Here is a 57671-nt window from a genome sequence, read left to right as displayed (position 1 = left end):
CAATTAATTATCACCGATAATGGCACTACCAATGTTCTGATCGATAGCGGTTTTGCTGATCAGCTTTCACCAATCAGTTTCCGCATACAGGCATCGGCCAGCAACTATTTTGCTGGAGGAAGCAGTGTGGTGGTAGAACCTGCCTTGGAAGATGGCCAACAAATTGTCACTCTCAAGTTGGTCAGTAAAATCATTTCACCGACGGGAGTTACGGTGGTGAGTAATACCAGCCACGTAGCCACAGACGGTGTATTGGATTCAGAACTGGTGGTTGAAACCGAAAGTGGTATTGGCATTAGCTTGCCTGCCAATACCACACTGACAGATATCGATGGCAATCTTCTGTCTGGTAATTTACACGTTGAAATTGCGTACTTTGACCCTACCGAAGACAGCGCACTTGATAGTTTCCCTGGTGGTTTTTCCGTTGGTAGCGATACGGATATGACAGATAGCTCCGACGGTGAAGGTTTCTTTATGACCGCCGGTTTTCTTGCCGTAGATATCATTGATGAAAACAACCAAAAAGCCCATCAGCTGGGCACCACGGCAGATTTGGTTTTTCGCATCCCTGACGATATTATCAACCCTGAAACAGGTGAACCCGTTAAAATTGGTGATGTTATTCCAGTATGGAGTCACAATGAAACGACTGGCCAATGGGGTATGCACGACCAAGAGGGCATCGTTACAGAAGATGACCAGGGCCTGTACTTAAGTGTTCAGACTGATCATTTATCCTATTGGAATCTGGATTGGCACTACAGCGCCAAATGCATGCGCCAGGTTAATTTTACAGACTTGAGTGGTAATTTACTTACTGCCGATCAGATCCCTGCTTCCGGCATCATAATTAAAACAGAAATCGAGAAAAACGGTGCCAGACAGAGGACTAGCACCGGTACATTGCTGGACCCAGAAAATCTGATTAATAACACACCCAATGCAGAAGGGTTCAGCTTTTCGATTACTCCTTCGTATGGTGATATCGATGGTGATACCGTCATTGTATCCGGTTCTCAAGAGACTGAACTCGTAGGTTATTATACTCAATGTAAAGAGCCAATGCTGGTTGCCATAGATGTACTGGCAATTCCAGAGCCTGTGTCAATCAAGGCAAGTGCTTATATTACTGCTCCAACAGACCTGACCTATTGGGACGTCAATGAACTTATATTAAAAGCCTACGACAAACCCAGAGCCTCTGCACTCAATGAAGCCCAAGCAGAAAAACGGATTCAAATATTAAATATTACCCACCCAAATTCAAACCCTGAAAACTCCAGTACCTGGGGCGGAAGTTATCAAGTTTACACTGCTCGCTCACAGCCTTTGGTATTGAGTACAACGTATCAGAAGTTTTTAGATGAAGATCTGTTTGATCGTACTGAAATTGCAACAATCCAACAGATTCTAAAAACCCAGTATGTGCTGGATGGAGAAACCTTCTACTACACTTATAGAACAAATACCGGCCATTACTCATATGGCACTGCCACAATGATAAATGGCGAAGTAGAGTTTTCTTTACCTGTTAATTCAGCCGGAACATTGTACGCCAATATCTACGGGTATATTAATGATCCTGAGGATGGCCCATTCAACATCAGCAGTTATCTTCAACAATCAATAACAGCTGAAGACATAACCAATGGTAGAATCGAGCTGGCATTTGAAAATGCAGTAGCAATCGCTCGTATTTATCAAGCTATATTCAATAATAACAGTGTTGAGCAATAACCATTGCTTTTTATCTTCCGACGTTGCTTGAGCAGCGCTAATGCGGGCGGGCCGCCCGCGCTCCCGAAATAAACCACTGCCGCGCTCCCGAAATAAACCGCCGCCGCGCTCCTGAGTTACATAAAATCATGGGAGCGCGGACGGCCCGTCCGCAAAACAGCATATTCAAACGCGTTTGTTTATGGTGTGCTGCTTGATCTGAATTTTGGGAGTCAGTAGTTACTATCGCCAGAACGGCTTGGAAAATGGTCCGCCCGAGAGGATTCGAACCTCTGACCTTCGCCTCCGGAGGGCAACGCTCTATCCAGCTGAGCTACGGGCGGTCGATGAGTTCAGGTGATGATTACCTGAATCAAGGCCGCGTATTGTATCTGCTTTTTTGACAATGCTCTACTGCTACCTGCTTGTCTGGTTAAATTTACGTTTTTATGGCGTTATGCGGCCACGGATAGTGCCGGGCCAGACGGGTGTATTTCTCGTCGTTTGGGGTACGCACTCAGCGCTGGCTACTACTGCTGCGCCAGTAACCGATAGCTTTCCATACGGTCGTAATGACTGTGGGTGACGGTGACGAGGGCAAATTCCTGGCAGTTGAACCGGCGGCTGAGTTGTTCGATATCCGTCAGGCACTGGTCAGCGGTGCCAACGGTGTACCCACTGAGAATATGGTCGTAACCGGCTTGTGCCGATGGCGACATCTGCCGGTAGCGGTCTTGTACCTGTTCGGGGGTCAGGAAGTCTTCCGGCATGCCTTGCTGGGCTGTCAGTTTGCGATATACCGCGGTGCCTGCGCGCAGTTTTGCTTCGTCTTCGGTGGCGGCGCAGATACAGGCGATGCCAAGTAATTTGTTGGGCTGGCGCTGGTGCCCGGCTTGTTGCCATGCCTGCTGCCAGTGGTCGAATATCGATGGCTGACACTGGTCTGGTGCGATAAAGCGTGCCAGTGCAAGGTCGTAACCCAGTTTGCCTGCCAGGCCGGCACTGCCACCACTGGAGCCCAGCATCCAACGTTCCGGAGTCGGTGTATTATCAGGCATGACACTGAGGTGTTTAAACGGGCTGTTGGCGGGTACGCTACCTTCCAGTAACTGCCCCAGCAGTTGTGCTTGCTGTTCATAAATGTCGCCCTGCAGTGGCCGGTGTGGGAAAGCCAACGCTGCTGAGCTCAGACTGGAGCCTCCCGGTGCTCGCCCGATCCCGAGGTCTATGCGGTCGGGGTGCAGTGTGGCGAGCATCCGAAAACACTCGGCCACTTTTAGCGGGCTGTAATGACTTAGCATGACCCCGCCACTGCCCACCCGGATACGCTGGGTCTGGGCGGCGATGGTGGCTACCAGTATCTCCGGGCAGGGATTGGCAAAGTGCATGCTGTCGTGATGTTCGGCTACCCAATAGCGGTGGTAGCCCAGTTCATCACACAGACGGGCCAGTTCCAGAGTCAGGCCGGGCGCGGCTCTGAGGGAGTGGGAGCCATGAACCGGCGACTGGTCGACCACCGAGAGTTTGATATTCATTCAAGATCCTGTGTAAACGTAGTATGCGGATGCCGGGATATGCCAGAGGCTCCTTGGTTAAAGGGCCGATCAGAAGAGACCTGCGGATAATTATCCGCTGTGGTCATGCTCATGCTGGCGTTTGTACCTGTTTTTGTGTGTCGATAAAGACCAGGTGTGATCGCGGCTATCGCCTGTTCAGATATGTGTGAATAATACCTATCCCATCCCACAAGAGGGACTGTTCCGGCCCATACAATCGGTATTTTGTAATCCTGTTTTCAGGATATTGCTGGATTTCTGAAGGTGATTTTGGCCTTTGCCACCTCCCAGAACATCAGGATCACGCCTGAAGTGGCGGCAGAGGAGCCAGTTATTATCACGCTTGTTATGTGAATACAGAGCCGTATTTATAGTAATCCTCTGACAAGACGACGGTCAGCCATGGATGCTTTTGAGGGGTTGAGGATGTGTCATATGTATCTAATCCACAAAGAATCTGTGGTCAAATACCAGCCTTGCCTGACAGTTGAGAACAAATCCAGCTATATCAATATCCAATACAAGAACATCAACAATCAATACAAAACAGCAATAGCCAATAAATCTACCGGTTGTTAGTTTTGATTCATACTTGTGTAAATACAGGCCAAACTTCGATTTTTTATCACCAGCTTTATGGCTATCACGTCCATTGTATGAAGTGTTTTTTGGTAAAAACCGGTTCTGGACAGGTCTTATTTTATAATTCCATTTATGGGTCAATCAAATCCCATTTTACCGATTAATATACAGGCTGTTTTTTGTACTACTGGTTCGACTACCTTTATAAATGAGGGTAAGGTGATCCAAAATAACAATAAAAGAGACATCGTATGTTAGTCAGCGTGCTCAATAACTCAGCCGTATGTACCAATACCACCCCGGATGAGGTGTCCAATCATGTCAACCGTCATATTGGCCGCCATCGTCTGGAACTGATGGAAACCGAAACCTCCCGCGCCCAGTTGTCATTGTGTCAGTTTTCCGATCTCTCCCTGTCCCGGATTTGTTATGGCAACAGGGTACGCGTGGCCTGCCCCGACCTGGAAGATATTTATCATTTTCAGATTGTTATGCGTGGTGAATGCCAGTGGCGCTTTTCAGACACCGATATGCTGCTGACCAGCGGTCAGGCACTGATGATGAATCCAGGAGAAAAAATTGATCTTGTTTACAGCGACGATTGTGAAAAGCTGATTGTTAAGATCCCTCGGGAGGTCATGAACAATACCTGTATCGAGCTGGCAGGCCGAGTACCCAACAATGGGATTTTGTTTGAACGCAAGGTACGGGATATTCGTCAGTCGCAGTCTTTTTTGTCCTGTATTGAGGCGGTTTTTTATGAAGCCAGTGAAGAATCTGAGCTCAGTCTGAATGGCATTTCTGCCAGCTATCGGGATTTACTGGTGCAAAAGCTGATGAGTACCTTCAACAGCAATTTGATGGATGTTATGCCTCCAACAACGCCGGAAGACAAAAAAATACAACGGGTGTTAGTTTATATTGATGCCAATATCAAAGAGAACCTGACGGTCGAGGAATTATCGGCCATTGCGGGTATCAGTGTCCGCAAGCTGTATTCGCTGTTTGCCAATAGCCTGTCGACAACGCCAAAGCGTTATATCAAGCAGGCCAAACTGTTAGCGATACATCGGGAGTTACAAAAGAATCCGGCGATTCGTAATGTCACGGAAGCGGCAATGGATTATGCCGTAACGCACCTGGGTCGTTTCTCCTCCGAGTACAGGGAAACTTTTGGTGAGTTGCCGTCAGCCACCTTGAAAGCCCGCAACCTGTAATGGTTAATGGTGCTTATCAATACAATAATAAGCCCCATACAGTCCATACCGATGGTTATACGATCGTGATACCCGCCTCGGCGAGCCAACAATGGCCCACCGTTATAAACAGTGAGGCCGGTATCACCCATGGGGCGCGGTTTGCCGCCGTACAGGATTAAACAGGTGTCTCCTACACACTGAGGTGCGTCTCAACGGTGTCGATATTGTCCAGCAAGTCGGTGGTATTACCATCGAACACCACCTCTCCCTTCACCAGCACCACGTGTCGGTCACACAGGTTTTTCAGTACCTGAATGTTCTTGTCGACAATCAGGGTCGACATACCGCTATCCTTGATATGGGCAATCACATCCCAGATTTCCTTGCGGATCAAGGGTGCCAGCCCTTCTGTCGCCTCATCCAGAATCAGTAGTTCCGGGTTGGTCAGTAACGCCCGCCCGATCGCCAGCATTTGTTGCTCACCGCCCGATAACTGGGTGCCCAGATTGGTCAGTCGTTCGGCCAGCCGGGGAAAGGTTTCCAGCACGCGATCGTAATGCCATGATTGCTGGCCATTCACGCCTTCACGAGCCGCCAGCTGCAGATGCTCTTTCACGCTCAGGTTGTGGAACATGCCACGCCCTTCCGGCACATAGGCGATACCCTGGCGCATGCGTTTCCAGGTCGGTAATCCGCTCAGGTCAGTGCCATTAAAACGCACATCGCCACCGCGCGGGGCTACCAGCCCAAGTACCGATTTCAGAGTGGTGGTTTTCCCCATGCCATTACGGCCCATCAGGCTCATCGCCTGACCCGCCTCCAGGGTAAAATCCACGCCGTGCAAAATATGGCTTTCACCGTAATAGGTGTGCAAGCCACGAACAGTCAATAGTGGTGTCATCAGATTACCTCGTCGCCCTGGCCCAGATACGCTTCTTTTACCCGTCGATCGTTCCGTACATCATCCACTGTGCCTGTTACCAGATGCTGGCCGTTCACCATCACGGTCAGCTGGTCCGACAGCTCGAAAACGGCTTCCATGTCGTGTTCTACCAGTACAATGCAGTAGTCTGTTTTCAGGGTTTGTAACAGATCGATAATCAGCCGGGATTCTTCATGGCCCATTCCGGCCATGGGTTCATCCAGCAGCAACACCGACGGTGCCGTTGCCAGTACCATGGCGATTTCCAGCTGGCGCTGTTCGCCATAACTGATTTGTGCCGCAATGGCATCCCGTCGATGCTGCAAGCCGACTTTCTCCAGAGCAGCTTCGGCCATTTCGATCAACAGCTTGTCGCGATTACGGCGGGCAAAAATATTGAAGCTGCCCCCGGTTCGGCGTTGTGCCGCCACACAGCAGTTTTCCAGGCAGGTGGTCTGTGGATAGATATTGGTTTTCTGGAAACCACGACCAATGCCCCGACGGACAAATTCGTAAGCCCGGATATCCTCAATGGCATCGCCATGATGCAGAATCCGGCCACGGGTGGGTTTGTATGTCCCGCAGAGCATATTCAGCAAGGTGCTTTTGCCAGCCCCGTTCGGGCCGACGATGCCGTGCAGTGACTTGTCGTGGAAAGCCAGATTCATATTGTCGAGGGCTTTCAGGCCACCCCAGTATTTGCACAACCCTTCGGTTTGCAGAACGATATCCTGGCTCATTTGCGACGCTCCACCCAGTTCTCGATAAAACCGGCAATGCCGGATTTGAACACCATCACCATGGCGATAATCATCAGCCCCATCGGCAACAGCCAGTGTTCGGTCATATGTTCAAAGATATAGTGCAGACCGGAGTACACTGCGGTGCCCAGAATCGCCCCATAAATGCTGCCCATCCCCCCCAGAATCGACATCACTAACGCCGACCCGGAAGTCTGCCAGGACATCATCGACGGATTGACGTAGCCGTATTGCAGGGCAAACAGATAACCGGCATAGGATGCCAGCGCCGACGCCATCACATAGCTGATCAGTCGAAACAGAAAGACGTTGTAGCCCAGCGCTGTGGTACGGTCCGGATTGTTTTTGACGGCATCCATAATGCGACCGAACCGCGATGCCAGCACCAGTTTCCAGAATGCCAGACAGTTGAATAACGACAGCAGGCAGAAGTAATAAAAGTGAATCGGGTTATCGAGGTCAAAAAACGCCAGTCCAAACAGACTGGTATCCGGTTTCATCAGAATAAACAGGCCATCGTTGCCGCCAAAATGAATCGAATCGGAGAAAAAATAGAAACACATCTGGGCAATCGCCAGCGTAATCATAATCATATAGATGCCACTGGTGCGCAGCACGATCACGCCCACCAGCAAGGCAATCACCGCAGCAATCACACAGATATAAAAAGTATATACCCAGAAATTCACTGCCTCGTACTCCGGTGCGATCATAAAAAACAGATAGCCTCCCAAGCCGTAGAACATCGAGTGTCCCAGGGTGATCAAGCCACAACGCCCCACCAGATAATCCAGCGACATCACAAAGATGGCGAAAATCAGTACCGTGGTCAGCTTGTTGATATAAAAAACGTTCTGCTCCAGAAATAACGGCAGCAGCAACGCCAGCGGAAAAAATATCCAGACGAACAATTGTTCGGTCTTATTGGTAAATATCATCGCGACATACCGCCCTTAGTTGGAAAACAGGCCCTGTGGCTTGATCAGTAAAATCACTGCCATCAGGATATACACCACCATCGACGACACCGCAGGAAACAGCACAGAGGCAAAGGTATCGACAATGCCGACCATCAAGGCCGCCACAAAAGCGCCCTTGATCGAGCCCATGCCGCCAATCACCACCACCACAAAACAGGTGATCAGCACATGCTCACCCATACCGGGCACAATCGATGCGATCGGTGCCGAAATCACTCCCGCCAACGCTGCCAGCATTACCCCGGCACCAAATACAATGGTGTACAGACGGTTAATATCGATCCCCAGACACTCAACCATCTCGCGGTTGGACTCTCCGGCCCGGATCAACATACCCAGCCGGGTACGGTTGATCAGCAAGTACAAACCAGCGGCCAATACCAGACACAGCACCGCCACAAACAGTCGATAGACGGGGTAAGCCACCAGTTCGGTCAGCTGGATCGAGCCGCTCAGCAGCTCCGGCACATCGACCCCGAGGGAGTCGTTCCCCCACAGCAGACTTTGCAGGGCGTTAAACACAAAGATCATGCCGATGGTCAGCAGCACCTGATCGAGATGATTACGTTTGTACAGGCGGCAGATCAGCGTTTTTTCAATCACTATCCCCAGTGCCAACGCAATCACTGCCGACAACAGCGCTCCCAACAGAAAACTGTCGGTGTGCAGGGTGAAATACCAGGCCAGGTAAGCCCCGACCATATACATGGAGCCGTGGGCAAGGTTGAGAATGCCCATGACCCCAAACACCAGCGTCAGCCCCGATGCAATCAGAAACAGCAGCAAGCCATACTGCAAACCGTTCAGCAGCTGGACCAGAAATATTGCGAAGTCCATCAATACGATCCCCTTGAAGAATCATCCGGAAACCCTTGTCTGCTGCCCGGCATCACCGGCCCGGGCAGCAGGCAAGGCATGATCAGTTACTTCGACAGCCGCGAGCCGGGTCTTCCAGGGCTTCTGCGGCAATGCCGGTCACCTTGTTGACGCCATTCTCGACGGTGCGGAGGTAAATGGTCTGGATCGGGTTGTGGGCTTTGGAGAAGTGGAACTCACCCCGTGGACTAGGGATAACGGCGTCTTCCATCACCTGGATCAGGGCGTCGCGGTCACTGATATTGCCGTTTAACTTGTCCACCGCCTGGGCGATCAACAAACCGGTATCAAACCCCTGTACACCGTACAGATCGGCGTCTTTGCCAAACTCGGCGGCGTAGGCAGCACGGAAGCGATGGTTAGCTGGAATATCCAGTTCATCCGCATAGTGCAGACCGGTAACAATGCCTTCGGCCGCGTTACCCTGCGCTGCCAGTGTCCCTTCGGTGAGGAAGCCGGAACCCAGCAGCGGAATCTTGCCGCTCAAGCCCATGGCGTTGTAATCCTTCACAAATTTCACCGCGCCACCACCGGCAAAGAACACAAACACGGCATCCGGTTTCAGTGCGGCAATTTCTGTGATGTAGGACTGGAATTCGGTTTTGGGGAACGGCACCAGAATCTTCTTCAGTACCTTGCCGCCACCCTTGCTGAACGACTCTTCAAAGGCGTCCAGGCTCTCTTTGCCAAAGCTGTAGTTCCAGCTCATGGTCACCACTTTTTTGTAGCCTTTATCGAGAGCAACCTGACCCATCGGGTACGACGGCTGCCAGGCAGAAAAAGACGTGCGGAATACATTGGGTGCGCACCAGGGGCCGGTTGCCACGTTGGCACCGGCATTGGGAATGATCATGATCGGCTTTTTGTTACGCAGCACTTTCAACATGCCCATGGCGACCCCGGAATGCACCGGCCCAACAATAAAGTCTGCGTCTTTCTGACTCATCAACGCGGTCGCAATTTCAGGTGCCCGATCCGGGCGGGCTTCGGTATCCATTTCAATATATTCAATGGTACGGCCATGCAGTTTGTCGGCGTTTTGTTCCAGCGCCAGTTTCAAACCGTTGCGACCGGCATCTCCCAGCGCAGCGTACACACCACTGAACGGCAACATGATACCGACCCGAATCGGGTCTTCCTTGGCGACAGCGGCAGCGCTGGACAACACGGAAGCAAGCAACACCGCAGCAGCGGTAACGAGAGGTTTATAATGATTCATAGTTTTGCCCGGATTCTTATTATTGAGTTGTACGACCATTTAAAGCCGCCACTCTTCAGGCAAATAGCCAATTTGTGCAGCCCTCTATCCCCTCCTTGCACAGAGAGGATAAACAGGCAGATGAAGGGTCAAAACGTCATATCAAACCGCTGTGCCAGACAGCCATCGGCTTCTTGCTTGCTACCAGGCAAGCGTTTGAAAAATCGAAAAAAAACAGCATCAGCAAAGCATCAGGTCTCAGCCCTCTCGCGCCAGGCTGGCCATCAGTAAACGGTGAATACGTTCGGTCGTCTGTGCCGGTTGTCCTGCCTGGCGGCAAGGTTCGATCACGGGTAAACAGATCTCGTCCACTTCCAGCGGATGGCCTTTTTCCCGGTCAACCAGCATGGAGGTTTTAATGTCGTCAAAGTCTGAAATCAACTGGAACATATCGGCGGCATCCTGGGCTGTCAGGCCCACACCCAGCTGCTGCGCCGCCCGTACTGTTTCATCCATCATGTCCTGGATAATGCGCCCTAACACTGGATCAGAAGTCATCGAACGGGTGGTCAGCCAGGTCAGTGCCGACAGTGGATTTACACCGTTGTTGATCACCAGCTTGCGCCACAACGCCTGCTGGATATCGTCACTCAGGGTGCAAGGAATACCTGCTGTCACCAGCGCCGCCTGCCATTGCAATAACATCGACTGCCAACCGGGATTGCGCACCGCATCGGGCCAGGCGCCCATTTCTATTTGCGCCACACCGGTGGCAGCCACCTGACCCGGGGCAATGATATGTCCGCCAATCCGTACTGCCAGCCCGCCCAGGGTTCTGTTCATACCGATCACTTCGGCAATCAGCGGCTCATTCCCCACGCCGTTCTGCAACGACAACACCGGGGTATCGGCCACCCCCAGCCAGTCGGCCAATTCTGCCATCAGGCTGGCGGTAGCGGTGGCCTTGGTGGCCAACATGATCAGGTCAAATTCAGCACAGCGATAATCAGCCTGCAGTGCTGCCATATCGCAGGCAGCTACCGGGGCGGTCAGTTCAAAGTCCGGGTGTGTGACGGCCAGCCCTTGCTGTTGCAGCGCCTGCAAATGGGCACCACGGGCGACCAATACCACATCGTGACCGGCATCCACTAACCGGGCGGCGTAATAACAACCGATGCCACCGGCTCCCAGCATTAACAGTTTCATTGTTGACTTCTCCTGATAGTGTCACGCCACGGACGCTGCCTGGCTGGCCGTACGCAGTCTGTCGCGATCCAAAACACAAAACAAAAACGGCCGCATCATAGCGGCCGTTGTCACACCAGAACCCTTATCCCGATCAGACAAAACGACCGGTAACGGTACCCAGCCCCTGGTAACGGACACTGAAATTATCCCCTTTTTGGCACTGTACCGCTGCCGTGATTCCCCCAGTCATAATAAACGTACCGGCAGGAATTTCTTCACCACGCTCGCCAAACATATTCGCCAGCATGGCAACCGATGCCGCCGGGTGGCCCAGTACCGCGGCACCTGCACCGGTGGCGATCACTTCGCCATTGATTTCCATCACCACGCCAAAGTTTTTCAGGTCGACATTTTCAACCCGTTGCATCTGGCCACCGGTAATAAACCGGGTCGATGAGGAGTTATCGGCAATCACGCTCTTCAGGTCAAATTTGAAATCCTTGTAGCGGGAGTCAATCACTTCCACGGCAGGCAAAACAAAGTCGGTCGCGGCCAGCGCATCGGCAATGGTCACACCAGGGCCTTTCAGCGCTTTTTTGGTGACAAAGGCGATTTCGGCTTCAATTTTGGGGTGAATCAGTTCATCGGTTTTGATTTCGCCACCGTCGGACACGGCAAAATAATCCGCCAGGAAGCCGTAACACGGATGCTCAACGCCCATCTGGGCCATTTTTGCCCAGCTGGTCAGGCCCATTTTCAGGCCAACGATCTTGTTGCCACGCGCTTCTTTACGACGGCGAATTTCCCACTGGATATCAAACGCATCCTTGTAAGTCATTTCCGGGTAGTCGTCTGTCAGCTTGGTGACTTCGTAAGCTTCCAGTTCGGCCTGTTCCAGATGGGCTGCTGCCGCAGCAATCTGTTCCTGATTCAGGTTGTTGTCACTCATATTCGGTGCCTCTGTCTGTGTCACATCGGCTATCCCATAGCCGATGTGGCGGTAACCTCATCAATGGGTCACTCGGAGAATTGGGGTACTCGGTGCCTGCGGCTTCCCACACATCCGGCATGGGAAGCGGCACCCGCTACGGTAGAACGAAGTCCTAGCCTTTGGCTTTGGCCATGGTCAGTGCCAGATCTTCGATCATGTCTTCCTGGCCACCCACGGTGCCACGCTTACCCAGTTCCACCAGGATGTCGCGGGCGCTGACGCCGTATTTCTTTTCGGCACGTTGGGCAAACAGCAGGAAGGAGCTGTAAACACCGGCGTAACCCAGCGTCAGGGAATCCCGGTCGATACGGATGATCTGGTCCATCAAGGGGGTAATCAGGTCCTCGGCGACGTCCATGATCTTGAACAGGTCGATGCCGGTGTGGCAGCCCATGCGGTCGAGTACCGCGCACAGTACTTCCAGCGGCGTGTTACCCGCTCCGGCACCCAGCCCGGCGACCGAACCATCGATCCGCGCCGCGCCGGCTTCAATGGCCGCAATGGAGTTGGCGACACCCATGGCCATGTTGTGATGGCCGTGGAAACCCAGCTCGATGGCGCTGTCCAGTTCGTTACGCAAGGCACCCAGTTTTTCGGTAACGTCGTCTGGCAGCATGTAACCGGCAGAGTCGGTGCAGTAAATGCAGTTAGCGCCGTAGCTGACCATCAGTTTGGCCTGTTCGATCAGTTTTTCCGGCGAGGCCATATGCGCCATCATCAGGAAGCCGACGGTGTCCATATCCATTTCGCGGGCAATGCTGATGTGTTGCTGGGAAACGTCGGCTTCGGTGCAGTGGGTGGCGACCCGAATGGTGGAGACACCCAGCTCTTTGGCCATTTTGAGGTGATCTACGGTGCCGATACCGGGCAGCAGCAGCGCGGAGATTTTTGCCTGTTTCATGTTTGGAATCACAGCGCCCAGGTATTCCTCGTCGCTGTGAGCCGGAAAGCCGTAGTTCACCGATGAGCCACCAAGGCCATCGCCGTGGGTGACTTCGATCAGTGGCATACCGGCGTCGTCCATCGCACAGGCGATAGAGACCATGTCGTCCACACTGATCTGATGACGTTTGGCGTGCATGCCGTCACGCAGGGACATGTCGTGCAATTTCACATTTTTTCCGTTCAGGTTCATTGCTTCTTCCTCCGTCTCTTATTCGCCACGGGCTGGCAGTGTGATGGTGCCGCTGGCGGCTTCTTCGGCAAACATTTCGGCGGTACGCAAACCGGCGGCGGTCATGATGTCGAGATTGCCGGCGTATTTGGGCAAGAAATCCCCGAGGCCTTCAACTTCCATAAACATGGACACCCGGTTGCCATCGAACACCGGGCCGTTCACCAGGCGGTAACCCGGTACGTATTGTTGTACTTCGGCGACCATGGCGTGGACAGATGCGGTAATGGCATCACGATCCGGCTCACTGGCTGTCAGGCAGTGGACGGTGTCGCGCATCATCAGTGGCGGTTCAGCCGGGTTGATAATGATGATGGCCTTGCCTTGTTTGGCGCCCCCGACCCTGGCGACAGCGCCAGCGGTGGTGCGGGTGAATTCGTCGATGTTCTGACGGGTGCCGGGGCCAACGGATTTGGACGACACGGTGGCGATGATTTCACCATAATCGACGGCTTGTACCTGAGAGACGGCGGCCACCATGGGAATGGTGGCCTGACCACCACACGTCACCATATTGACGTTCATCTCGAGGTTTTTGGCGTGCTCGGCCAGATTCACCGGCGGCACGCAAAAAGGGCCAATCGCGGCGGGGGTAAGGTCGATCATGATCACCCCCAGTTCATTGAGCTTGCGCGAGTTTTCCGCATGCACATAGGCAGAGGTGGCATCAAAGGCGACGCGGATATCGTCGGCGATCACCTGTTCAAGAATGCCATCAACACCCGTGGCGCAGGTTTTGATTCCCATCGCGGCGGCACGCTTGAGGCCTTCGGATTCCGGGTCAATACCCACCATCCAGACCGGTTCGATCCATTCGGAACGTTGCATTTTCATCAGCAGATCGGTGCCGATATTGCCTGGGCCGATAATGACGGCTTTGAGTTTTTTAGACATAAAAATTTCCTCGCTGAATCTAGCGCTTATACGAAACGAACGGAGGCAGAACCGATACCGCCAATACTGACCGACATAAAATCACCCGCTTTCACTGGCTCCAGTGGTACCAGTGAGCCAGACAGAATGACTTCACCGGCTTTCAGTGGGATACCAAATTCACCCAGTGTATTGGCCAGCCAGGTAACGCAGTTCACCGGGGAACCCAGAGCTGCGGCACCGGCACCGGTGCTGATAATCGCCCCGTTCTTTTCGACCACCATACCGCAGCTGGTCAGGTCGACATCCAGCGGGCTGACCGCGGTATCACCAAGCACAAACAGGCCACAGGAGGCGTTGTCAGCCACGGTGTCTTCAATCTTGATTTGCCAGTTTTCAATGCGGGAGTCGACGATTTCAAAGCAGGGAATCACGAAGTCGGTCGCGGCCAGCACGTCGGCATTGGTGATGCCGGGGCCTAGCAGGTCATTTTTCAGCACAAAGGCGATTTCGCCTTCGGCTTTCGGTTGAATCATCAGCTCACTGATGGGCATTTCCTGACCCTGGCTGTAGGCCATTTTGTCGGTCAGAAAACCGAAATCCGGCTGATGCACATTGAGCATGTTCTGCACGGCCTTGGAGGTAACACCAATCTTTTTGCCGATAATGCGTTCTCCGGCTTCGATACGGCGCTCATTCATACGTAATGAAACGTGATAAGCATCCTTGATGGTGATGTCGGGATAGCGCTCCGTCAGTGGGCGCAGCGTCGTACGGTTAACCAGCGCGTTATACAGCTCGTCTCCCGCTTGCTTGATATCAGCTTCATTCATAAAAAAATACCATCCATCTCGGTGAATAAATCAGCAGTATTGCGACCGATAAATACTGCTTGAATCAGGGTGCGGCGACGGGAATGTGATTTGGCAAATATCTGTTTGGAATTATTAAATTGCTATTTGCCAAACCGAAGCGTCATGACGCCGTTGGTGTTAACCAATGTACTCCTCAGCCAATTCTGCTCAACCGACTAAATTTGAAATACAAGATCCCAACTATGAGTGTTAGCCTGGCCCTACCGTGATTATGTGGTTATCCATATGGCAGCGATGGGAGATTTGCCGACCGGGAGATGGGGATATAGCCGGGATTGGCTGTTGACCAAGTAGCGGCCAAGCAACCGTTAAAGCCCGCAGAACCACGGCTCTGGTCCGATACAGGGCGGACAACCGCCATGGTGCCAACAGCAGACAGCAGCACTTATGACGGCCAGTCATCTACAGGGGACATCCATTTAATCCGGTGCTCACTCTGGGTTACCGGATGGTTTCGAATCACGAAGCCGACTTGCAGGCCTGACGGGTCAAGTCAAACGTCGGCGACACCGAGTCGAGATCATCCGGCAGCCCCCGAAGGGCGCGGGTTGCCGCCGTCCAGTGCGGTGTTGACGAATTTGAAAAGGACTCGTCATTTCGCTGCATTCGTCGCCTTGCCCTGAACAACGGCAACACTTGCGCAGAGCCGTGCAGGATTAAATGGATGTCCCCTACAGGTTTAGCGGAAGCGTTCATCCGAACGGCGGTTTTTAACGTCGGCTTCGCTGGCTTGCAACCAGCCGGATGTGCTGCTGGTGATCGCATCAAATTGGTCAATATAGGGTTTGATATCCAGCAATGGCGTGCCGTCCAGTACATCCACCCCTTCCACTTGCAAGATATTGTCTGTAATACCGGTCAGCTTCACAATCGACATACCAATATGATTGGGCCGTAATGGCGAACGGGTGGAAAACACACCACGCTCCTGGGTATCCATAAAAGGAGTTACACGTAATGCAGTCCGGGTAGCCTGATGAAAACAGTAAAAGATATAAATATGGCTGAACCCATCGAGGTCTTGCAGACCTTCCTGATATTGTTTATCCAGAACAATATGCCCGGCTACTCCGTCAGCGCCCTTGGGCTGAACGGGCATACCAGCAATATGAGTATAAGGAGAGTGTATTATTCCGATCGGGCTTATATCATGTATATCCATTATGTCCTGCCTGAGTTTAATCAATTATACGCTGACGGCTGGCTTCAGATCACAACACCAACAGCAACACCCCACGATAAAAACCTCCGCTATAGACCTCTACGATCAACGGCTTGCAACGACCTGCAACGACCGGCAATGGCGTGGCAACTGGATTGCAGCCAGGCTACGCACCCCTCGCCCAACCCTTGCCGCCAGTAATCCGTCCAGCCCAGGCCGCTCACACCGTCAGCGACCAGCCTGGGAAAACGCTCATACCGACGAGCAGTAACCAGACACCCGTACCAGCGGAGATCATGCGCTTCTTGTGGTAACCACTTGCCTGCAATTTTCATCCCGCTTAGCCAGCGGCTGATGGCATGGCGACAACAACCGCACGGCGTAACAAAATAGCCATTAAAATCAATCGATTACATTTAAAAACCGATAACTCCTGCACCACCGGCAGGCTGTTATTATGAGGCTTAATGGCCGGCCGGAGACGCTTTCAGACAAAATCATGTCGTATACCGTCGCAAGACAACACAGCACACCGACGGCCCTGCTTGTTTTATATACAGGCGAGCATGGGCGTGTTGTTTGTTTTTAATTGATATTTCAGTCATCAATATATGGCTAATCGCTTGAATTGACGGACTGTTAATTTCACTCTCAGAGCATTAGACGGATCTGTAATTTTTTGCTATACCTAATAAAAAAATAAGCATAGCTGGCTAAAAAACTGCTCAGCGAATAATCCATCATCGATATGACAATCATTTTCCAATTACTATAATCGGACGCTCTCATGCCCTGTTTATCTGCCTTCCAGCCGTTTTTGTATGTTACGACCCGAGTCGCCCAATGCCGGCTCTACACATTGTTCCTGGCTGGTATAACAGCCCTGATAATGCCTCTGAGCAGTTTCGCTGCCCAGATTGCTGTTATTGAAAGCTACCATCCAGAGTACGAATGGGATGCCCAATACCTCAAAGCCATTGATGACAGCCTGGGTAAAATCCACCAGATCCAGACCTATTCCCTCGATACCAAACGTCTGACCAAGGATAACTGGCCAATCCGGGCGCAACAGATACTTGAGCGAGTCAAGGCACAAAAGCCGGCAGTCGCGCTTATTGGTGACGACAATGCGCTGGAGTTGATGGGTGAATCCCTGCAAGCGCTGGGTATCCCGATTGTCTTTCTCGGTATCAACGGTGGGCCAGAACAGCACCCGGTATTGCTTAAAAAAGGGGTGACCGGTGTGCAGGAGCGACCATTTTTTGACCAAAGCATTCGCCATATACGCAAGATGGTCTCCAACCCGGATCGCTTCCTGATTCTGGCGGATGATTCTCCCACCATGCGCAGTACGATCCAGGAACGTTTTGGCGACCAGCGCAAGGAAACCATCCACGGCTCAGAAGTGGATATCCTGCTGACCAACGATCGTGACACCTGGCTGAATGCCATCACCAATGGCAAATCCAATGGCTACGCCGCTGTTATTGTCGGCACGTATCACACCATTCGGGACGGCCAGGGCGTACGAGCAGACCCAACCGACCTGATGCAAATGGCTCACAGCAGCTCGAGCCTTCCGATTTTTGCCTTGTGGGATGTGTTTATTGGTAAAGGTAAAGCAGCAGGCGGCTTTACCGTCTCAGCGTATAACGAAGGCCGTCATGCGGCACGACTGGCCAAATTGCTGCTGAACGGTACAGCAATAGATAAATTGCCTCATACCCAATCCCAGAAAGGCGAGCATGTTTATAGCGAGAGTGGTTTGCAACACTGGAATCTGCACCTGTCTACCCTGGATGCCAGCCAGACACGCTTCAAGGACTGATACCCTCATTCACCCATTATTCACCGGGTAGCCCTCAATCGCGACGGCTACCCATAACGGCTGGCTTCAGCAGCCGTCTCCCCCAGGTTCGCTCTGTTAATCCAGCCCTGCAACAGGGCAAGCAACCACCGCTGTCCATTTTCTCCAATTATTCCGTGTTCTGCGCGACGCCATTTGCCGCGCTCACTGCCAACAATGCGCCAGATCTGGATTAAATTGGAAAAGACTATGGAACAGCCCTTCACTTTTATCTATCACGTCAGCTGCTCACAGTGTACCTGGCAGTCCCAGTTCAAAGCACTGAGCGATCTCCCCGATGAGTGCCCCCACTGCCATGCACTCGCCTTGCACGTGGATCAGGAAAACACCCCAGCGACGACTCCCCAACCTGCTTTACTTAGGCAACTTATGTGACACAATTCACATTATTTCGCGTTATACTACCGCCTGGTGGAATAACAAACCCAATGCTCATAAGGATATGAAATATGTCTAACGATTATTCGACATTTGCACGCCGCATGGAGATGCTGCGCATGATTCCGGAAGAGCCCCTGACGCCGATCACTACTCGGGCGATCTGGGAAAAACTCAATCTTTCCTTCCCTTGTCACAAACGCACGGTTGAACGGGATCTGGTCGAGCTGTCCCAGCATTACGCTTATTATTGCACCGAACAGGGCCGCAGCCAGGCCTGGTCTTTTATGAAAGGCCGCAAAGAGCTGGCACCCACCAGTAATGCCGTGATTGCCCTGAGCTATATCCAGGCAAAGCCCTATTTGGAACAGGTGTTACCTGCCGAAGTGTACCAGGGTATCGAACCCCAGTTTATGGAAGCGGAAGCCACGCTGCAGCGCCACGGCAGCCACCTGAGCACCTGGCCCGACCGGGTACGGGTATTACCCGGAATGAAACAGCTGCACAAACCCACCGTCGATACCCAGGTATGGGCCACCCTGACCCAGGCATTACTGCTGGGCAAAAAATTTACTGCCCAGTACGCCAAACGCAGCGCTGATCACCCGAAAACCTTGCTGTTTTCCCCTCTGGGAATGGTCAGTAAAGGCAATATCCACTATCTGATTGCCACCGCTAACCAGCACACCAACCCGGTTATTTTTGCACTGCACCGCATGGCGAATGCGGCGTTATCTGACGACAATATCGACGAAAACCTGCAATTCAATATCGATGATTACATCTCGCGATTTGGCTGGACTCCCGCTGGAGAGATCATCCTTGAAGCCGATATTTCCCCCGAAGTGGCTTATCTGCTGGGTGAAACACCACTCAGTCAAACACAGGAAATCACGCCGCTTGACGATGGCAGTGACTGGTACCGACTGGTGGCTACCATCACCGACGATCAGGAAAGCAAATGGTGGGTATACGGTTTGAATCGTAATATCCGCGTCACCTCGCCGTCACACTGGGTTGATGAATTCAAGGATACAACCCGTCAAATGCTGGCCTTGTATGAATAACCTCCGAACCAGCGCCTGACTCACCGTCTAACCCATCCCTAACTCACCGCCTCAGGCCAGCGCCACGTCAGCGCATACCATACGGCCAGTCATTCTGTTTCTGTTTGCCATAAAATCGTATCGGCACGGCCACCCTCGCGATAGCCATAACAGGTGTTCGTCATATGTTTGCGGTTAACCGGACTGCTGGCGTAACCAGGCTCATGTTGCAGGCGATAACCTTGAATGGTCTGGAAAGCAGCCGTTGCCAACACCGGCAATAATTCGGTCAGATGAGTACAGGCATACGAACGGCCGAGTGCTTCCTTGACGTCATTGATCCAGCCAGAACGGATTTTGATACCGACCAGCAAGTCGTAGCGAGGCCCAGCGCCAGAGCAATCCCGATACGGTGTGGAACGCATATCAGCACGCACTTCCCGAATCACCAGGCGATCATCGACCGCCAGGGTCATGGTCATGTCATGCAAGGGGGAACCAACCGGCAGCTCACCCTTGTCACGCAGATGAAATGCGTAGTGCTTGGTATCCATCATGGTGGCTTCCACTTCCCACAAGCCATCACTGCGCAGGTAGCCCTGCACGTCAATCTGGCGACGATGTAATGGTGTACGGGTAACAGGACGAATGTCTTCGGGCATGCGGATACTCACAGTGAATCGATAAATCAGCCGGGTATGATAACCGGCTTGCCGCAAGAGACCCAAACCTCAGGCTTCACACATCAAAAAACCATAAGCCCACCACCACGGCAGTGATCATGCCAACGCCATCACAGAGCAACCCGGCCCAGAGGGCATAACGGATTCGGGTAATACCCACCACACCAAAATAGACCGCCAGCACATAAAAGGTGGTTTCGGTGCTGCCTTGCATCACCGCCGCAATATGCCCGGCCACTGAGTCGACGCCCTGGCTATTCATCACATCCAGCATCATGGCGCGGGCACCGCTGCCGCTGAACGGCTTCATCAGTGCTACCGGCAAGGCATCAACAAACAGCGTGCTGACCCCCAATACCGTCAGCAACCAGCGCACGCCATCCAGCAACAGGTCAAGGGCACCACTGGCACGAAAAACACCAATCGCCACCAGCATCGCCAGCAGATAAGGAATCAACTGCACCGCGGTTTCAAAACCGCTTTTGGCGCCGCAAACAAACTGCTCATACACTGGCTGTCGCCGCCATAACCCGGCAGCAATCAGACTGACGATCAACAACATAATGATACCGTTGGCCAGCTGCTGTGAGGTATCCGCCAGTTGCTCCACCGGTAATGATCCAAGCCAGAAAACCATGGTCGCGACCAGCGCCAGCAGCCCTCCCAGATACGCCAGCAGTACGGCATCCAAACGGATTTTTTGCCACCACATCACCGCCAGCAAACCCGTCAATGTGGACGCGGTGGTGGCCAATAAAATGGGTACAAATACATCAGCAGGGTTCGCCGCGCCCAACTGGGTACGGTACATAAAAATGGTGACGGGCAATAAAGTGACAGAGGAGGTATTCAGCACCAGAAACAGGATCTGGGCATTACTGGCGGTATCTTTGAGAGGATTCAGTGTTTGCAGAGCCTGCATCGCCTTGATGCCCAGCGGCGTGGCGGCGTTATCCAACCCCAGCATATTGGCAGCCAGGTTCATGGTGATAGCCCCTTGTGCTTCATGTCCCGCAGGCACTTCCGGCATCAGCCGCCGAAACAGCGGTGCCAAGCCTCGGCCGAACCAGTGAATAACACCGGTTTTTTCGGCAATGGCAAACAGCCCCGACCACAACGCCAGCAGACCGATCAGCCCGATAGCAATATCAACCGAAAGGGTCGCCATATCGAAACTGGCATTCACCAGTTGCTGAAACACCTCGCTGTCACCGCCGGCCCAACGCACCAGAGCCGTGGCAAAACCGACCAGAAAAAACAACGCCCAAACAAGATTCAAGCACGGCTCCCGACTATCTGCATTGAGCTTCGATTTATACGCACTCAGTGGTGAATGTCCAGCAACCAGGCTCGACACCCTGCCCTGCAGAACACCTCAACGCCATCGACCAGCGCCAGAAAAAATCCAAAAAAAAAACGGCCACAAGGGCCGTCAAAACTAGATCTAACAGAGGGAGAGCAGATAAACAATGAAACTGCTTGTGTTAAGAGGTACTTACCGGCATTTGGTTCCCTGGCGCTGTAAAAAATAATGATTCTTTGCTATCCGGCACCGTTGTCGCGGCGAACATTACCAAGTTAGTGCTTGCGACTGGCACAGGAACCCATAAGCTGGGCGTTTATCTAACCTGGAGCTTCCATGAACCTGCCAGCCCGAGCCACGCCTGTTCTCATGCTGCTGATTTGCGTGATTTGCTGGGGCAGTGTGTTTCCTATTTCCAAAGTCCTGTTGCAATCGGTTTCCGGGCTGTCATTGCTGATGTGGCGGTTTCTGATCGCGCTGGTCTGTGTCTGTCTTTATCTGCTGGTGCAGCGCAAGCCCTGGCCGACACTGAGCGGATCGCAATATCTGGTTCTGGCGGCACTTGGCGTGCTCGGGGTGGGCAGTTTCAACCTCGCTCTTTACGAAGGTTTGCCCTACACCGAGGCCACCAACGGTGCCCTGATCATGGCGCTCAGTCCATTGGTGACGTCGATTGCAGCGGGAGCACTGGCCCGCCGCTGGCTCTCGGTTCAACAGTGGATCAGTCTGACCATTGGCCTGATCGGCGTAACCCTGGTGATTACCAACGGCGATGTTATGTCGCTGCTGCAACACGGCCTTAATCGTGGTGACCTGCTGATCAGCATCGGCATGTTGTGCTGGGCGGCCTTTACCATTGCCTCACAACGCGTCAGCCACTGGCTGCCTCCCATGTCGTTTACCCTGGTTACCATGACGGCGGGCTGGCTGGCGGTCAGTGTGTATGGCCTGCTGTTCAAGGAGATTCACCCCTGGCAAGAAATTCAGCTGCTCAACCCGATCGAGTGGCTGCAGTTGTTGCACATCAGCCTCTTTGGTTCTGTGCTGGCGTATCTGTTCTGGATTCAGGGCGTCAAGGCCATTGGTGCTGCCAATGCTTCGCTGTATTTTAATTTGGTGCCGGTGTCGGCTGCCTTGATTGCGCTGGCCATGGGGGTGCAGCTGAGTCTGATCCAGATCCTCGGCATTACCATTACCATTGTCGGGCTGAGTCTACCCTGGCTGGCCCGCTCGTTGTGGGCACGGCGGCATCAGGATGGGTTGCCACAATAAAAAGCCGGTACTCCGCCACTCATGGCGACCACACGCCTGGTCACTGGTCACTGACCGACAACAAACAACAAACAACAAACAACAAACAACCGGCATAAAAAAAGACAGTGGTGAAAAACACACACTGTCTTCTAACCAGCGGAATAACCAACAAGCAGTATCCGGTATCAGCCCAGCAAATGCACCGCCCACAAGGTGATGCCCGGGAAGATGATCATCAGAATCACCCGCAAGATATCCGAGAGCAGGAACGGAATCACGCCCTTGAATGCATCCGTCATCAGCAAATCCTTGTCGAAGGACTTGATGATAAATACGTTCATGCCTACCGGCGGCGTAATCAAACCGACTTCAACCACCACCAGCGCAATAATACCAAACCAGATGCCCAGATCTTCCGCCGGCATACCAAAATCCATCACCGCAATAATCGGATAGTAGATCGGAATGGTCAGCAAGATCATCGCCAGGCTGTCCATAAAACAGCCCAGAATCAGATAGGTCAGCAACATGATTGTCAGCACCAGATACGGCGACAGGTCGGCAGCCAGAATCATATCGGCACCCAATGAGGGTAACTGCGTCAGCGCAATAAAAACGCTGAACAGGTCGGCACCCAACAGGATGAAAAAAATCATCGCCGTCGATACCGCCGTTTTAAGAATGCTGTCGCGAAAATCCGCCAACCGCATCTTGCCATGGGTAAAAGCCAGAATGGCCGTCAGGATCACCCCGACAGAGGCGGCTTCGGTAGGGGTAAAGATACCGGCATAAATACCGCCCAGAACAATCAGAAAAATCACCGAAATATGCCAGACATCACCGGTGGAACGAAATTTCTGCGCCCACGTGGTTTTTGGCCCGGCCGGGCCGGAGTCCGGTTTCAGTCGTACATAAATCGCAATCGCCAGCATATAGCCGAACGCCGCCATAAAACCCGGAACAAAGGCCGCCAGAAACATTTTGGCGATATTTTGTTCGGTCAGTACCGAGAAGATAATCAGCACCATTGATGGCGGAATAAGAATCCCCAGGGTTCCCCCTGCCGCCAGCGCTCCGGCAGCCAGACCCGGCTGATAATTATTGGCTTTCATTTCTGGCAAGGCGACTTTGCCCATGGTGGAGGCAGTGGCCAGTGAGGAACCACAAATCGCTCCGAACGCGGCACAGCCGGAAATCGACGCCATTGCCAAACCGCCTCTTAACTGTCCGACCCAGACGTTGCAGGTACGAAACAGTTCACGGGTAATACCGGCACGGGTGGCCAGTTCGCCCATCAGCAAGAATAACGGTACCACCGACAGGTCGAAGGTGGAAAACTTGGACACCGGTACCGTGCCCATATAGTTCAGCACCGACTCCGGCCCGGCCAGCAGGCCATAACCCAGAGCGCCACAGGCCATCATCGACAGCGCGATCGGAATACGCAGCGCCATCAACACCATCAGCAATGCCATCATGGCAAAGGCCAGTTCTACATTGCTCATTTCCCGGCTCCACGTACAAAAGTGACGATACGATCAAGGCTCGTCAGGGCAATCAGGGCGGAAGACAATACGCCCGGTACAAACACAATCCAGAGCGGCAGTTCCAGAAGCATACTCTGCTCCATATAGTCGTAGGCATCGATACCGCCCAGCGTCAGCTGCCAGATCAGTACCAGTGATACGATCAGGAAAAACACTTCCCCCACCGTTTCCAGCAAGGCGACGGATCGCGGGGCCAGGTTATTGGTGAAAATATCCACCACCACATGGCCGTTACAACGGTGGCCTTCCGGTAAAAACAGAAAGACGGTTATACCCAGGCCAGCTTCCACCAGCTCGTAATCACCTTCGATAGCAGCACCAAACAGCGTACGACCGGTGATGCTGATCACCGTCATGGTGGCCAACATCAGCATTAAAAAACCGCCCAACAGTGCGAACTGACGGGACAGCCATGCCATACCGAGACGTACCTGTTCCAGCCAGACTGGCTGGGTCAGGGATATATCAGTCATGAGCCACTAACGACCTGCTGGTATTTTTTGATCAGGCTAACGGCTTTTTTGTACAGTGCTGTACCATTTTCGCCGTCGTCATTCATATCTTCTATCCAGTCGTCAGTCACCGGTTGCATGGTTTGCTTCCAGCGAGCCGTTTCTTCCTCTGTCAGGGTATAGAAGGGGTTGTTTTCTGCTTCAGAAGCGGCATATCCCGGCAGCTCGGCCAGGTCCATGGCATGACCCAAACGGCGGGCTTCGTTGATACCGGAGTTGTTATCGATCACCTGTTTTAAATCCGCGGGTAATTTCGCGTAGGCTTTCTTGTTCATGGTAAAGAGGAAGAATTGGGTATACAGACCGTGTTCACCCTTGATCTCGGTATGGTTGGGTGCCAACTGCTGTATTTTTAGCGGGTTAACCACCTCAAACGGCATCACCGCTACATCCACAACCCCTTTGGACAAGGCACTCGGCAGGGCTGGCACCGGCATAAATACCGGGGAACCGCCAACCAGACTGAAGGCTTCAGCCATCGCTTTGTTGGGTGCCCGCATTTTCAGGCCTTCCATATCCGCAGTGGTCTTGATCAGCACGTCACGGGAATGCAGTGCACCCGGAGCATGGGTATGAATGGCCAGCAAATGCACATCGCTCAGCTCATCCTGCATTTCTGTTTCGGCATACTCCTGCATCGCCATACTGGTTGCTTCGGCACTGGCGGGCATAAAGGGCAATTCAAACACGCCAGCTTTCGAGAAACGGCCCGGAGTATAACCACCGACTGTCCAGACAATATCGGCTACGCCTTTACGGGCCTGGTCAAACAGCTGCGGCGGTTTGCCACCCAACTGCATTGCCGGATAAATATCGATTTTGATACGGCCATCGGACTCTGCCATCACCTTGTTGGCCCAGGGCACCATCATTTTTTGGTGAGCCGCGGACAACGGCGTCAGGAAGTGATGTAACTTGAAGGTAAATTCAGGTTCAGCAGCCTGGGTGTTCAAGGTTGCCATACCAGCAACGGTAAGGCTCAACGTCAGGAGCAGCTTTTTCAATTTCATTGTTTGTCACCTTGTTATTTTTATCGGGCATATCTTGCCACCAGCAAAATCATGCACCCCAGGAACTGTCTGAGGGTTTGACCGACATTTTTGTCTGGATGTAATTCATCCTTATTGGCACCAGTACACTCACTGGATCATGGCAACTGGCAGTTACTAAACAGCAACTTGATCAACGGTATCAAGCTAGCATCCCGAGCCGCCATGCAGATAATTAAATAAGCATAAGAGCCATTCATTTTTTGCATAGAGGTTATCTATCGATGGCAATCTCTTCTGTTTTTAACGTTATTAGACAACGCTTTTGATGGTACAAACCAGCCTGTCAACATCTCATAAATAGCCTTTTAATATCCCATCAACAGCCAGCAAAAAACCCGACAAACCCCCATAAACAGCCTCTTTTTAGCTTATTATGGATAAAATCCGGCTGACTCTGAGCAGCCAGCCGTGGCTCGGTCATGTTGGCCGAACAGCGTGATCAGAAGCTGTTGGCAGCACTCGCAACAGCTTCAGGCTATAGCAAAAACAAATAGCACTCGGAGAAAATTGGAATACCGGATGAGTAGCACAAGCCAAGATGTTGCAGGCATACTGGCCGACAGAAAAACAGGCGCGACTCGCGCTGCTGTGCCGATCGATGGATGCACCGGACAATCAGTATGTCATTTAAGTACCAGCAGCATGCTGACGGTATTCAGGGATTCAACCACATAGTACGAGGGGATTTATGCCTGATACATCGATGTCCCTGCCCGCTACCCTGACACTGGTTCCCTACCCGTCAGAACCGGACAATCCATCGCTGCCACGGTGGCGACTGGACAACCGTTCAGGGGCAGCTCTCTTGTTACGCCCGGGCGCGGATACTCACACCGCTGCCGTACCGGCGCTGCAGCAACACGAGTGCAAATTGTTTGGCAAACTGATGATTTCCGAGCTGCTCTTTGTTGAGCAGACCGAACTGCTCTGCCGCACCAGTGCCGACAGTTATCTGTTGTTGCTGGTGATCGAAAGTCACCCTGAAAATCCGCACAACACCAGGCAACCAGAGTCGCCAACCCATACTGGATGCTTGCTGAATCCGGGCACGGCGCTAGTGCTGGGTTATCCACCAGGCTGCCGGGTGATGACGTTATCCATTCCGGCCCCGGAGTTGCTGCAAGCCCTGGCCGCGATGGGGTATTCCCAGGATCACAATAGCGATACGGCTGACCTCACCTTGCAGCTTTCTGATACCGATGACGCCCTGCCAGAAGCGCTTTATCATATTCTGCAGGCGATGCGAGCTTCGGCCTCACGCCCGATCACAGCGGCCACCCGGCGCTGCTATGAACAGCTGTTATACGATACCCTGCTGGACAGTGTCACGATCCAGCAACAACCCGGACAGCCAACCATCAGCAAACACCCGCAAATTGAACAGGTACGGCAGCTGGTGATGACCCATATCACCGAAGATTTTGATCTCCGTGATATTGCTTCTGCCTGCAAGGTCAGCGTCAAAACTCTCTACAACCTGTTTAATCGGGAGTTGGGGATCACACCCTCGGTATTTATCCGCCACCGCAAACTTGAAGCCGCCTACGCCGATATCCAGCACTGCCCAGAGCACAACATCACTCATATCGCGACCCGCTACGGCTTTACCAACCTCAGTCGTTTTGCCGCTTACTTCCGCGAACAGTATGGCGAATCACCCTCTGAGACGCTGCGCAAACGCCGCCAGCAAGATGCCACTGCCCCAGCGGGGGCATCTATTTAATCCGGTATTTAATCCGGAGCTCACTCTGGGCTACTGGATGGAGCTACTGACTGAATGGAGCTCTGAATGGAGCACCTGGTTCGTCAAAACCACATGCCTTTTATCCTCACCCTGCCCACAGACAGACACAAAAAAACCGGGCAAGCCCGGTTTCCTGTTGTAACAAGAGCGTGGCCACTCTTGCTTGCAGAACAACGATAACAAACACATTGACGGAGCTGTTTTTCAAACAGCGCGTCAGGCCCGACCGGACAGCACACCACAACCGCTGCTGCCCGGCTCCGGGATCAGAACTTGTAAATGGCCATCACTTCCAGCTGCTTACCCTTCGGACGGATGTTAGGGAAAGTGCTGGTGTTGTTTAATGTACCCACGTCCTGCTTACGGAATTCAACCCCCAGATCCAGACCCTTGGTGTAGTTGTAGATCACGTTGGCATTCATGGCATTCAGCTCGCTGTCAGCGTCATCATCGACACCAATGTGAGCCATACGAATGGTGGCTTTGGTTTTTTCGTTAACCTGGTAAGCCACTGCGGCGGTATAACCGGTTTGTTGTACCAGCTTGCCATCTTCCGCATCGGAGTTTTTCCCACCATAAGCTCCTGCAACACCAAAACCGGTGTAAACGCCCAGGCCTTTACCAGTGTAAGCACTGCCGTACAGAGTGACATCACCCATACCCAGTTTACCGGCGAAAGAGAAACCACCACCAAAGACGGAGTTTTCATCGTCATTGTTGGAACCATCGCCCTGAGCGACATCACGGCCAACCGCCGCGACAGTGTAGCCGGAGCCACCTTCAAAACGTTGGGTATAAGCCGCCACCATGTCCGGGAAAGCCGCACCGGTATTCACAGGGTCTTGCAAGCTGATACGAACCGGGCCAGAGGTGTAGTGCATCACCAGGTTCGGGCGAATGGTACCGCCGTTACCACCAATCGTACCAAGACCAGGACCCCAGAAGTTAACCTGGGCAGCATCCATTGGAGCAGTTGCAAAGAAAGCACCACTCCAGGTTTGTCCCAGAGTAACCTTATCGATTTGCATATAAGCGTGACGCAAACGCCAGTCATAAGTTGAAGAGTTGAAATAACCGCCGTAAAAGTCACCCTCAATAAAGGTCGTGATTTTATGGCCATCCACAACACGCTCGGTTTTGAAATTCAGACGAGACTGACGAGCAGTCGCATCAAAAGAATTACTGACATCGTTAGCGGCATCGGCATCCGGACGGTTAAACACGCCTTCTGCCTTGATGTAACCGCCAACGCTGTAGGTGACGCCATTCATTTCAGCGACTTGTCCTGCACTGGCAGCGGATGCCAGTACGGATGATGCAATAGCCAAAGCTAATGTATGCTTCTTCATGTTTACGCCTTTATTATTTATTGTTTTCGTTCTCCAACGGTTGCTCTGCTGTCAAACAAGCGTCAGTCAATCAACCCCTCCAGTGTCGTACAGCCTTATCAGAAAGGCTGTACATATATTGAAAACACCATACGCTGCGTGTAAAAAGCCATCGAATTACCGCTTACTGCCATAACTTTTTGAGATACCAGAGATTTTTTTCATCGATTATGGGTCACAACGGGTTACTTTTTGTTATGGCCGACAACCAGCCCGCAACAGAACCAGCCACAACCAGCCCAATAGCCATCAACCCCAGGCCACCCACACCAGCCCCTGAAAACCCCAGTAATCTCAACCCTATTCCCCAGTAATCGGAATGGGTGACGATCGAACCCAACGCAGTCAAAACCATCCTGACACACCGGACTCCTCCCCAAATGATGTCAAAAAAGTACCAGTGATAATCACTATCCTCCATTCAGGATCTGATCAGTCTTGTCCATTATGCAGCCGATACCAGACACTATTCAGTTGAGGCAAACATGAAAACTATAACGACTCAGGTAGCCATCATTGGCTCCGGCCCATCCGGTTTGCTGCTGGGCCAGCTGTTACACAAACACGGCATTGATAACGTGATTATTGACCGCGTTGATGGCGACTACATCCTTGGCCGCATTCGGGCGGGTATTCTGGAACAAGGGTTTGTTGACTTGGTACGGGAAGCCGGGGTCGCGGAACGTATGGATGCCGAAGGTCATATCCACGAAGGTTTTGAACTGTCGATGAACGGCGAGCGCACCCGCATTGACCTGAAAGGGCTGACCGGAGGCGACACGGTGATGTGTTACGGCCAGGTCGAAATTACCCGGGACTTGATTGAAGCACGTCAGGCCCTGGACTTACCGACCTACTACAACGCCAGCGACGCCACACCTCACGATGTAAAAAGCGATGCCCCCTATGTCACATTTGTACATAAGGGTGAAGAATACCGTCTCGACTGTGATTACATTGCCGGTTGCGACGGTTTTCACGGCGTATCCCGCCAGACGATTCCAGCCGAAGTCCGTACCGAGCACGAACGTGTTTACCCGTTTGGCTGGCTCGGTTTTATGGCCGATGTCCCCCCCTGTAACCACGAACTGATCTATGCCATGAGTGATCGCGGTTTTGCCCTGGCCAGTCAGCGCTCCGCCACCCGTTCACGCTATTACCTGCAAGTACCGTTAACCGACAATATCGATGACTGGAGCGACGAACGCTTCTGGACCGAGATAAAAAAACGCCTGCCCGCAGATATCGCCGCCAATATGGAAACCGGCCCGAGCATTGAAAAAAGCATCGCGCCATTACGCTCGTTTGTGTGTGAACCGATGCAATACGGCAATCTGTTTCTGGTCGGAGACGCCGCCCATATCGTGCCACCTACCGGTGCCAAAGGGCTAAACCTGGCCGCCTCCGATGTGGCCACGCTGTGCAAGATCATGGTTCGGGTTTACAAGGAAGGCGACAAGAGCTGTATCACACAGTACTCCGATATTGCCTTGCGCCGGGTCTGGAACGGTGAACGCTTCAGCTGGTGGATGACCAGCATGATGCACGATTTTGGTGACGACCTGTCCGGGGGCAACAATATGGAACCCTTGATGTACAAACGCTTTATGGAATCGGAGCTGAATTATTATCTGGGTTCAGACAATGGTCGCAAGGTCATTGCGGAGCAGTACGTGGGTTTGCCTTACGAAGACCTGAAGTCCTGAAGTAAGTAAGCCGGTGTCCCTGAATCAGGTTCAGGGACAATACCTCACTACATAACCCCACACCGAACCACACACATAACTCCACCGTCTTGCCGGACAGGGCCATGCTTTTTATTTATGGCCCATGGTCCGGAATCCATGGGTTGTGACGGCGACCCTATGACCACCTGAGTTCCCTTCTCAACAGCTCCCTCTCAATGCCACACTTGAGCGCTAAAGAACGCGGCAAAATGCGGCCGCAGGCGGCACATTCGCCGCTCCAGTTGCGGCCATTCCAGTAGCAACAGGTCCCTGGCGGACTGCACCTGTAAACGCTGATCCACGGTAGTGGCTTGCGACCACTGCCTGGCCACCAGCTCCGTGCAGCGGCTCAGTTTGACCAGCGCCATTTCGGCTCGTCCGGCTTCCAGATAAGCGTCCACCAGATTCAGCAAGGGGGCCACGACCGCTAGCAAGGCCGGCTCTGACAACCGGGCGGCGGCATCCAGTTCCGCATAACCCAGACTCAGCGCCTTATGGAAATCGTCGCAGGCTTGCTGCGGATTGCCAGCCAGCAGCGTTCGTTGTCCGGATTCAATCCAGAAAACCCAGCCGTCCGGCATATCCTGCCCAGTCACATTACGTTTACGGGATGCCTGGTTCATCGTTTTGCCCCGTCAGTGTGGCACCCGCTGTTTGTCGTCAGATGCCGCCCTGGGTCAGCTTCGCCGGATCCAGTAATCGCTCCAGCTCAGCCCGCCCCAAATTGGTTTGCTCGTCCGCCACGTCCAGTACCGGCCGTTTTTCTTTATACGCCTGCTTGGCAATCTCTGCCGCTTTCATATAACCCACAATCGGATTCAGCGCAGTCACCAGAATCGGATTACGCGCCAGCGCCTGCTGCAGATTGGCTTCGTTCACAGTAAAGGTGGCAATGGCCTTGTCGGCCAGCAAGTGTGATGCATTGGCGGCCAGCTCAATACTGCCCAGCAGATTAAACGCAATCAATGGCAGCATGACATTCAACTCAAAATTGCCAGATTGGCCACCGATGGTAATGGCAGTATCGTTGCCAATAATCTGGGCCGCCACCATGGCCGTGGCTTCGGGGATCACCGGATTGACCTTGCCCGGCATAATCGATGAACCAGGCTGCAGTGCTTCCAGTTCAATTTCTCCCAACCCTGCCAATGGGCCAGAGTTCATCCAACGCAAGTCATTGGCGATTTTCATCAGGGCGACAGCCAGGGTTTTGATCGACGCAGAGGTTTGTACTGCCACGTCCTGCGAGCTGATCAACATAAACAGGTCCGGGCCAGGCTGGAACGGTAAACCGGTTAACTTGCTCAGTTCATGGTTAAACAACTCGGCAAATTCCGGATGCGCATTCACTCCGGTACCTACCGCGGTTCCTCCCTGCGCCAGACGCAGCAGCTGGGTCAATTGATGGTCCAGGTTCTTGCGGCAGCTGCGAATCTGCTCCGCCCAGGCCCCCAGGCTCTGGCTCAGACGTACCGGCATGGCGTCCATCAGATGGGTACGGCCGGTTTTGACGTAGCCGTCCACACTGGCGGCCTTGCTGCGTATTTCCCGGTACAGGTGATCCAGCGCCGGAATCAATACATCACTGAGCGTGATTGCGGCACTGATATGAATACTGCTTGGAATAATATCGTTACTGCTCTGGCCACAATTAACGTGATCATTGGCACTCACGGTCTGGCCCAACGAGCGGCTCGCCAGCGTCGCAATCACTTCGTTGGCGTTCATATTGGTGCTGGTGCCGGAGCCGGTCTGGAAGACGTCCACCGGAAAGTGAGTCATCAAAGCCTCATCGGCCAACAGTTGATCCACAGCACCTACAATCGCGGCAGCAATGTCGCTCTCCAGCAGCCCCAACTGACTGTTGGCCCGGGCTGCCGCTGACTTGGCCAACAGCAAGGAGGTGATAAAAGGCTGAGGCAGACTGCGGCCGCTGATGGGGAAGTTATTGATGGCGCGCTGGGTTTGTGCGCCCCACAGTGCCGCCTCCGGTACTTGTAACTCACCCATGCTGTCTGTAACGGTACGATAATTCATGCTGTTCTCCTTGGCTTGTAACTCAACAAAATCGTCATCCTGCAGAATATTCCAGGCTGTAGCCGGCAATGGTGCGTAACTGCCATTGCAAGCGATTAACTGAACGCCGCTGATGGGGCTTGGAGGCAATCGACGACAGGCCATTCAGTGGATGATGGCTGTAGTCCATACACAGCTGCCGCCAGTTTTCCGGCACCAGTTCATCGGCAATGGCTTCCAGCAACAAATCATATTCGCGGCGGTAAACACGCCGTTTGATGCAGTTGCAGCTACGTGGAAAAACAATTTCTTCCAGATCCAGCCAGCGCTGAATATTTCCCGGGCTGTCTGGCTCTGTGCCATATCGCACGGCATGACGCATCGAGATCAGTTCCAGGTAGTTATCCATTGCTTGTTGACTGGCCATTTACATGCTCCTGCATCCGGTTTGGACCGATAAGTTGTCGTCAGTTCTGCACTCAGCCATTGCCGGCCACCACAGAAACAAAGAATTGATGTTCAGGGTTGATTTATTAATGATAATGATTAGCATTCATTAAAACGTCAACCCGATATCGCTTATCCGGGCATTAATTTCATTCTCTGAGAGCAACACGTCATGACCAACATCCGCACCGGCATCATTTTTGGCACCGACACCGGCAACACCGAGGACATCGCACACCGCATGGCCGACCAGCTTCAGCAGTACAATATCACCGCCGAGGTTTACAACATTACTGAGGCCGACCCGGAAACCTTCAGTAACTATGATCTGCTGATACTGGGTATTCCGACCTGGGACTTTGGCGGCATTCAGGCCGACTGGGATGATATGGAAGAGATCTTGCCGCAACTGGATCTGAGCCGACCGGTGGTGGCGCTTTACGGTCTCGGGGATCAGTTTGGTTATGGTGATTATTTTGTTGATGCCATGGGCTGGCTGCATAACCATCTGCAACTGTCCGGCGCCCGGTTTGCCGGTTACTGGCCAACCACAGGCTATGAATTTGACGCCTCGCTGGCGACGCTGGCAGACGGCAAGCAGTTCTGTGGCCTGGCCATTGATGAAGACCAGCAATTTGATCTCACTGACGACCGGGTCGGCCGCTGGATCAGCCAGGTGATGAGCGAATACCGCCAGCTCGCCGATGTGGTGGAAGCAGGCTAAAGCCGGCCAAGTCCGTTCACCGCCCCGGTACTCCGGATGCCATCGTCACGATGACATCCGCCGGGATGGTCGCTGGTCAGATCCCCCGCAAAAACACCAGCAGATCCTGTTGCCCGGTTTCTTGCAGTGCTTCCCAGGCTTGCCGGGCAGCCTCGGCTTCACCTCCGTGCCAGTTAATGGCTTCCACCAGCGTCTCGGCACGGCCATCATGCAAAAAACGCGAGTCGCCATTCCCTTCGATCAGCCCCAGTCCCCACAGCGGTGGAGTTTTCCACTCGCGGTCACCGGCGTCACCTTCCTTCATGCCATCACTGAGTGCTTCCCCCATATCGTGCAGCAGCAGGTCGGTATAGGCATAAATGGTTTGCTGGTTCAGCTGCTCGAACGCTGACGTATCCCCGGTGGTCAGTGTCGGCCGATGACAATCGTCACAGCCGACCTGCTCAAACAGACCGGCACCACGGTCAAACTGTGTCTGGTCGTCGATACGGCGGTCGTACACCGCCAGCAGTGTCAGAAAATCATTAATGGCGTTGAGACTATCCAGGCTGACTTCGGGGTCGCCCCCACTGGGCTGTTCGCTGCAGATCGATTGCTGATCGGTGCAGGGTTCCGCCGGATTCAGCGGCGTTGTCAGCCCCATATCCTGATGCAACGCCCCCGCGCTCTGGCCTCTCAGGGTGCATTGCACCGCTTTCCAGCCAAAACGGCCGAGACAGGCGACTCCTTCCCGCTCCAGTGAATGGGCACGGCCGGAAATACCATCCTGATCCTGATCATCCGGGTCATGCCACTGCAGGATTTGTGCTTCCGGCACCAGCTCCAGCAAACCCACACCGGTCAGTTGGGGGGACAAGCGCGGTCCCAGCTGTACGCCATCATCTAACGTGTGCTCGGCTTCCGATAGCTGAAATTGTGGCTGCCCCAGTCCAATATCCTGCCAGGTCACGCGACCTTCCGGAGCACCAACCGTGGCCGATGTTTGCAGCTGGCCACCCAAATAAGTATCGGGCTGGCCATCCAGTGTCCCCAGGCGGAACAGAATCCCGTGTGACGTGGTGCCATCGTCATTCAGGCTGGCAGCACGACCAGACACCAGATGACAGTCGTCGCAGGCAGAGGCAATAAACAGCGGCCCGAGGCCATCCAGCAGAGTCCGGCTGCCCGGTGCCGCGGTCCAATCAGCGACAAACAGTTCCCGCCCCTGGGACACCGTCGGCGCGGTCGCAAGATCCAGCCCCGGAATAAACTGCAGAAATGCCAGGTCATCCTGGAAGGTCACCGTTGCCGCGCCTCCCACCGCTTGCCATTCTCGCGGCTCTTCGGTGTCCGGGTCTGTGCTTGGGTCTGTGATTGTATCGACGGGCGCTTCCGTGGTTGTGCCAGAATCCGCCGATGTTCCATCCGCTCCACAGCCACTCAGGCTGACCAGTGTCAACGTCGACAACAACAAAGTGGCCGCCCAATGGGCGGCCTCTTTGTCGGGCTGATGTTTGAAAAAGATGTTTTTCATGGCTCGACCGATGACATCACCAGAGTAGGTACACGATAGGTCCAAAGATCAATGGTGCCTTCTCCGCCGCCCAAAGAGCCATGGAAGCTCCAGCCCCAGGAGAACACGCTGCCATCCTGACGCTGACCAATGGTGTGCAAGGCACCATTACCCAGATCCACTACGTTATCGAAACCAAAAACTGATGATGATGGCTCACTGACGTCGCCATCCTGCTCCAGCCCCAAGGTGCCGAGCATGTTTTGTCCCCATGGATAGACCTGGCCGTCTTCACGTTCGGCAAAGCTCTGGTTGCCTCCCGCCCATACCGCAACGGCATCCTCAAACCAGGGCAGTTTTTTCGGGCTGGTGATTTCTTTTGGCCAGTCCGGATCAACATTGTCATTGTCGTACAGGCCTATCTGGCTGCTGTAGTTCAGACCCCAGCCATACACGGCGCCGCTCTGGGCTACTGCCAAGACATGACCTTTACCGGCCACAACGGCTTCGATGGGTTCATCGATGCTGATTTGCGTGGGCGTTGGGTGCTCATCGGTATCTTCGGTGCCCAGTCCGAGCTGGCCATAGTTGTTCTGACCCCAGCTCCAGACCCGCCCATCGCTATCCACCGCCAGGGAGAAGGAAGCCCCGGATGCAATCTGGATGATATTGCTGACATTCGCTTTCACCGGGACATCCCGATCTTCCGTAGTGCCGTCACCCAACTGGCCGTACCGGTTGGTGCCAAACGCCGAGACAGTGCCATCCTGATGCAAGACCAGCGTCTGGTTATAACCCCGGGTCACTGCGACCGCATCGGTGATACCGGCCACCTGCAACGGCGTTGATGCATCGTCTTCATTGAGGGTATCCGCATCGGCCTCCCCCTGCCCCAGCTGGCCACTGCCCCCATTACCCCACATCCAGATGGTCCCGTCATCGGCCAGCGCTGCTGAGGTGTTCTGCCCAAAGGCGAGGGACAGAAAGGTCGGCTCGGTGGTGATCATTACCGGAGCATACGGATGCTCATCCACATTCAGGTCAGAGCTCGGGTTGGACACAAAACCCAGCCCGGCCTGGCCGTAGTTGTTGCGGCCCCAGCTGTAGGTGCCATCGGCACGAATAGCGCCAGAGTGCGCATTACCACCAGCCACCGGTTTACCAAAATACGCCGTATGGGTTTCCACTACCTGATTACCGGCGGTGTCGGTCGCGGTGACTTCATAGTGGTTGCTGCCAGGTGTCATCAGCAAGCGTGCCTGATATTGGCCATCGTCGGCATCCGCTGCTGCCGTGACGGTTTGATCACCCAGGGTGACACTGACGTCAGACACTGCCTGGTTATCCGTGGCATTGATACGCACCGTCGTCGTCAGCGCCTGGGTCGCATGGCCATTGGATGGAAACACAAAGGACAATTCTGGCGCTTGTGTATCGAGAATCAGCGTGCGGGTGTCGCTGGTGGTATTACCGGCGGCATCGGTAACGGTGATTTCCAGCTCGTTGTCACCGTCGGTCAGCGTTAGATCGACGCTGAAGCTGTCGTTATCCAATGTCGCAACCACATGATCGCCATTCAGCAACACGGTGACGGTACTGACCGACTCGTTATCGCTGACATTACCTTCCAGCGTCACCGCCGCAGTCACCACCATGGACTGATCGGCCGGGGTGATATTAAACACTTCCGGCAGCTCAGTATCCTTTGAGGAGTCAGAATCTGATCCACATCCCGCCAAGGCCAACGATGCCAGGAATACCGAGTAATACAGACGATTCATTACGCCTCTCCATTGTTATTAAGTTATTTATCAGTACGTATAGAAAACAAATCGTACCTTTCCTTGCAATTAAATACAAATCATTATTATTTAGATTGTGTTGTGGTTTTATCTGGAGAGTTGAAAAGACAGGACAGCTACGCCTGACCTGAGCAGGATGCTCAGGCAGTCAGATGGGTAAATAAAAGCGAGGGATAAAAAAGAGGAATAAAAAAGCGAGATCAAATTGCGCTGGGCCAGCCGCTGTCCGGTTCTGGACGTTGTGCGGCTGCCCACTATCAAGCGTCAGCCATGTACTTCGCTGTTATCCAGCGCGGCGGCGGCTCCTAACAATCCGGGGTTATCGGCCACACACAGCCAGACCGGAACGTCTTCAAGATAGTGTTGAAAGCGGCCCTTGTTAATCATCGCAGCATGAAACTGGCTGGCCAAAAACAGCTCTTTGACACGAGGCAAGATGCCGCCACACAAATACACACCGCCACGGGCACCCAGCGTCAGTGCCTGATCACCCACAACCGCTCCCAATATTTCAAAAAAATGCGTCAGGGTGCGACGCCCTAACGAATGTTCGTCTTGTTGTGCCTGCTGACTGATGCTGGCTGGAGTAGCACACTCAGCGTCAAGCCCGTGGATCTGCGCCAGTATCTGATACATGTCCAGCAACCCCTGCCCAGACAACAGGCGCTCGACCGATACCCGGCCGTAGCGTTGCTGCATGCCTTGCAGAATGGCGTATTCTGCCGCGCTGGTCGGTGCAAAGCTGACGTGACCACCTTCGCCAGACAGCGGTACCCAGCCGCCTTGTACTGGCACCAGCCCTGAGACTCCGAGGCCGGTACCCGGGCCAATCACCAGCCGCGTGCCCTGTTCATACCAATGCCCCTCAGCCTGTGAATGACAGACTGCCGTATGGCCAATATGCACATCGACCAGGTCCTGCCCCGGCACCTGCAGCATACCCAACGCCATCGCGGTAAAATCGTTGACCAGTTTGAGTTGCTGCAGGCCGAGGTGATTCATCAGTTGCTGACGATGGAATACCCAGTGATTGTTGGTCATAACAATATCGTCGTCAGTCACCGGACAGGCCAACGCCAGACAGGCCCGATGAATACCGCTGACGCCCATCTGCCTGCTGTAGCACTGGATAGCGGCTTCGATGCCAGGAAAGTCGGCAGTTTCCAGCGTCAGGATATGGCTGAGGGTGACGCTACCGGGCTTCACCAAGGCAAAACGGGCGTTGGTGCCGCCGATATCCCCGACCAAGACATGCTCCCCGGCCAGCACAGGCTCGTCGAAACCCGCCGCTGGCACCGGATGATCGGCGAACGGCTTCATGCCTCGACCTCGGAATTACGACCAGCCTCCGAACCGTTACCTTGCAGATGCTCCGGCACCTGGTCGGTGTCGGAACTAAAGCAGAATACCGTGGCACCCCGCTCGGCTTCGTTCACCTGGCTGCGCATCGGGCCAAACAGTTCACGCCCCATACCCAGCCCATGCTGCTTGACCACCGCCGGTTCGCTGGCCGGGCGCTGCAACCAGAGGTCATCCTCTGCCAGCAATAACAACTCACCGGTCGTAGCATCGAGACGAATCCGGTCGCCGTCCTGCACATGCGCCAACGGCCCGCCCAGTTGGGCTTCTGGCCAGACATGGATCGCCGCCGGGACTTTGCCGGAGGCTCCGGACATACGGCCGTCGGTCACCAGCGCCACCTTGAAGCCCTTGTCTTGCAGCGTGCCCAAAAACGGCGTCAGTTTATGCAGCTCGGGCATGCCGATGGCGTTGGGGCCCTGATAACGCACCACCGCAATAAAATCTTTCTCCAGTTCTCCGCGCTTGAAAGCCTCGGCCAGATCGTCCTGGTCGTTAAAAACAATGGCGGGAGCTTCGACCACTCGATGTGCTTCTGCTACCGCCGAGACCTTGATCACGCCACGGCCGAGGTTGCCACGCATCAGCTTCAGGCCACCATTGGCCGAGAACGGCGTCGCGGCCGGACGCAAGACCTGATCATCCAGCGAGCTGGTTGTGCCTTCGCGCCAGACCAGTTCGCCATTCTGTAAAAACGGCTCCTGGGTATAACGGGACAAACCATGGCCCATAATGGTCATCACATCGTCGTGCAAATAACCGGCTCCGAGTAACTCCCGCACGATATAACCGACACCCCCTGCGGCATGAAAATGATTGATATCAGCTTCGCCATTGGGGTAAACCCGGGCAATCAGAGGCACCACATCGGACAAATCGGAAAAGTCCTGCCAGTCAATAATCACCCCAGCCGCTGCCGCAATGGCAATGATATGCATGGTGTGATTGGTGGAACCGCCGGTGGCCAGCAAGGCCACAATGCCGTTTACCAGCGATTTTTCATCGACGATTTCATACAGCGGTGTGTAGCGACCATTGGGAGCCGTCAGGCGTACCGCTTGCTGCGCCGCATAACGGGTCAGCTGCTCACGTAATTCGGTGCCCGGATTCACAAAGGAAGAGCCGGGCAAGTGCAGCCCCATGATCTCAACCATCATCTGGTTGGAGTTGGCAGTACCGTAAAAAGTACAGGTACCGGCGCTGTGATAGGAATCGGATTCACATTGCAGCAAGGCATCACGACCGATCTTGCCCTGGGCGTATTCCTGGCGAATACGGGCTTTTTCCTTGTTCGGCAAGCCGGAAGGCATTGGCCCGGCAGGGACAAACACGGTGGGCAAATGCCCGAACCGCAACGCCCCCATTAGCAGGCCCGGAACAATCTTGTCGCATACCCCCAGATACAGCGCGGCATCAAACATGTTGTGCGACAGCGATACCGCTGTTGCCATGGCGATCAGATCCCGGCTGAACAACGACAGCTCCATCCCCGGCTGCCCCTGGGTCACGCCGTCACACATGGCCGGCACCCCACCAGCAAACTGGGCCACAGAGCCAAGTTCCCGAATGGCGTCACGGATCTGATCCGGGTAGCGCTCAAACGGCTGGTGCGCCGACAGCATGTCATTGTAGGCCGACACCATGGCCACATTGACCTGGTTGACCATTTTCAGTACGGCCTTGTCGTCTGTATTACAGGCGGCAAAGCCATGGGCCAGATTGCCACACGACAAGGTACCGCGGTGAACGCCTTGCTCTTCGGCCGCTTTCATTTGCGCCAGGTAAGCACGACGAGTGGGTTGACTACGTTTGATAATGCGCTTGGTGACCTGCTCAACGACGGGATGCATCATGCCTCCGGAAAACGGTTCGTTAGTAAATTGTATTTGTTGTTTGCGGCTGGTCTTGCAGCCGGGAAATCTCTGCTCAGTGATTTGGTCGATCCTTTGATTAAAGCACGTTGGCGGAGCCTCAAACAGCCATGGTAGCCGCTCTCGGGCGACTGTCATCGTGCCGGATCAATACCATAGTCACAAAGCGCCCATTCCTGCCATCACAGACAGGCCATGGCCTGGATTTCTATATTGAAAAATATTGATATAGTTTTTCAAGCTGCTACTATGCCTGCCATGACACAGACCGACGTATCACCTGTTGCCGCTCCGGCCAGAAACGAACTCAATGCAGAACAGATCGCCCATGCTTGCAAAGCCCTGGGCGACCCGTTGCGACTGGCCATTGTGCAGCTGCTGGGGCGTGGTTCTTTTGGCGTACTGGAATTGTGCGAGCTGTTGGATATCAAACAGTCCAGCATGAGCCATCACCTGAAGATCCTGGCCCAGGCCCGCCTGGTCAGCAATCAACGGGAAGGCAACAGTATTTTTTATCGCCGCCCGTTACTGGCCAGTCACGACCGCTGGACCCAGTGGCTGGCGACGACGCTGGCAACGCTGGATGCACTGAACGATCCACAAGACAACGGGGTCGAACAGCGCTTGCAGCAGGTGCTGGCCAACCGGGCAGCAGCCTGCGCCGAATTTTTTGCCCGTAATGCCGCCGCGTTCAAGCAGCAGCAAGATCTGATCGCCTCCTACGACCAATACGGAGAACCGCTGGAGCGACTGATCACGACCATGGATACACCGACCCGGCGAGCACTGGAAATCGGCCCCGGTGAAGGGGCATTTTTGCCCGCGCTGGCCCGTCGTTTTGACCAGGTATTGGCACTGGATATTTCGGCACCGATGCTGCAAAAAGCACAACAGCGCATCGACCAGCAGCCGCTAGACAATGTCTCCTGCCAGCTGGGAGACAGCAGTGCCATTACCGAAAGCCACCGTCATCAGTTCGACCTGGTGGTCGCCAATATGGTGCTGCATCACGTACCGGCACCCAAAACCATTTTTGCCGACGTCGCCCGCTTGTTGACCGACGATGGCTGTTTTTTGGTAACCGACCTCTGTCGGCACCAACAAGCCTGGGCACGGGAATCCTGCGGGGATCTCTGGCTCGGCTTTGAACCGGATGACCTGACCGCCTGGGCGGTTGAGTCCGGCTTGAACGAAGGCCAGAGTCAATACCTCGGCTTGCGGAACGGGTTCCAGATCCAGTTCCGGCTGTTTTATCGCGCCTGATACCCCAGGTGACACCCAATAACCCGATAACAGCAGATGCCTGCCCTGCCGTTATTTTTGAGGATTCAGAGCATGAGCGAATATTCAATTTTCACCTCCGAGTCGGTCTCTGAAGGCCATCCGGACAAAATGGCCGACCAGATTTCCGATGCCGTCCTGGACGCCATCCTGAAAGATGATCCCTATGCCCGCGTTGCCGTTGAAACCATGGTCAAGACCGGCATGGCGATTGTCGCCGGTGAAGTCCGCACCAGCACTTACGTTGATCTCGAAGACCTGATCCGTGGCGTCATTCTCGACATCGGCTACAACAGCTCCGATGTCGGTTTTGATGGTGCTTCCTGTGCTGTCATCAACGCCATTGGCAAACAGTCCGCCGACATCGCCATGGGCGTTGACGAGGGTGACAACAAAGACCTCGGGGCTGGCGATCAGGGATTGATGTTTGGTTATGCCACCAAAGAAACTCCGGTACTGATGCCTGCTGCCATTTATTACGCCCACCGTCTGGTGGAAAAACAGGCCGAACTGCGCAAAAACGGCACTCTGAGCTGGCTGCGTCCGGATGCCAAATCACAGGTCACCCTACGTTACGAAAACGGCCTGCCTGTCGCCGTCGATGCCGTGGTGTTGTCCACCCAACACGACGAAGGCATCAGCCTGGATGTACTGCGTGAAGCGGTAATGGACGAGATTCTCAAACCGGTACTGCCTGCCGAGTGGCTGCACACCGACACCCTGTACCACATCAACCCGACCGGTAACTTCGTTATTGGTGGCCCGGTCGGTGACTGCGGTCTGACCGGCCGCAAGATTATCGTCGATACCTACGGCGGTGCTGCCCGTCACGGCGGCGGTGCCTTCTCCGGCAAAGACCCGTCCAAGGTTGACCGCTCAGCTGCTTATGCCGGTCGCTACGTTGCCAAAAACATCGTCGCAGCCGGACTGGCCGACAAGTGTGAGATCCAGGTGTCTTACGCTATTGGTGTCGCCGAACCGACGTCCATCTCCATCAATACCTTCGGCACCAACACCATCGCTGAAGAACGCATCGCAGAACTGGTGCGCGAACACTTTGACCTGCGCCCACAAGGCATTATCGACATGCTCGACCTGCGCCGCCCGATCTACCGCGCCACCGCGGCTTATGGTCACTTCGGTCGCGAAGAACCCAACTTCACCTGGGAAAAAACCGACAAGGCCGCCACGCTGAAAGCCGCCGCCGGTCTGTAATTTTTCTTTCCGTGGCAGACGCTTCAGCGCTGCCTGCGGAACACAACCTGATCATTCAACAAAGGTCAGCCGCATCGATGCATCGACGCTGATCTTTGTCGTCCACCACCAGAGGACCACTCATGAGCTTTACTGATTACCAAGTTGCCGATATCACCCTGGCTGACTGGGGCCGCAAAGAAATCCAGATCGCCGAAGGCGAAATGCCTGCGCTGATGGCGTTACGTCGCAAGTACAAAGAAGCCCAGCCATTGGCCGGTGCGAAGATCATGGGCTGTATTCACATGACCATTCAGACCGCCGTGCTGATCGAAACCCTGATCGATCTGGGTGCCGAAGTACGCTGGTCTTCCTGCAATATTTTCTCAACCCAGGATCACGCCGCTGCCGCTATTGCTGCCGCCGGCATCCCGGTATTCGCCTGGAAAGGGGAAACTGAAGAAGAATTCCTCTGGTGCATCAAGCAAACCATTCTGGCTGGCAAAGACAGCGGCCTGCCATGGGATGCCAATATGATTCTGGACGATGGCGGCGACCTGACCGCAATGGTACACAGCGACTTCCCGCAACTGCTGGACGCAATTCATGGCATCTCGGAAGAAACCACCACCGGTGTTCACCGTTTGCTGGAGATGCTGGACAAGGGCGAACTGAAAGTCCCGGCCATCAACGTCAACGATTCGGTCACCAAATCCAAGAACGATAACAAATACGGCTGTCGTCATTCCCTCAACGATGCCATCAAACGCGGCACCGACCACTTGCTCAGCGGCAAAAAAGCGCTGGTGATTGGTTACGGCGATGTGGGCAAAGGCTCTGCGGCATCCCTGCGTCAGGAAGGCATGATCGTCAAGGTGTCTGAAGTTGACCCGATCTGTGCCATGCAAGCCTGCATGGACGGCTTTGAAGTCGTCTCGCCATACATTGACGGCAACAACACCGGTGAACTGGACTGTGTTGACGGCGACCTGCTGGGCAAAACCGACCTGATCGTTACCACCACTGGTAACGTCAACGTGTGTGACAAAAACATGCTGCAAAAACTGAAGCGCAGCGCCGTCGTTTGCAACATTGGTCACTTCGACAACGAGATCGACACCGCCTATATGCGCGACAACTGGGAATGGGACGAAATCAAACCCCAGGTACACAAGGTCTACCGCGACAAAGCCAGTGATGACCACTTGATTCTGTTATCAGAAGGCCGTCTGGTGAACCTCGGCAACGCAACCGGACACCCATCCCGCATCATGGATGGCTCCTTCGCCAACCAGGTACTGGCTCAGATCTATCTGTTTGAACGCAAGTTCGCCGACCTGATGGAAGCTGAAAAAGCCGAAAGCGTCTACGTGAAAGTGCTGCCGAAAAAACTCGACGAAGAAGTCGCCAAAGACATGGTTGAAGGTTTTGGTGGGGTGATTACCCGACTGACCGACACCCAGGCATCCTATATCAATGTCAAAGCCGATGGCCCTTACAAGCCAGAGTCTTACAAGTACTAAGACCAGACGCTGGACAGCGGAGGCCTGATCCTAATCGTGATCGGCCCCGCTCTCTGCCACAACCCGCCGTCTGAGATAACCACTCACATTATGGAGCGTCTGACGTCAGGCGAATAACATGACCACCCTGAGTTTCGAATTCTTCCCGACCAAAACCGCGGAAGGCACCCGTAAACTGCTGGCCGTTCAAGAACAACTGGCCCAGGCCAACCCGGAATTTTTCTCCGTTACCTACGGTGCCGGTGGTTCAACCCGTGACCGCACCCTGGCAATCGTTGAAGCTATCCAGCAAACCGGCACCGCCGCCACTCCGCATTTATCTTGCGTTGGAGATTCCGTCGCATCACTCCGCGACCTGTTACAGATCTACAAGGATATGGGCATTCGCCGCATCGTCACCCTGCGAGGCGACCTGCCATCCGGTGCCGGACTGGCCAGCAGCGAATTACGCTACGCCAATGAACTGGTCGAATTTATCCGCAAGGAAACCGGCAACTGGTTCACTCTGGATGTGGCCGCTTACCCGGAAAAACACCCCCAGTCCCGCTCATTTGAAGACGACCTGAAAAACTTCGTCCGCAAGGTCGAGGTTGGAGCCGATAACGCCATCACCCAATACTTCTTCAATGCCGACAGCTACTTCTGGTTTGTTGACCGGGTACGCGCCATGGGTGTCGATATTCCAATTATTCCGGGCATTATGCCGATCACCAACTACACCAAACTGGCACGTTTTTCCGACAGTTGTGGCGCTGAACTGCCCCGCTGGATCCGCAAACAGCTGGAAGCCTACGGCGATGACAGCGACAGCATTCGGCAATTTGGTACCGAGGTAGTCACCCAGATGTGCGAACGCCTGTTAGCTGGTGGTGCACCCGGCCTGCATTTCTATACACTGAACCAGGCCGAACCGAGCTTGAAGGTGTGGGGGAATCTCTCTTAGATACCTTAAGGACAGGCTCAATAAACAGCCTGTCTTTTCTCCATGCATTTATTTTGTAGTAATATGTTCCAATTCAATACTGGAAATTTTTCCCATTGGAGTATATGCAAAGACAAAATCAACACTATCATCCAGAAACATGTGACATACCTGAATGATAATATTAAATTTTATTTTTATATATAAAATCAACACCAATAAAATAACATTGGTTTTTCAAGAAAATTTAAAACATAAATATTATGAGCTACTGACTAAACACTCCAGAAAATCGTTAAAATGCACAATAAAATACCCGATATCATTGATATAAAATAATATATAAAACACAAATAATCGTCAAAAACAAATAAAAAATATCCGTTCATTCGATATATAAAAAATACAGAAAAGCCATACAAAATCATATTGATTTTTAATTTTTCAAATCTCATAAAACACTACAAACTTCTCTCTCGATCTGTTAACCAACAGCGATTTATCCTCTCTATTCCTTAGATACTTAACATAGAAAACCAACCCCACCCCCCTCTGAAGCTCACCCATGGAGAGACTGAAAGTGACAGCCATGTGTCAAGAAGTGAAAGCCTGACACAGAAAGGATCAAATTTGAGACTATTAGTGAATAAATATGAAAATTAAGTCCATTCAAGCAACAATCTATTCATTCAAAATGGATTTTCCAACACTCGCTATGTTGATAATGTCCATACCCTACAAATATGACAATTTATAGCAACCATGAAAATACAGCTCTCTCCTGCGTACATTATTGGTGTTGGTCGCGATCGCATTTGCTATCGCCACCCGTATGATCCGGACTTTTGCATCAAGTTGCCGCTTCATAACGAAAAGCAGACCCGCCGAGAAAAAAGCTACTTTCTGTACTTGTTAAAGAAAGGGGCCGATCTGCGCTACATTGCCACCTATATGGGTGATGTCGAAACGTCCCTCGGCACTGGTGCGCTGTTTCCCATGATTCATGACGATCAAGGCCAGGTATCCCTGACGCTGACCCAGGTTATTCAGCAAGATCTTATGACCCCTGATGAAATCGATCGGAAACTGGAGCTGTTGCGGCATTACCTGCAAGACAATGGTATCTGTACCCGTGATGTCAGCCCGAACAATATTGCTTGCCGTCGCCGAGGTGAGCAAGTTGACTTTATTCTGATTGATGGCGTCAGTAGCCCCAACCACAACCCACTGACCATACGTATTCCAAGCCTGATCAGCCATGCTGTCGATAAATCCTGGCGTAGTCTGACAAGGAAGGTAGAGCAGCTAAGAGAAAAGCAGCAGTTTACCGATGCATTATCTTTGATTAGTGCTACATGAATTTAATCCTACAAATACCTAGAACAACCGCCAAATTGCAATCCTCAGAAGCCTCAAGTAGCATAGCTCGCCGCTGGGTTTAGATGCCCAAAGTCGCCTTGAGTCCTGTATGAATGTGCTTTTTTTCTCTGTTCGCCATCATCATCAAAACTACTTTCGCAAATTGAGTGAGCAGGCAAACCAGAGTCAGCAATATCAGGCGACTCTTGTACGCCATAGGCACTGGTGGTTACGTAATCCTTGGCCGCTATTCCGCAACCACCCGGAATTGGATGACGTCGTTCTCCTGAAACTTAAAGAAAAATGTCAGGACACCAACGACTATCATTTGCCAGCACATACCCGGTGGATCAACCAGTTATGGCTGGGCCTATTCAGCCGTTTTCTTTACCGGGCCTATTATAATGGCCTGCGACGGCAACAACCGGATGTCGTGGTTACCTGGGGAGGGCTGATGTGGCACCAACGGCTATTTGTTCTGGCCGCCAGAGCCCAGGGGATAAAAACCCTGCTCATGGAAAATGGTCCCTTGCCCGCAACCACCACCATTGATCCGAAAGGGGTCAACTTTATCAACAGCTTGCCCCGGCAGCTGGACGCTCTGCCTTTGGTAACAAGCACTGACCGCCCGCTACCAGCAAGCCTGGTGCCTCGTCACAGCAATCGGCATAAGCCATCACAAGATGCACCCAGCGCAGATACTCCTCTGCCCAAACGTTATATTTTTGTGCCCTTTCAAGTGGATGCCGACCGGCAAATTTTGTGCTTTTCTCCCTGGCTTGCCAATATGCGCGACTTTTATCGCGCTTTGGAGCTGGGAGTTGAGCATTTGCCTGATGACGTTCAGATTGTGATCAAGGAACATCCCTCCTGTCCCAAGCATTATGCTGACTTGCATACTCGGCATTCACGTATCCACTTCGCCAACAGTCACAACACCCAGAAGCTGATTGAACAAGCGGAGCTGGTCATCACGATCAACAGCAGTGTTGGTCTTGAAGCCATGTTGCTTGAGAAACCGGTTGCCGTTGCAGGTCAGGCTTTCTACAACTTACCTGAACTTTGCCAGTCAGCAACAAGCCAAGCAGAGCTGAATCATATTCTGTCGAACCCGGACCTCTGGCAACCCTCAACAGAGGGTAGACGCTACCTGGGCTATCTTTACAACGAGTATTTGGTCAAAGGCTCCTGGAAACAGGCAGAACCTGATCATATTGCCGCCATGAATCAACGTATTGTCGAACTTTCTCAATAAGTGGTTTTTACTTATGTAGCGATCATTCGATATCGGCAATAACTGGCTCTCACGTCCCGCATGCCATCGAGTTCAGAAACCAGATGATTAACAACAGCACAAACAGGCAAACTCCCGGTTTGGTAGAAACCAGACCAGCAGGTAAACTGCCATCCCACGTTTGCCTGCTGGCTCAGAACAATGACCAATACTGTCTATTTTGCTTCTACAATCTTGCATTTATACGCTGCGGCAGTGATCGCCGCAGAGCGCACTGACGAGCAGGCGCATCTCGTCTTTATTGATCAACCAGAAGAGCGGGAGTTTCCTTTGTATACACTGGTGCAAGACTGGCCACAGTCACCTTTTACCAGTGTCCAGCTCTTTTATGGCCGCTTCAAAGGCCTGGGAAATAAGCTCAAAAAACGCAAATTGCTGTTTACCAAACTCGAAGCGCTTATCAACAGATTACGACCAGCCAATCTGTTTGTTGGTAACGACCGGCGTATCGAATTCCAGTACAGCATGCATATAGCCGATAGCCTTGGCTGCAAACCGGTTGGTCACTATATGGATGAGGGAACATTCACCTACATGGGCAGGAAAGCATCCTCCGGCTTTGGTGACAAAGTGCTGGATAACCTGGCCAAAAAACTCAGCTATGGCTTCTGGTGGAAAAATCCGCCAACGGTGGGTGGTTCCGACTGGATCCAATATGTTCATGCCGCCTTTCCAGAACATATCCACCCACTATTGAAAAACAAACACATTGTACAATTAAGCGCCAGTGGCTTTACCGCACCACCTCTGTTGGCCTTGTCTTCTCAATTGATGGAACAACATGGATTTGACCCGCGACAGCTGCAGCCATTGGATGTTTTATTCACCCTGCCCCACGAGTCGCTCTTTGAAAAAGATCCCGCCTATAAACAGCGGATCATGGCAATTCTGCAGCAGATGATACGGGGTGGAAAACAGGTCGCGGCAAAGTATCATCCACGCAACAGCGGCCCGGATGTACTGCATCTACAAGCGGAAGGCGTTACCTTGCTTCCGGCCGGAATCAGCTTTGAAGCCATGCTGCCACACCTGCCAAACCAGTGTGAAATATGGGGAGATGTATCATCAACATTATTGATTGCCAAATGGCTAAGGCCTGAACTGGTCGTTTGTTCACTGCAGCAGGATAATCAGCAGCAGGCACTTGTTCATTTATTCAAGAAAATTGACGTTAAAATGAAACAAGCTTAAAGGGGGCATCTATTTAATCCGGTGCTCACTCTAGGCTACCGGATGGTTTCGAATCACGAAGCCGACTTGCAGGCCTGACGGGTCAAGTCAAAAGTCGGCGACACCGAGTCGAGATCATCCGGCAGCCCCCGAAGGGCGCGGGTTGCCGCCGTCCAGTGCGGTGTTGACGAATTTGAAAAGGACTCGTCATTTCGCTGCATTCGTCGCCTTGCCCTGAACAACGGCAACACTCGCGCAGAGCCGTGCAGGATTAAATGGATGTCCCCTGAAGCTCAAGATGAAAACAGGATCTTGAGCCAATAACGATACTGCCGGACGTATCCTGGCTTCAATCGCCAGGCCTGCAGCAAATATTTCCTGGCTTGTGTCTTCTTCCCTTTGGCTAGCAGCAGTTTTGCCAGTGAGACATATTGATGTACCAGTTTTTTCTCATCGACCATATTTTTCAGCGTATCAATTTTTAACTGTAGAACCTGTATTGCCTTATCGCGATTAAAACCACTTTGAGTAATGCCATCCGGCAGAAACTCCTTAATAGAACCCACTTCATTAACAGCAAAAAGAGGCATTTTTTCAGCCAGTTGACACCAGAAATACCATACTTCAGCATTCCGGAACTGAGTCGTAAAGCGGGAATTTCCAATCGCATCAGCTTTGACAACATGAGTCATATCACCACGCATACGTTTCCCGAACATATAATCATTCAGGTAATTCATTTCACCATAGCGGCTGATTTTCGAAATAGGTTTTCCATTCTCAAATTGACAGTCCAATGAATACCAGTTGTATCCTGGATTTTTCTTGATTGCGGTCGCTATTTTTTCAAGACATTCTTCGGCAAGATAATCATCATCATCGATCCAGACAACGAAGGCCTCTTTATTTATCGTCAGGACTTCTTCCACTATCCGGTTGCGCACAGCGTTAACACCACTGTTTTTTTCCATACATCGATAATGGATCTTACCTGGGTAACAGGATTGAAACTCAGCAATGGTGGCAGGAGTATGATCTGAGCTGGCATCATCAACGAACAGAATTTGCCAATCCTGAAAGGATTGATTTGTAACGGATTTCAGTACTCTATTCAATAATTCAGCACGATTATAGGTTGGTACCGCAACAATAATTTGAGTCATTTTCATCATTGATTGATTGATATTGAAGCAGTCTATCAAAAAAACCATACGGTTTGGCACAACCTTCATATCAATCTTACCAGATATGACATTTCTTCCAATTAATATAAGGCTAGCCATCTCACAAGCAGGTTTTCTTCATTAGCTTTCAAAAATCAAGACCAATATATGACTTATCTATTCAATTAAAATAAATTCCGCACAGAATCAATTTATTATTATTTTGTCACTACCAACGTTTTTAACCTCTATATTCTTTTATCCATGGTGCCTTACGGTATATATCGTAAGGTCCATCCATCACATCGTCAGGATCTGGCTTGCCATGAAATTGGATCACTCTCGCACCTTCCGGTATGATTGCCTCTCCGGTTACTGTCATCACTCCGATTTTTCTTAACCACTTACCGATAATTCCATAGCTGTTTTTGATGCGTGCCCGGCATTGTTTCTTGAATGAAACCACCCACTGTTCAGGCCATAACCCAGCATCACCTACTTTTTCGGTAATCCAGTTTTGATCACCATAATAATCATTCATTACCTGGGCTGAGTTTTCTAAAAAATCTTCCCATACCTGAGGCTGAGAACCAATATTAAAACGAAATACAGAACTATTATATCCTCGTGTTTGCAAGTCTTCGGCGATCAAAAAGCTGCCGGGCTTATAAGAAAAAAAGTCATCCAAACCACCAACGATGACAACATCCAAATCCATGTATAATAATTCTCCTTCCAGTTGGTGAAAATCCTTCTGAAAAAGACTTAACTTGTGCCACCAACCAGAAATTTCCGTATTAACCAAGGGCAAGGGTTTGACCTTTGGGTAAATATCCCGTGCATCATCAGTAAGGCAATATAATACAAAATCAGCTGTCATGTTTTTTTCGATCATATCATACAGTCGATTAACATAACTTGACGGATATTTATCTCCCCATTTCACACAAATAATTTGATTCATCAGCCACCAAAATAATTTATTTTGTATTTTTCAAGCCATAAAAACCCATATTCATTTTTATAAGCACTTTTAATTTCTGGAGTTCATAACTTCCCGGATTTTCCTTCCAACTTCTGGTTCTTTTTCTATTATCCCAAAGTTCTCAAGCACTGTAGCCGTTTCTTTTTTTAATGCGAGTCGCTCCAGCTCTTCATCAAGCAAACCATGATCAAGCATCCTGACCCAGCGACGATAATGATCCCCCATCTTTGTCACACCACTATTGAGCAGACGTGCTCTGTTTTCTATACTTTTAACAAAGCACTCCCTGCTCCGTATAGGATAGTGATAGACGGTAATCGATGGATCAATGGTCTGATTTATAAAGCCCCATAAGTGCCAGGCTCTGTGATTTCCACCCTTAACCCTTAACAACCCATGGTTATTAACCATCACTTTTCCATTAATATTACCCATAAAAACAGAAAAACTATCATTATTAATAATATCCTGGCCTTTGTTTAATATTGGTGATTTCACTCGATATGGAAAGTCCAGATAGTCAGAATCTCCTGAGAAAAACGTATCGTCCGGTATCATATTGGATCGACTACACTTAACAATTGAGCCCCATTTACCCAGATTACTCTTCAAATCCCCACTATCAGACAGCCAAAATTCATCAGCGTCATTGGCAATACTCCAGTCTGCACCCAGTATACGCCGGGATTTTGCGGCCATTTCTGTTTTCCAATTACTCTGCTGATAATCCAGTTCTGGTCTATCTATCACCAATATTTCATGTTTTTTTGATAATTCGGCAACAACCTCTCTGGTTCCATCCGTTGAGCCATTATCCATCACAACAAAGCAATCAACCCCCTGATTTGAATGAAATCTGATATTATCCTCGATAATATCAACTTCATTTTTGATAAGCAGGTTCATGGAAAGTTTAAGCATATTTGTATGTATTCCAGCTCTTTTCGGGGGGAACACATTCAGATCAGAAGAATGGTTCGAGTGAGAAAGTTCCATAGCAATTATATCTGAAACAGTAATCCCTGAAAATCCAGATCTATCGTAGCTCTAAAAACGATTCACCGATGTTTGATTCCATACACTGGATCTCTCCAATAACACAAGGGTGTACTGGAAAAAACCGAATGCAGACATTCTGGCAGCCAGAATTCGAGTCATGGTTATCTTGTCTGTGGTGGCAAACAGCGGAGCAGAATCACAGCAAACCCAGAAGCTGCGTCTCGATTTGTTCAAGATCCGGAATAAATGCAGATTCGCCTTCAACGCTTACTGCCATCTGGTCCAATGAGCCCATTCCCATCACAGCATCCACTTGCTGGATATCCTGTTCCAGGACTCGGGTCAGTTTGGGAATACCCTGCACCAGGATGCCAAAGAAAGGCATTTCGGAATATTGGCCCACGCCGTTAATAATGGCAAAACGGGCATCCGGACTTGGCCGTGGGGCCGGCGTGCCGTTAAGCAGTTCGTAACAAATCACCGGTATGCCAATACCTCGCCACTGAATGCTGCCAATGATCCAGTCGACTCTGGAGTTGGTTGTCATCAGTTGAGAGAAAGGAATGATTTCAGCCACGGTAACGTTCGGGAGCAATAGCTGCCGGTCGTTCAGTGGAATCATCAGGCAATCGACCTGACCGGGCTGTTCAATATTGGCAGGTGTCTGGCTCATGGGTATTCATCCAGTGATTCTTGAGTCTATTCACCAGCTGATTAGCCAGCTGGAACGGGGTGCCGTGAAATGAAACCCGGCCGGTACCAAGCGCACTTTCAGGCATAGAAGCATTGGCACAGGTGGCCGGGGTTTGTATCCAGACCGGCAGTTCTCTTTCAGGTAAGGATACCAACGCTTCAGAACCGTCGTTGCCCATGCCGCTGAACAGGATAACGCCCATTCGGGTCTGAAAATACTGGTGTACGTTCACTATCACTTGATCAATGGATGGGCCGTACGGGCCAGACCAGTCATGCCGGGTCGATACTAACTGACCCTGGTTATCAAAACCAAATTCATCCGTAACAGGAGCGACCAGGACATCACCATTTTTCAGCTGTTGCCGATCGCCAAACAGGCGTAATGACAAGGCTGAATGACGGCCAATGGTGGTTGTCAGCGTTGCTTCAAAACGACTGTCGATGTGTTGGGCATAGACGAAGGCAACCGGCAGGCCGGCAGGCAAGGCATCAAGAAATTGTTTGACCGCTTCCGGGCCACCCAGAGAGGCACCCAAAACCCATACTTCCTTGGCAGTCTGGCCGGTTAATACCGATGTGCTAAAGATTTTTGGCAACAGGATACGGCTCGGCTGCCGCTCTACCGGTGTCGCGATGCGCTCCAGGCTGGCGACACTTTCATCCACCAGTGGTTGGCAGGAAACCGGGACAATACCTTTTAGTTTTTGATACAGCCGTTTTTGCCAGCGTGGCAAGCTGTCGCAACCACGAGCCGGGGCTTTCTCAATACCCACCAGAACCGGCACCGGGCCGTGCATCAGCTCATCCAGCCAATCGGACAATTCGTCATCGTTGTCACGGTTGATATCGACCAGCCAGGCATCCAGCGCCAGCTCTCGTCCCTGAATCAATTCCATCCGCGATGGATCGGCACTGATGACTACTTCAAAGCCAAAATGCGCCATGGCAGCCTGCAACATGTGTTGTTGCAGGCGGTCATCAGCAATAATGCCAACCCGAGGCAAGATCACCTAGCGCCCCTCACGCCCCAGCAGTCGATTGATGGTTCCCATCAGCGACTCTTCCTGGAACGGCTTGCCCAGATATTCATTTACGCCAATGGCCATCGCCCGATCCCGGTGCTTGTCACCGGTACGAGAAGTAATCATCACAATAGGAATATCTTTCAGGCGTTGATCGTGGCGTACCAGCGAAGCAACCTCAAAACCATCCATGCGCGGCATTTCGATATCCAGCAGCATCAGGTCTGGTTTGTGATCCTGCAGGGTTGCCATGGCGTCCACACCGTCACTGGCGGTATACACTTCCAGGCCATGACGTTCCAGCAAGCGAGTAGTTACCTTACGTACAGTTACCGAGTCATCCACCACCAGAACCCGAGACACTTTGGCCACCTGTTCGTGGCGCTGTTCGGCCATTTGGGCATCCAGTAATCGTGCTTGCTGGTATTCCAGAGAGGTCTGACTACGGATCATGGCAGGCAGATCGAGAATGATCACCACGCTACCATCCCCCAGGATAGTACCCCCGGAGACCCCCATCACTGAGGCAAACTGAGGCCCAAGGGCCTTAACCACGATTTCACGACTGCCCAGCAGTGAATCCACTTGCAGGGCATAAGGTACTGTCCCCTTGATCAGCAGAATCGGCAATGGCAGGGTCTGATTCGTTACTTTGGGCTGAGAACCATTTTCGAGCATAACCCCCAGATACTCCAGGCGATAGTCCTGCCCGGAATACTGATACTGGCGCTCGTTGGGTGGCATCTGATAGTAGCCTTGCAGCTCATTCGAGGAGGCCCGGACAATACCTTGAATATTATTCAGGGGAATGGCGTACAAATCATCGCCAATCTGCACCATCAATGCCCGGTTAACCGATACGGTAAATGGCAGGCGCACCACAAAACGAGTGCCGGCACCCTGTTCCGAGAGAATTTCAACCGTACCGCCCATCTGCTTGATTTCCGTGCTCACCACATCCAGGCCAACCCCACGACCGGAGATCTGGGTAACGTTGGCGGCGGTGGAGAATCCGGCCTGCAAGATAAATTGCAGCAGGTCATGATCAGTAATGCGGGCATCTTCTGTTAGCAGCCCTCGTTCAATGGCCTTGGCACGCACCGCATCCCGGTTGATACCTTTACCGTCATCCCGCAAGGTCAGAACAACGTCGCTGCCTTCCCGGCTGACTTCCAGGTCAATCGAACCAACATCCGGCTTGCCCGCTGCACGGCGTTCGGCAATGGATTCAATACCATGGTCAACGGCATTACGTACCATGTGCTCCAACGGCGAAATCATCCGCTCCAGCAAGGATCGGTCAAGCTCACCTTCAGCGTTCAGAACCTGGAACTCGACTTGTTTATCGAGCTCCAGACTGACCTGCCGCACAATCCGGCGCAAACGCGGTACCAGGCGCTGGAAAGGCACCATCCGCGTTTTCATCAAGCCTTCTTGCAATTCGGTGTTTACCCGGCTTTGTTGCAGCAACAGGGTTTCTGCATCACGGGTTTTGTTTGACAGCGTGTCCTTGAGATCCAGCAAATCCGACGCCGATTCAACCAGACCACGGGATAATTGCTGAATGGTGGAGTAGCGGTCCATCTCCAGAGGATCAAAATCTTCATATTCCGGGCCATGGCGTTCCTGACGGAACAGTACCTGGGCTTCAGTCTCGATATCAAGACGGCGTAACTGGTCGCGCAAGCGATCCAGCGTGCCTTCCATTTCTTCCAGCGTGTAGGAGAAATCCGTGACCTGCTGTTCCAGTCGTCCACGACCAATCGAGGTTTCACCCGCCAGGTTAACCAGGTCATCCAGCAAATCGGCCGATACCTTGACCAGCTCTTGTGGCGCTTTACGTGCAGCCACCTGTTGGGCAGCTTCCGCGACGGAGGCTGGTACCGAGGCTGCCGCTACTGGCGTGCCTTGGGTCGTACGCAATGGCACCACATTACTGGCTACCGATGTATCCTGCGGTGCTGCTGACTCTGTTGCTGCCTCTGGTGTTACAGGCGCGACTACTGCCGGCTCTGATACGGTAGCGGCTGGAGGTGTTTCCTGCCCCTTAACAGAAGAGTCAGAAGGCTGTCTGGCTTCTGTTGTCTCATCCAGCCCGGTGTCGGTCGAATCCGCCTGATTTGACGGCGTATTTCGCGGCACAGTTTCAAGACTGTCATCACCGAGCAAGAGCATCTCACCCGACGCCAGCATGGTACCGATCTGTTCAATCTGACGAGCCAGTGCGTCCTGTTCCTGATAAGCCGATTTGAAAAATTCAGGGTCGGCCTGCAAGTAACCTTGCTGCACTTGCAAGATACGACTTTCAAATGCGTGAGCCTGATCGCCCAGAGTCACCAGACCGGCAAGACGTGCACCGCCTTTAAAGGTATGCAAGACACGCTGGGCCTCGTTGGCAGGCTCCATATTAGTGGGCGTTTTTTCCCATTCCTGCAGCGCCTGATCCAGTGCTTCGTACAGTTCCGCCGCTTCATCCAGAAAGATTTCCAGAATTTCCCGGTCGGTTTCATCCAGTGATTCCGACAGCACCTGGTCTGCCGCGACGGGCGTTACCTTATGCTCAACGTTCTGATCCGGTTTGGCAGCGACATTCGTATCACTGGCCATATCAGGCTCATCCGCGCTATCTGCATCCGGGTTCTGTACCACTTCGCCCTGCATATAGGCTTTTAACGAGCTCAGGATACTATCTGCCGAGCGGGGAGTCTGGCCGTAACGGATGCTGTCCAGCTGACCGCCCAAGTCATCATGGGCTGCTTGCAGCAAGCTAAACAGTCCGGGTTCTACCCCCAACCGGCCATTGTTGATGCGTTCGTACAGAGTTTCGAGGTCATGACACAGTGCCGCCACGTCGGCCTGTTCGGCCATACGGGCGCCCCCTTTCAGGGTATGCAGATCACGTTGCAAGTGAGCAACATTGACCAGGTTCTCAGGGTTGGCCCGCCATTCACTCAGAATCTGGTCGACAGATTCAATAATTTCTTCTGCTTCTTCGAGGAAGATTTCAAGAATTTCATCCGTACCATCATCCACCTCCATTACTGGCGGCGCTTCATCGACGATCGGTTCTGGTGTCGATTGCACGGTTTGCTGACTTTCAACCGCGTCAATGGTCAGCGGTGAATCAGTTGCCTGAGAGTCTTCAGCATCTGGAGTCTGTGGTGCAAAAGCCTCCGCCGATGGCGTACTGATAACCGCTTCGCTGGACGCAATGGTGGGTACTTCAATAGCCTCGACGGTCAATGCCAGCGTTTCCTGGTCATCGGTCGCTTCAGGCGTATCAATCTGTTCGACGGTATCATCAGAGATGAGCGGAACCAGATCGTCCTGTGGGTCGGTTTCCGCCACTTCGAGGGAGTCCAACAGTTCAATCATGCTGTCATCAACGACAGGAACCCAGTCTTGAGATTCTTCGATCTCAAGCGTGTCGGACAACGACAGCAAACCGTTCTGTAAATCTGTATCAGACTCTGTGACTTCCAGCGTATCTGACAACTCGATCATGCTGTCATCGATAACCGGGATAACGTCCTGGAAATCGACAGTGGATTCTTCTACTTCCAGCGTATCCGGCAAGCCAGTCATACTGTCATCGATAACCGGGATAGAATCCTGGAAATCGACAGTGGACTCTTCCACTTCCAGCGTTTCTGACAGCTCAACCATGCTGTCATCGATAACCGGGATAGCATCCTGGAAATCGACAGTGGACTCTTCTACTTCCAGCGTTTCTGACAGCTCAACCATGCTGTCATCGATAACCGGGATAGCATCCTGGAAATCGACAGTGGACTC

The 57671-nt window shown here is 52.5% G+C and carries 46 protein-coding genes and 1 tRNA gene (1 of these 47 running past the window's edge); 15 read left to right on the top strand and 32 right to left on the bottom strand.

The annotated features are described in order from the left end of the window. A protein-coding gene (locus tag Q8W22_RS13065; protein ID WP_305452618.1) for a hypothetical protein crosses the window boundary here: on the top strand, window positions 1-1740 show its 3' portion. The gene continues 336 nt to the left of window position 1, outside the view; the window shows 1740 of its 2076 coding nt (coding positions 337-2076); its start codon lies off the left edge, out of view; it ends in the stop codon at window positions 1738-1740. A 246-nt stretch (window positions 1741-1986) separates the two neighbouring features. Here Q8W22_RS13065 and Q8W22_RS13060 read toward each other — a convergent pair. Both Q8W22_RS13060 and Q8W22_RS13055 read right to left on the bottom strand, forming a co-directional pair. Further along, window positions 1987-2063: transfer RNA gene (locus Q8W22_RS13060), tRNA-Arg, on the bottom strand. Between the two features lie 186 nt (window positions 2064-2249). Beyond that, the gene (locus Q8W22_RS13055; protein ID WP_305452617.1) at window positions 2250-3254 is read right to left on the bottom strand and encodes an MsnO8 family LLM class oxidoreductase; all 1005 of its coding nucleotides are present in this window, start codon (window positions 3252-3254) and stop codon (window positions 2250-2252) included. 854 nt (window positions 3255-4108) lie between these two features. On the opposite strand from Q8W22_RS13055, the gene Q8W22_RS13050 reads away from it, so the two are divergent. Further along, window positions 4109-5074, top strand: coding sequence for an AraC family transcriptional regulator (locus Q8W22_RS13050; protein WP_303434811.1), 966 nt, complete (start codon window positions 4109-4111; stop codon window positions 5072-5074). Window positions 5075-5246: 172 nt separating this feature from the next. Here the strand turns inward: Q8W22_RS13050 and Q8W22_RS13045 are convergent, their stop codons facing one another. From Q8W22_RS13045 to tsaA, 11 genes are all read right to left on the bottom strand, one after another. Then, a complete protein-coding gene (locus Q8W22_RS13045) occupies window positions 5247-5957 on the bottom strand; it encodes an ABC transporter ATP-binding protein (RefSeq protein ID WP_303434809.1) in 711 nt (236 codons plus the stop codon). Beyond that, window positions 5957-6718, bottom strand: a complete 762-nt coding sequence (locus Q8W22_RS13040; protein WP_305415027.1) for an ABC transporter ATP-binding protein — start codon at window positions 6716-6718, stop codon at window positions 5957-5959. Before Q8W22_RS13040 ends, Q8W22_RS13045 begins: the two co-directional genes overlap by 1 nt. After that, window positions 6715-7677 (bottom strand): branched-chain amino acid ABC transporter permease, encoded by a 963-nt coding sequence (locus tag Q8W22_RS13035; protein WP_303434468.1) that lies wholly within the window; start codon window positions 7675-7677, stop codon window positions 6715-6717. Before Q8W22_RS13035 ends, Q8W22_RS13040 begins: the two co-directional genes overlap by 4 nt. A 15-nt stretch (window positions 7678-7692) precedes the next feature. Then, window positions 7693-8556 carry a branched-chain amino acid ABC transporter permease gene (locus tag Q8W22_RS13030; protein ID WP_303434467.1) on the bottom strand — a complete coding sequence of 288 codons (864 nt, stop codon included), beginning with the start codon at window positions 8554-8556 and terminating at the stop codon, window positions 7693-7695. An 82-nt stretch (window positions 8557-8638) separates the two neighbouring features. Further along, window positions 8639-9814: an ABC transporter substrate-binding protein gene (locus tag Q8W22_RS13025; protein WP_303434466.1), complete on the bottom strand. Its 1176-nt coding sequence runs from the start codon at window positions 9812-9814 to the stop codon at window positions 8639-8641. 237 nt (window positions 9815-10051) lie between these two features. Continuing rightward, window positions 10052-10999 (bottom strand): ketopantoate reductase family protein, encoded by a 948-nt coding sequence (locus Q8W22_RS13020; protein ID WP_305452615.1) that lies wholly within the window; start codon window positions 10997-10999, stop codon window positions 10052-10054. 133 nt (window positions 11000-11132) lie between these two features. Next, window positions 11133-11930 (bottom strand): 2-oxo-3-hexenedioate decarboxylase, encoded by a 798-nt coding sequence (dmpH, locus tag Q8W22_RS13015; RefSeq protein ID WP_303434464.1) that lies wholly within the window; start codon window positions 11928-11930, stop codon window positions 11133-11135. Between the two features lie 154 nt (window positions 11931-12084). Further along, window positions 12085-13107, bottom strand: a complete 1023-nt coding sequence (dmpG, locus tag Q8W22_RS13010) for a 4-hydroxy-2-oxovalerate aldolase (protein WP_305452614.1) — start codon at window positions 13105-13107, stop codon at window positions 12085-12087. Window positions 13108-13125: 18 nt separating this feature from the next. Next, window positions 13126-14040, bottom strand: coding sequence for an acetaldehyde dehydrogenase (acetylating) (locus Q8W22_RS13005; RefSeq protein ID WP_303434462.1), 915 nt, complete (start codon window positions 14038-14040; stop codon window positions 13126-13128). 26 nt (window positions 14041-14066) lie between these two features. Further along, the gene (gene dmpE, locus Q8W22_RS13000) at window positions 14067-14852 is read right to left on the bottom strand and encodes a 2-oxopent-4-enoate hydratase (protein WP_303434461.1); all 786 of its coding nucleotides are present in this window, start codon (window positions 14850-14852) and stop codon (window positions 14067-14069) included. Window positions 14853-15573: 721 nt separating this feature from the next. Then, complete coding sequence (gene tsaA / locus Q8W22_RS12995; RefSeq protein ID WP_305415585.1) at window positions 15574-16056, bottom strand: tRNA (N6-threonylcarbamoyladenosine(37)-N6)-methyltransferase TrmO; 483 nt, start codon at window positions 16054-16056, stop codon at window positions 15574-15576. 889 nt (window positions 16057-16945) lie between these two features. Here tsaA and Q8W22_RS12990 point away from each other — a divergent pair. Together Q8W22_RS12990 and Q8W22_RS12985 are read left to right on the top strand one after the other, a co-directional pair. After that, the gene (locus Q8W22_RS12990) at window positions 16946-17884 is read left to right on the top strand and encodes an ABC transporter substrate-binding protein (protein ID WP_305452613.1); all 939 of its coding nucleotides are present in this window, start codon (window positions 16946-16948) and stop codon (window positions 17882-17884) included. Window positions 17885-18372: 488 nt separating this feature from the next. Then, complete coding sequence (locus Q8W22_RS12985) at window positions 18373-19368, top strand: YafY family protein (RefSeq protein ID WP_303434458.1); 996 nt, start codon at window positions 18373-18375, stop codon at window positions 19366-19368. A gap of 89 nt (window positions 19369-19457) precedes the next feature. Here the strand turns inward: Q8W22_RS12985 and Q8W22_RS12980 are convergent, their stop codons facing one another. Together Q8W22_RS12980 and Q8W22_RS12975 are read right to left on the bottom strand one after the other, a co-directional pair. After that, window positions 19458-20009: a DUF2889 domain-containing protein gene (locus Q8W22_RS12980; protein ID WP_303434457.1), complete on the bottom strand. Its 552-nt coding sequence runs from the start codon at window positions 20007-20009 to the stop codon at window positions 19458-19460. 76 nt (window positions 20010-20085) lie between these two features. Then, complete coding sequence (locus Q8W22_RS12975) at window positions 20086-21309, bottom strand: nucleoside recognition domain-containing protein (protein WP_305452612.1); 1224 nt, start codon at window positions 21307-21309, stop codon at window positions 20086-20088. A 360-nt stretch (window positions 21310-21669) separates the two neighbouring features. On the opposite strand from Q8W22_RS12975, the gene Q8W22_RS12970 reads away from it, so the two are divergent. Next, the gene (locus Q8W22_RS12970) at window positions 21670-22605 is read left to right on the top strand and encodes a DMT family transporter (RefSeq protein WP_305452611.1); all 936 of its coding nucleotides are present in this window, start codon (window positions 21670-21672) and stop codon (window positions 22603-22605) included. 167 nt (window positions 22606-22772) lie between these two features. Here the strand turns inward: Q8W22_RS12970 and Q8W22_RS12965 are convergent, their stop codons facing one another. From Q8W22_RS12965 to Q8W22_RS12955, 3 genes are read right to left on the bottom strand one after another with little or no spacing between them, the layout of a single operon-like run. Next, window positions 22773-24092 (bottom strand): TRAP transporter large permease, encoded by a 1320-nt coding sequence (locus Q8W22_RS12965; RefSeq protein WP_305415580.1) that lies wholly within the window; start codon window positions 24090-24092, stop codon window positions 22773-22775. Beyond that, window positions 24089-24607, bottom strand: coding sequence for a TRAP transporter small permease (locus tag Q8W22_RS12960; RefSeq protein ID WP_303434453.1), 519 nt, complete (start codon window positions 24605-24607; stop codon window positions 24089-24091). Before Q8W22_RS12960 ends, Q8W22_RS12965 begins: the two co-directional genes overlap by 4 nt. Beyond that, window positions 24604-25656: a TRAP transporter substrate-binding protein gene (locus Q8W22_RS12955; protein ID WP_303434452.1), complete on the bottom strand. Its 1053-nt coding sequence runs from the start codon at window positions 25654-25656 to the stop codon at window positions 24604-24606. Before Q8W22_RS12955 ends, Q8W22_RS12960 begins: the two co-directional genes overlap by 4 nt. Window positions 25657-26386: 730 nt before the next feature. Here Q8W22_RS12955 and Q8W22_RS12950 point away from each other — a divergent pair. Then, on the top strand, window positions 26387-27421 hold the full coding sequence (locus tag Q8W22_RS12950) for a helix-turn-helix domain-containing protein (protein WP_305452610.1): 1035 nt from the start codon (window positions 26387-26389) through the stop codon (window positions 27419-27421). A gap of 287 nt (window positions 27422-27708) precedes the next feature. Here the strand turns inward: Q8W22_RS12950 and Q8W22_RS12945 are convergent, their stop codons facing one another. Continuing rightward, on the bottom strand, window positions 27709-28791 hold the full coding sequence (locus tag Q8W22_RS12945) for a hypothetical protein (protein ID WP_305415577.1): 1083 nt from the start codon (window positions 28789-28791) through the stop codon (window positions 27709-27711). A 533-nt stretch (window positions 28792-29324) separates the two neighbouring features. Between Q8W22_RS12945 and pobA the strand changes: the two genes are divergently transcribed. Continuing rightward, window positions 29325-30536, top strand: coding sequence for a 4-hydroxybenzoate 3-monooxygenase (pobA, locus tag Q8W22_RS12940; RefSeq protein ID WP_303434470.1), 1212 nt, complete (start codon window positions 29325-29327; stop codon window positions 30534-30536). Window positions 30537-30730: 194 nt separating this feature from the next. Here the strand turns inward: pobA and Q8W22_RS12935 are convergent, their stop codons facing one another. From Q8W22_RS12935 to Q8W22_RS12925, 3 genes are read right to left on the bottom strand one after another with little or no spacing between them, the layout of a single operon-like run. Further along, window positions 30731-31180, bottom strand: coding sequence for a hypothetical protein (locus Q8W22_RS12935; RefSeq protein WP_305452609.1), 450 nt, complete (start codon window positions 31178-31180; stop codon window positions 30731-30733). 37 nt (window positions 31181-31217) lie between these two features. Further along, the gene (locus Q8W22_RS12930) at window positions 31218-32594 is read right to left on the bottom strand and encodes a lyase family protein (protein ID WP_303434448.1); all 1377 of its coding nucleotides are present in this window, start codon (window positions 32592-32594) and stop codon (window positions 31218-31220) included. A 34-nt stretch (window positions 32595-32628) separates the two neighbouring features. Further along, window positions 32629-33000 carry a hypothetical protein gene (locus Q8W22_RS12925; RefSeq protein WP_303434447.1) on the bottom strand — a complete coding sequence of 124 codons (372 nt, stop codon included), beginning with the start codon at window positions 32998-33000 and terminating at the stop codon, window positions 32629-32631. A gap of 192 nt (window positions 33001-33192) precedes the next feature. On the opposite strand from Q8W22_RS12925, the gene Q8W22_RS12920 reads away from it, so the two are divergent. Next, on the top strand, window positions 33193-33744 hold the full coding sequence (locus Q8W22_RS12920; RefSeq protein WP_305452608.1) for a flavodoxin: 552 nt from the start codon (window positions 33193-33195) through the stop codon (window positions 33742-33744). A gap of 76 nt (window positions 33745-33820) precedes the next feature. On the opposite strand, the gene Q8W22_RS12915 is transcribed toward Q8W22_RS12920, so the two are convergent. The 4 genes from Q8W22_RS12915 to edd form a co-directional block, all read right to left on the bottom strand. Then, complete coding sequence (locus tag Q8W22_RS12915; RefSeq protein ID WP_305452607.1) at window positions 33821-35257, bottom strand: di-heme oxidoredictase family protein; 1437 nt, start codon at window positions 35255-35257, stop codon at window positions 33821-33823. Continuing rightward, entirely contained in the window at window positions 35254-37017 is a 1764-nt protein-coding gene (locus tag Q8W22_RS12910; protein ID WP_305452606.1) for an Ig-like domain-containing protein, read from the bottom strand. The genes Q8W22_RS12915 and Q8W22_RS12910 overlap by 4 nt, the downstream gene beginning before the upstream one ends. Window positions 37018-37302: 285 nt before the next feature. Further along, window positions 37303-38358 (bottom strand): glucokinase, encoded by a 1056-nt coding sequence (gene glk, locus Q8W22_RS12905; RefSeq protein ID WP_305452605.1) that lies wholly within the window; start codon window positions 38356-38358, stop codon window positions 37303-37305. Further along, entirely contained in the window at window positions 38355-40247 is a 1893-nt protein-coding gene (gene edd / locus Q8W22_RS12900; protein ID WP_305452604.1) for a phosphogluconate dehydratase, read from the bottom strand. The genes glk and edd overlap by 4 nt, the downstream gene beginning before the upstream one ends. A 270-nt stretch (window positions 40248-40517) precedes the next feature. On the opposite strand from edd, the gene Q8W22_RS12895 reads away from it, so the two are divergent. The 7 genes from Q8W22_RS12895 (at window position 40518) to Q8W22_RS12865 (ending at window position 49032) form a co-directional block, all read left to right on the top strand. After that, the gene (locus tag Q8W22_RS12895) at window positions 40518-41531 is read left to right on the top strand and encodes a metalloregulator ArsR/SmtB family transcription factor (RefSeq protein WP_303434442.1); all 1014 of its coding nucleotides are present in this window, start codon (window positions 40518-40520) and stop codon (window positions 41529-41531) included. A gap of 72 nt (window positions 41532-41603) precedes the next feature. Next, window positions 41604-42764: a methionine adenosyltransferase gene (gene metK, locus Q8W22_RS12890; protein WP_305452603.1), complete on the top strand. Its 1161-nt coding sequence runs from the start codon at window positions 41604-41606 to the stop codon at window positions 42762-42764. 122 nt (window positions 42765-42886) lie between these two features. Beyond that, a complete protein-coding gene (gene ahcY, locus Q8W22_RS12885) occupies window positions 42887-44266 on the top strand; it encodes an adenosylhomocysteinase (RefSeq protein ID WP_305452602.1) in 1380 nt (459 codons plus the stop codon). A 118-nt stretch (window positions 44267-44384) separates the two neighbouring features. Next, window positions 44385-45209, top strand: coding sequence for a methylenetetrahydrofolate reductase [NAD(P)H] (gene metF / locus Q8W22_RS12880; protein ID WP_305452601.1), 825 nt, complete (start codon window positions 44385-44387; stop codon window positions 45207-45209). A 741-nt stretch (window positions 45210-45950) separates the two neighbouring features. Continuing rightward, entirely contained in the window at window positions 45951-46547 is a 597-nt protein-coding gene (locus Q8W22_RS12875; protein ID WP_303434437.1) for a YrbL family protein, read from the top strand. Between the two features lie 109 nt (window positions 46548-46656). Beyond that, entirely contained in the window at window positions 46657-47802 is a 1146-nt protein-coding gene (locus tag Q8W22_RS12870; protein WP_305452600.1) for a hypothetical protein, read from the top strand. A gap of 180 nt (window positions 47803-47982) precedes the next feature. Next, complete coding sequence (locus tag Q8W22_RS12865) at window positions 47983-49032, top strand: polysialyltransferase family glycosyltransferase (protein ID WP_305452599.1); 1050 nt, start codon at window positions 47983-47985, stop codon at window positions 49030-49032. A 272-nt stretch (window positions 49033-49304) separates the two neighbouring features. Here the strand turns inward: Q8W22_RS12865 and Q8W22_RS12860 are convergent, their stop codons facing one another. The 6 genes from Q8W22_RS12860 to Q8W22_RS12835 form a co-directional block, all read right to left on the bottom strand. Next, a complete protein-coding gene (locus Q8W22_RS12860; protein ID WP_305452598.1) occupies window positions 49305-50243 on the bottom strand; it encodes a glycosyltransferase family 2 protein in 939 nt (312 codons plus the stop codon). A gap of 172 nt (window positions 50244-50415) precedes the next feature. Beyond that, complete coding sequence (locus Q8W22_RS12855; RefSeq protein WP_305452597.1) at window positions 50416-51138, bottom strand: hypothetical protein; 723 nt, start codon at window positions 51136-51138, stop codon at window positions 50416-50418. Window positions 51139-51207: 69 nt separating this feature from the next. Then, a complete protein-coding gene (locus Q8W22_RS12850) occupies window positions 51208-52080 on the bottom strand; it encodes a glycosyltransferase family 2 protein (RefSeq protein ID WP_305452596.1) in 873 nt (290 codons plus the stop codon). A 274-nt stretch (window positions 52081-52354) separates the two neighbouring features. Further along, entirely contained in the window at window positions 52355-52831 is a 477-nt protein-coding gene (locus tag Q8W22_RS12845; protein ID WP_303434431.1) for a chemotaxis protein CheW, read from the bottom strand. Further along, a complete protein-coding gene (locus tag Q8W22_RS12840; RefSeq protein WP_303434430.1) occupies window positions 52806-53864 on the bottom strand; it encodes a chemotaxis protein CheB in 1059 nt (352 codons plus the stop codon). The genes Q8W22_RS12845 and Q8W22_RS12840 overlap by 26 nt, the downstream gene beginning before the upstream one ends. Beyond that, on the bottom strand, window positions 53865-57671 hold a 3807-nt coding region (locus Q8W22_RS12835; protein WP_305452595.1), incomplete at its 5' end, for an Hpt domain-containing protein.

The organism is Oceanobacter sp. 1_MG-2023, from assembly GCF_030689025.1.
GTDB lineage: Bacteria > Pseudomonadota > Gammaproteobacteria > Pseudomonadales > Oceanobacteraceae > Oceanobacter.
This window is presented reverse-complemented; position numbering and strand designations above follow the sequence as displayed.

What these genes read in the sequence shown, in the direction of transcription:
- Q8W22_RS13040 (WP_305415027.1), bottom strand. Translation starts at nt 6,718, where the DNA reads ATGAGCCAGGATATCGTTCTGCAAACCGAAGGGTTGTGCAAATACTGG.
- Q8W22_RS12875 (WP_303434437.1), top strand. Translation starts at nt 45,951, where the DNA reads ATGAAAATACAGCTCTCTCCTGCGTACATTATTGGTGTTGGTCGCGAT.
- Q8W22_RS12860 (WP_305452598.1), bottom strand. Translation starts at nt 50,243, where the DNA reads ATGAAGGTTGTGCCAAACCGTATGGTTTTTTTGATAGACTGCTTCAAT.
- Q8W22_RS12955 (WP_303434452.1), bottom strand. Translation starts at nt 25,656, where the DNA reads ATGAAATTGAAAAAGCTGCTCCTGACGTTGAGCCTTACCGTTGCTGGT.
- metF (WP_305452601.1), top strand. Translation starts at nt 44,385, where the DNA reads ATGACCACCCTGAGTTTCGAATTCTTCCCGACCAAAACCGCGGAAGGC.
- Q8W22_RS12870 (WP_305452600.1), top strand. Translation starts at nt 46,657, where the DNA reads ATGAATGTGCTTTTTTTCTCTGTTCGCCATCATCATCAAAACTACTTT.
- Q8W22_RS12920 (WP_305452608.1), top strand. Translation starts at nt 33,193, where the DNA reads ATGACCAACATCCGCACCGGCATCATTTTTGGCACCGACACCGGCAAC.
- edd (WP_305452604.1), bottom strand. Translation starts at nt 40,247, where the DNA reads ATGCATCCCGTCGTTGAGCAGGTCACCAAGCGCATTATCAAACGTAGT.
- Q8W22_RS13045 (WP_303434809.1), bottom strand. Translation starts at nt 5,957, where the DNA reads ATGACACCACTATTGACTGTTCGTGGCTTGCACACCTATTACGGTGAA.
- Q8W22_RS12990 (WP_305452613.1), top strand. Translation starts at nt 16,946, where the DNA reads ATGCCTCTGAGCAGTTTCGCTGCCCAGATTGCTGTTATTGAAAGCTAC.
- Q8W22_RS12855 (WP_305452597.1), bottom strand. Translation starts at nt 51,138, where the DNA reads ATGAATCAAATTATTTGTGTGAAATGGGGAGATAAATATCCGTCAAGT.
- Q8W22_RS13025 (WP_303434466.1), bottom strand. Translation starts at nt 9,814, where the DNA reads ATGAATCATTATAAACCTCTCGTTACCGCTGCTGCGGTGTTGCTTGCT.
- Q8W22_RS12865 (WP_305452599.1), top strand. Translation starts at nt 47,983, where the DNA reads ATGACCAATACTGTCTATTTTGCTTCTACAATCTTGCATTTATACGCT.
- Q8W22_RS13005 (WP_303434462.1), bottom strand. Translation starts at nt 14,040, where the DNA reads ATGTCTAAAAAACTCAAAGCCGTCATTATCGGCCCAGGCAATATCGGC.
- dmpE (WP_303434461.1), bottom strand. Translation starts at nt 14,852, where the DNA reads ATGAATGAAGCTGATATCAAGCAAGCGGGAGACGAGCTGTATAACGCG.
- Q8W22_RS13035 (WP_303434468.1), bottom strand. Translation starts at nt 7,677, where the DNA reads ATGATATTTACCAATAAGACCGAACAATTGTTCGTCTGGATATTTTTT.
- Q8W22_RS13050 (WP_303434811.1), top strand. Translation starts at nt 4,109, where the DNA reads ATGTTAGTCAGCGTGCTCAATAACTCAGCCGTATGTACCAATACCACC.
- Q8W22_RS12925 (WP_303434447.1), bottom strand. Translation starts at nt 33,000, where the DNA reads ATGGCCAGTCAACAAGCAATGGATAACTACCTGGAACTGATCTCGATG.
- Q8W22_RS13030 (WP_303434467.1), bottom strand. Translation starts at nt 8,556, where the DNA reads ATGGACTTCGCAATATTTCTGGTCCAGCTGCTGAACGGTTTGCAGTAT.
- tsaA (WP_305415585.1), bottom strand. Translation starts at nt 16,056, where the DNA reads ATGGATATACATGATATAAGCCCGATCGGAATAATACACTCTCCTTAT.
- Q8W22_RS12970 (WP_305452611.1), top strand. Translation starts at nt 21,670, where the DNA reads ATGAACCTGCCAGCCCGAGCCACGCCTGTTCTCATGCTGCTGATTTGC.
- Q8W22_RS12985 (WP_303434458.1), top strand. Translation starts at nt 18,373, where the DNA reads ATGTCTAACGATTATTCGACATTTGCACGCCGCATGGAGATGCTGCGC.
- Q8W22_RS12895 (WP_303434442.1), top strand. Translation starts at nt 40,518, where the DNA reads ATGCCTGCCATGACACAGACCGACGTATCACCTGTTGCCGCTCCGGCC.
- Q8W22_RS12930 (WP_303434448.1), bottom strand. Translation starts at nt 32,594, where the DNA reads ATGAATTATCGTACCGTTACAGACAGCATGGGTGAGTTACAAGTACCG.
- Q8W22_RS12950 (WP_305452610.1), top strand. Translation starts at nt 26,387, where the DNA reads ATGCCTGATACATCGATGTCCCTGCCCGCTACCCTGACACTGGTTCCC.
- Q8W22_RS12935 (WP_305452609.1), bottom strand. Translation starts at nt 31,180, where the DNA reads ATGAACCAGGCATCCCGTAAACGTAATGTGACTGGGCAGGATATGCCG.
- metK (WP_305452603.1), top strand. Translation starts at nt 41,604, where the DNA reads ATGAGCGAATATTCAATTTTCACCTCCGAGTCGGTCTCTGAAGGCCAT.
- Q8W22_RS12965 (WP_305415580.1), bottom strand. Translation starts at nt 24,092, where the DNA reads ATGAGCAATGTAGAACTGGCCTTTGCCATGATGGCATTGCTGATGGTG.
- Q8W22_RS12945 (WP_305415577.1), bottom strand. Translation starts at nt 28,791, where the DNA reads ATGAAGAAGCATACATTAGCTTTGGCTATTGCATCATCCGTACTGGCA.
- glk (WP_305452605.1), bottom strand. Translation starts at nt 38,358, where the DNA reads ATGAAGCCGTTCGCCGATCATCCGGTGCCAGCGGCGGGTTTCGACGAG.
- Q8W22_RS12960 (WP_303434453.1), bottom strand. Translation starts at nt 24,607, where the DNA reads ATGACTGATATATCCCTGACCCAGCCAGTCTGGCTGGAACAGGTACGT.
- Q8W22_RS12845 (WP_303434431.1), bottom strand. Translation starts at nt 52,831, where the DNA reads ATGAGCCAGACACCTGCCAATATTGAACAGCCCGGTCAGGTCGATTGC.
- dmpH (WP_303434464.1), bottom strand. Translation starts at nt 11,930, where the DNA reads ATGAGTGACAACAACCTGAATCAGGAACAGATTGCTGCGGCAGCAGCC.
- Q8W22_RS13020 (WP_305452615.1), bottom strand. Translation starts at nt 10,999, where the DNA reads ATGAAACTGTTAATGCTGGGAGCCGGTGGCATCGGTTGTTATTACGCC.
- Q8W22_RS12915 (WP_305452607.1), bottom strand. Translation starts at nt 35,257, where the DNA reads ATGAAAAACATCTTTTTCAAACATCAGCCCGACAAAGAGGCCGCCCAT.
- Q8W22_RS13055 (WP_305452617.1), bottom strand. Translation starts at nt 3,254, where the DNA reads ATGAATATCAAACTCTCGGTGGTCGACCAGTCGCCGGTTCATGGCTCC.
- ahcY (WP_305452602.1), top strand. Translation starts at nt 42,887, where the DNA reads ATGAGCTTTACTGATTACCAAGTTGCCGATATCACCCTGGCTGACTGG.
- Q8W22_RS12910 (WP_305452606.1), bottom strand. Translation starts at nt 37,017, where the DNA reads ATGAATCGTCTGTATTACTCGGTATTCCTGGCATCGTTGGCCTTGGCG.
- dmpG (WP_305452614.1), bottom strand. Translation starts at nt 13,107, where the DNA reads ATGAACCTGAACGGAAAAAATGTGAAATTGCACGACATGTCCCTGCGT.
- Q8W22_RS12980 (WP_303434457.1), bottom strand. Translation starts at nt 20,009, where the DNA reads ATGCCCGAAGACATTCGTCCTGTTACCCGTACACCATTACATCGTCGC.
- Q8W22_RS12850 (WP_305452596.1), bottom strand. Translation starts at nt 52,080, where the DNA reads ATGCTTAAACTTTCCATGAACCTGCTTATCAAAAATGAAGTTGATATT.